We start from the raw sequence: 57,671 nt of genomic DNA on the forward strand, positions 1-57,671 counted from the left end.
TCAGGTTACTTGTGAAGTGTCACCGTCTCGCTCAAGCACGGGCGGCGTGCCACACTTTGCAACTGTGGCGAAAACTCTTGTGACCGGAGCGGGCGGACAGCTCGGCCGGCAGATACTGCACCTTTCGAACAACAGCAGCAGTGCGAGCAGCGACACGACGATCGGTGTGACCAGCGCAGAGCTGGACATCACCGACGCGAGGGCAGTTGCCGACGCCGTCGAGCCGGGCATGGTGGTGATCAACTGCGCCGCCTATACCGCGGTCGATGCTGCCGAATCGGACGAAGCAACAGCGTCGAAGGTCAACGCAGAGGGTCCGGAGAACCTGGCGATTGCATGTGCACGGGTCGGCGCGCGCCTCGTCCACGTCTCGACCGACTATGTGTTCGACGGTACCGCGACTTCCCCGTACCTCCCTCGATCCCAGACGGCCCCGCGCAGCGCTTACGGACGCACCAAGCTAGCCGGTGAGGAGGCTGTCCTACGCGTGTTGCCCTCGGCGATGGTCGTGCGTACGGCCTGGGTCTACACCGGAACCGGGTCGGACTTCGTCTCGACGATGCTGCGCCTCGAACGTGAACGAGACACCGTGTCGGTGGTGAACGATCAGATCGGATCACCGACCTATTCCCGTGATCTCGCGTCCGGATTGCTCGAACTCGCTGCTTCGCCGTCGAGCGGGCGACCGATTCTTCATCTGACCAATACCGGGACAGCAAGCTGGTACGAACTGGCACGTGCTGTTTTCGCCGGCGCGGGTGCAGACCCGGAACGCGTGTTGGCTTGCTCGAGTGCCGAGTTCGTGCGCCCTGCCCCCCGGCCGTCGTACTCGGTGTTGTCTGCTGATGCTTGGACAGCTGCCGGCCTCACCCCCCTGCGGCCGTGGCGCGCAGCACTCACCGATGCGTTGGGTGAGGTACGTGCCGGCGCGAGGTGAGGCAATACCGACTTCGCCGGTTAGTCTGGCCCGCGTGAGTTCCAAGCTGGCCGTCGTCACGGTGACCTATTCCCCCGGGAAGTATCTGGATCAATTCCTCTCCTCCCTCGCTTCGGCAACAGAGGAGGTGCCACTCGTCATCATGGCCGACAATGGGTCGACCGATGGAAGCGTCGAGGCCGCGGACGCGCGCTACCCGCATGTGAGGTTGTTTCGAACCGGAGCCAATCTCGGCTACGGCGGGGCAGTCAACCGCGCGGTAGCCGAACTCGACGACGACATCGAGTTCGTTGTCGTCGCCAATCCCGATGTGCGGTGGCATCCCGGATCTCTCGACGGTTTGCTTGCCGCGGCGGAGCGATGGCCTCGTGCGGGTGCGCTCGGGCCTCTCATCCGTGAACCCGACGGCACCAGGTACCCGTCTGCTCGCGCAGTTCCGGACCTCACCTCAGGTGTCGGACATGCTGTCCTCGGCAAAATCTGGCCGGGCAATCCGTGGACGCAACGTTATCGGCAGGACAACGAGGCGGTGACCGAACGCGCTGTCGGCTGGTTGTCCGGATCTTGCCTTTTGCTTCGTCGTGCCGCTTTCGATTCCGTCAACGGGTTCGACTCCCGTTACTTCATGTATATGGAGGACGTCGACTTGGGAGATCGACTCGGAACCGCCGGATGGCTGAATGTCTACGTGCCCGACGTGGAAATCACCCACACCAAAGGCCATGCGGCAGGACGACATCCAGAGTTGATGCTGCCGGCGCATCACACGAGTGCGTACAGGTTTCAGGCAGACCGGCACCCCCATCCGTGGCAGGCTCCCATACGATGGGTTCTGCGAGCGGGCCTGGCGGTGCGCTCGAAGGTGGTTGTGGCTGCGGCACTTCGACAGCGACAGATCGACGAGAATAGAGAGGCCGACCATGTCAGCTGAAACCCGCTCCAACACAGATGCCGTAATCCTTGTGGGCGGCAAAGGAACTCGCCTGCGGCCACTCACACTGTCGGCCCCGAAGCCCATGTTGCCGACTGCCGGGTTGCCTTTCCTGACGCATCTGCTCGCCCGTATCAAGGCTGCCGGAATCGATCACGTGGTTTTGGGGACATCGTTCAAAGCCGAGGTATTCGAGGACTACTTCGGTGACGGCTCGTCGCTCGGTATCGAACTCGAGTACGTCACCGAGACCGAGCCCATGGGCACCGGAGGCGGTATTCGCAACGTTCTACCGAGGTTGCGGGCAGACAACGTCGTCGTGTTCAACGGAGACGTCCTCGGCGGAACCGACTTGACCGCCGTCCTGGACACCCATGAGCGGACCGAGGCCGATGTGACGCTGCATCTCGTGCGCGTCGGAGATCCTCGTGCCTTCGGTTGTGTTCCGACCGATGCCGACGGGCGAGTGACAGCGTTCCTCGAGAAGGCTCAGGATCCGCCGACGGACCAGATCAATGCTGGTTGCTACGTATTCAAGCGTGAGATCATCGAGACCATTCCGCATGATCGACCGGTATCGGTCGAGCGGGAGGTGTTCCCAGCCCTTCTCGCCGACGGCCGACGCGTCTTCGGCCACGTGGACAGTGCCTACTGGCGTGACATGGGAACCCCGGAAGACTTCGTTCAGGGCTCGGCGGATCTCGTGCGAGGCATCGCTCCATCGCCGGCGTTGAACGGCACGCGAGGCGAATCCCTCGTCCACCCCAGCGCGGGCGTTGCTCCGGGTGCGCTACTGATCGGTGGCACTGTCATCGGCCGTGGCGCCGAGATCGGCGCCGGCGCACGTCTCGACGGTGCGGTCGTGTTCGACGGTGCTGTCGTCGAAGCCGGTGCAGTCGTGGAGCGTTCGATCCTGGGATTCGGTGTACGTATCGGACCGCGCGCACTGATCCGTGATGCCATCATCGGCGACGGAGCCGACATCGGTGCCCGCTGTGAACTGCTTCGTGGCGCCAGAGTGTGGCCAGGGGTCAAGTTGCCCGACGGCGGAGTCAGGTTCTCCACCGACGTCTGATGTCGCTAGCGCAGTAGCGCGAGTTCGACGAGATGGGCGATCGTGTCCTTCTCGGCGGTGTCGGGAAGTGCATCGACGGGCCACCAGCGCAGGTCCGTGGATTCCGCACTTCGGACGGCCTGGGCCCCGACGGGGGCGCGCACCAGGAACCGCAGGTCGAGGTGCCGGGTGGCCTTGCCGAGCGAGCAGGTGATCGGGTGCGTGTGCGCGGACAACAGCGCGGTGTCGATGTCGAGATCTTCGATACCGGACTCTTCCCGAGCTTCACGCAACGCGGCGTCGACCACCGTGTCGTCGTATTCCTCGCAATGGCCGCCCAGCTGGATCCAACGGCCTACCCGCGGGTGCAGGGTGAGAAGGACATTGCGGCCCTCCGCGTCGAGTACCAGTGAAGATGCGGTGAGGTGCCCAGCTTCGTTGGCTCGCAGGCACGCGTCGGCATTGCTGTCGATGAAGGCGAGCATCGTGTGGCGGAGCGAATCCTCGTGCCACTGGCTCGTCCGCCACTGCTCGAGCACCGTGGTGGCGGAATGTCGAAGCGTCCCCGAACTCATCTCACATCTCCAGCAGTTCGTCGCCCAATGGGTGTGGCTTCCGTACCTCAGCAGGACTGTCAGGGTGGCCGATTGCGATGGCGCCCAGGGCTTTCCAGTCGGGAGGCACGCCCAACTCGGTGCGTACCAAGTCTGCAGCGAAAATTGTCGAGCCGATCCAACAGCTACCGAGTCCTCGCACCGCCAGCGCCACGAGTAGCCCTTGCACCGCGGCGCCGACGGCAACGGTGAACATCGTCTCTTCGGCTCGGCTTCGGCGCTCGTCGGAGTACGTGTGTGCCCCATCGGGTACGCAGAAGGGGATCACGATTTCGGGCGCATCGAACAGGATGTCACCGCGCGAAGTTCGGCGCTCTATCTGCTCGTCGGTGTACCCGTCCGAGCGGAGGTCCTCACGCCACTGGTCCTTCATCTTGTTCAACAGCTGGGTGCGCACAGCCGGGGTGCGTACCCATACGAATCGAACCGGATGGGTGTGATGCGGCGCGGGAGCGGTCAGTGCTTCGGCGACGGCGCCGCGTATCTCCTCGGGATCCACCGATTCGCCGGTGAAGGACCGAACCGAGCGGCGAACGAGAAGAGCCTCCCGGCGGCCCCTGTCGATCGACTCGGTGGTACCGAGCCAGAAAAGGTCTTCCTCACCGCCGCGCACCAAATCTCTTGCGCCGGTGCCGTTGTCGACCGGCTTCAGGCCACGCACGACGGCAACCGGAACGGCACCGAGCTTTCCCTTGACCAAATCACCTGCCGCAGCGATCTCGTCGGCGACAGCGACTTCGGTCACGATCAACTCGTTACCTTGGGCGTCCTCGGCGCCGGCATAGCCATGGATCACGGCGAGGCCGGCCGAGCCGATCGCGGCATCGATCTGGCCGATACGCCACGCGCGACCCATGGTGTCGGTGATGACGACTCCCACGTCGACACCGAGCGAAGACGCCAGTGCCGCTCGTATGGCGGCAGCGCTTGCATCCGGATCTCGTGGGAGAAGAGCCAATTCGGCCCGATCGACGTTGGATCCGTCGATTCCAGAGGCGGCCTGCACTATCCCGAGACGATTCTCGGTGATCAGTGTTCGGCCCTTGCGAGCAACGATCCGAACTGCTTCCTGCTCGACCAACCGTCTTCGTGCGGCATCTCGTTCTTCTGGATCCAGTGGTGCGTCGACCAGTCGACCTTCGGCCTTGGACACGATCTTGCTGGTGACCACCACTATGTCGTCGTTGCGAATCCACGGTGCGCACGCGGCTATCGAGGATGCAACATCGTCGCCCGGCCGAAACTCCGGTAACCCGGTCACCGGGATGATCTCGATGCTGCCGCCAGGAGCATGGTCGGTCGGAATCGGTTCGGTCACAGCTCGAGTCCAGCCGAACGAAGTGCCGCTGCTGCCATCAGGGCGGTCGTTTCGGGGTCGGTCATCAGTAACGGCACGCTGTGGACGTCAACGCCGGGAATGGTGGCCTGATCGGTCGAATGGATCAACCATGCGTCGAGGATACCGGTGTCCGATCGTGCGCCGTAGTGACGTCCGACGGCCTCGGCGGACGTCTCGACACCGATGACGGTCAGACATTCGTCTGCCATCCCGCGCAACGGCTTTCCGTCCACCACCGGCGACAGGCCGACAACCTTGGCCGACGTCGTACGTAGCGCACTGCGGATTCCGGGGACAGCGAGGATCGCTCCGACGCTTACCACCGGATTGGATGGAGCCAGGATCACGGCGTCGGCGCCGGCGAGGGCATCGAGGACCCCGGGCGCCGGACTCGCTTGCTCGGCACCGATATTGGCGAAGCTGTGTGTCGGAATCTGTGCTCGGTAGCGAACCCACCACTCTTGAAAGTGGATTGCTCGCTGAGTGTCCCCGTCTTTTTCGTCCGGGTCGGTGACGACGACATGGGTCTCGCTCCGGTCGTCGGTCACCGGTAGGAGTCGCACGCCTGGCTTCCATCGATTGCACAGTGCCTCGGTCACCGCCGAGAGCGGATATCCAGTCCTGAGCATCCGGCTCCGGATGAGATGTGTGGCAATGTCTCTGTCTCCGAGTCCGAACCAATCCGGGTCGGCTCCGTACGCGGCGAGTTCGTCACGCGCGTGCCAAGTCTCCGCGATGCGTCCCCAACCACGCTCGGTATCGATTCCGTCGCCGAGGGTGTACATACAGGTGTCGAGGTCGGGGCAGATGCGCAAACCGTGCATCCACACGTCGTCTCCGACATTGACGATCGCCGTAATCTCGTCGTCGTCCCCGAGCAGTGTTTTGAGGCCCTGGAGGAACCGGGCTCCGCCGACTCCACCGACCAAGACAGTCACTTTCACAGATTCAGAGCCTAGGCTCTCGGTCGAATCGATCGGTCGGCGCCCGCCTCCTCGGCGGCGCAGATGCGGTGAAACCCGGACCCCGTCCCGGTTTCGGCGCGTTTTTCGGGGCGCGACACGCCGACGACAGGCCATTATTCGGGGAGAGGGCCGATTCCGGTCTCGAGATGGTATTGCAATATCCCGTATCGGCTTGACCGCAACCTACTCCGGCGTGTCTAATCACATTTATGTCATTCCCCGAGCGTCAGGCGAGTTCGCTTGGAGTGGCCCTTGATTCGAACACTCGTTCCCATCTGAAGTCAAGTATGCCGGAGCGTGTGTTGAAAGTCGATGGTTGGGGTATGGGTACGAATATCGGCGCGGGGCAGGGTATTCGGAATCGACCGGAAATTTCTGTGCTATCGAATGGTGAGGAGGCTGAAGCGATGTACGACCAGTACGAGGCACGTGAACATCGGGGCGAACCCCAGGCTCACCTCAGCGTAGTCAGCTACGCGTCGCAGACCGATTCCCGAGCACGCGCGGCACGAGGCGACTGCGGGAACCGTATGAATGACAAGACTTTTGCGGCAAATGTAACAGGTGGCCGCTCGGATGCGTTTGCTGTCGATGTGGCTACAGGTGACGTGGCACTCGGTCGCGAATTCGGGGCTGAAGATGCGGACGATCTGGATGATATCCATTCAGGTTCAATGGATTCCAGCGTCGTCGGTGTCGATCACGATTCCGAGGATGTCGTGGACGAAGGCGACACTCTGGAGGAGGGAACCGCTCTGCCAGTTCGTGTTCCGGAGAAGCCGTTCTTGAGCATGGTCGCTGGATTCGATCGAATGTTCGAGGAGATCGAAGATCAGTGGCAAGAGCGTGCGCTCTGCGCGCAGACCGATCCTGAAGCTTTTTTCCCCGAGAAGGGTGGATCGACTCGCGAAGCAAAACGCATCTGCCTCGGTTGCGATGTGAAGGGCGAATGCCTGGAGTACGCGCTCGCCAAGGACGAGCGTTTCGGAATCTGGGGAGGACTGTCGGAGCGGGAGCGTCGTCGGCTCAAGCGGGGTATCAGCTAGATCGAGCTACGTGCCGAGTCCTTCGGCTAACGTCCTTCTTCCATGCCCGGGTCGACAGTGTCGGGGTCGACCCCCAAGTAGGTCGCAACCTGTTCGACGAGCACTTCGTAGAGAAGATCTTCCAGATCCTCCGGGTGCTTGGCGCGTCGCTCCAAGGGGCGCCTGAACAACACGATCCGTGCGCGTGTGGATTCGCCGCGCTTGTCGATGCCCGCCGGCACCAGCCTCGACAGCGGAACGGGCCCCTCCGCTACCACCTCGGGAGGCCACGTGACCGATTCGGGATCTATGGCCCTGATTTTGGGCACTTCGTCGACTGCGATGTCCAGCCTCTCCAACCGCTCGTGCCACTTGTGGTCGATGCGAGCGAATGCCTCCAGAACGACGCGGTCGAATTTGTCGGCACGCGATCGGTGCCCCGGAACATTCGAGGGAAGCACCGGGCCGCGAACTCCGCGGCCGCGACGGTCCGCAGATCGAGAGGTCGGTTGTCGTCCGGAGCCAGTTCGAGCCATGCCCAAGGTTATCGCCCGCCCCTTCGCGGTGTGTCGGGCGGCGTGCAGTCGGAGTCGAGGGATAGTCTCTTGCTCGTGAGATCACTGCGTGGATGCTGCAGGCCCGGGTGTAGCCGTTCGGCCGTCGCGACGCTCACGTATGTCTATTCGGACTCGACTGCCGTCGTGGGACCACTTGCTACTGTCGCGGAACCCCACTCATGGGACCTGTGTGAGGTGCACGCTGTGACCACCACTGCGCCCAAGGGCTGGGAAATGGTGCGCTACGAGGGTGGCTTCACTACGACGACGCCCGACGAGGACGACTTGACGGCCCTGGCAGAAGCCGTTCGCGAAGCAGGCCGCGGCGATCGTGTCCGACGCGAGGACACCGAGTCGACGGATCGAGCTCGAGAACGGGACATTCGCGCTGACGTAGTTGGAGATCGTCGGACTTCGGCGCCGGCACGGACCGGCCGACGGGGTCACCTACGGGTGCTTCCCGATCCCACGTCCTGAATGCTGGTCAAACCCCGCGTCCGACCCGGGGTTTCGGCCTTTTGTTCCGTTGGATGTTCCGGTGTCGTACTCGGCGATTGTTTCGTTCCGTTCGGTCGCATGGGGTCGGTCACAACTGGTCGGTTTTCTCGCGCTCGACGCATCGAGTTGTGACAGATTCGACTCGAGAAGTCGATGTCCGAAGTGCAAGGGCTGGGCCGCAGTGGCTCGTCTCTACCGCTCACCCCACCGAAATTCACGAGGAGTCGTTCGTGGCACGAACTGCCGAGTCCGTCAATGCAGTCATCAAGGCCTATGACGTACGAGGGGTGGTGGGCGAGCAGATCGACGCAGGCTTCGTGCGAGACGTCGGCGCATCGTTCGCGCGATTGGTCCGTGAGAAATCCGTCACCCAGGTCGTGGTCGGCCACGACATGCGCGCATCGTCGCCGGAGTTGTCGAGGGCATTTGCCGACGGAGTCACCTCACAGGGCCTCGATGTCGTCCACATCGGCCTTGCCTCGACCGATCAGCTCTACTTCGCATCGGGTGTTCTGGATTGCCCTGGTGCCATGTTCACCGCTAGTCACAATCCTGCCGAGTACAACGGCATCAAGCTGTGTCGCGCGGGAGCGAAGCCGGTAGGGCAGGACACCGGTCTCGGCACGATCAAGGCAGAGCTGGTCGACGGTGTTCCAGAATACGATGGGACACCGGGAACCACCTCGGACCGTGATGTTCTGGTCGAGTACGCCACTTTTGTTCGTGACCTCGTCGATCTGTCTCAGGTATCCGATGTCAAGATCGCGGTCGATGCCGGAAACGGAATGGGCGGGCACACCGTGCCTGCTGTATTCGATTCACTGCCGGTCACCATCTACCCGCTCTACTTCGAACTCGACGGAACCTTCCCCAACCACGAGGCGAACCCGCTCGACCCGAAGAATCTCGTCGACCTACAGAAGTTCGTACGCGAGACCGGTGCCGATATCGGATTGGCCTTCGATGGCGACGCGGATCGGTGCTTCGTCGTCGACGAACTCGGAAATCCGGTCTCTCCGTCGGCAGTGACCGGGCTCGTAGCCGAGCGCGAGCTCGCCAAAGAACCCGGCGCGTCGGTGATCTACAACCTGATCACCTCCCATGCGGTTCCTGAGTTGGTGACCAGACTCGGTGGTAAACCCGTGCGAACCAGGGTCGGCCATTCGTTCATCAAGCAGCAGATGGCAGAGACCGGTGCTGTGTTCGGCGGTGAGCACTCCGCCCACTACTACTTCCGCGATTTCTGGGGTGCGGACTCGGGAATGCTCGCGGCGCTGCATGTCCTGGCAGCTCTCGGCGCTACAGATCGACCGCTCTCGGAGTTGATGAAGTCCTACGAGTCGTACTCTGCGTCGGGGGAGATCAACTCGACGGTCGACGATGCCGTCGAGCGCACGAATGCAGTGCTCGTGGCCTTCGCAGACCGTACGGTATCGGTCGACCGATTGGACGGTGTCACCATCGATCTCGCGGACGGTGCCTGGTTCAATCTCCGGGCGTCGAATACCGAACCGCTGTTGCGCCTCAACGTCGAAGCTCGCACCAGTGAAGATGTGGATGCTTTGACCTCCGAGATATTGGGCATAGTGCGAGGACAACTGGAATAGTGGGCTAGGAGACGCTCGCACATACGAACGCACTCGATCGGTGAGTGGACGTCGGTAAGGAAAGGACGGTGCAGACAGCCATGACAGCTCCGTCGTCTCTGCTGAATTTGGATGACCCTGCCGCACTTGCCGCCGCCGATACCGACGGGGCCCTGCGCAGCGCCGCATTGGCAGGCGCGCAGGTCCGTGCGACGAGTGCAGCGGTCGAGGAGTCCGTAGCCGAACGGCTGGGCGATCTTCGTCCTCGCAGCGTTGTTTTCGTTGCGGGTGAAGGTCGCGCAGGTAGGGCCGCGTCCATGCTCATCGCCGCGATCGGTGCACGCATCGGTTTTCCGCTTGTGCACGCCGCGACGACGCCGCTGTGGGTCGGTCCGCTCGACGTAGTTGTCGTCTCCGGCGACGACGCTGGAGACCCACGGCTCGCAGAATCGACATCCGCAGCCGTCCGCCGCGGGGCCGAGACTGTTCTCGTCACCCCGGACGAGGGACCGCTGCGCTCTGCTGCGGCAGGCCGCGCTGTGTTCCTTCCCCCGAGGGTCGCTGTGCGCGAACACAACACGTTGATGCGCTACCTGGCTGCTGGGACGGCAGTTCTTGCCGCTGTGTCGGACGGTGCATATCGGTCCTTGCTGCCCGATTTGTCCGAAGTTGCAGATCTTCTCGACGCCGAGGCGGCTCGAAATCATCCCTCGCACGAGGTTTTTCACAACCCGGCGAAGTCGCTTGCCGCTCAGATCTCAGGCAGCAGGGTTGTGCTGTCCGGTGTGGGAGCCGTCGACGTCGAATTGGCCCGACACGGTAGTGAGGTTTTGCTGCGGGCTGCAGGCGTCGTGGCAGGGGCGAGTGAACTTTCCGATGTCATCGCCGCCGTCGCGTCCTCCGGTCGACCAAGCGGCGCAGCACCCGTCGAATACGATGCTTTCTTCCATGACGAAGAGTTCGACGGCCCCCGGCCCGAACAAGCGATTCGAGTAGTCGTCTTGGCATCGGATTCTTTCGCCGCGTTGGCCGAGCGTCGGACGGCTGCCCTACCGGACTCGATCGTGATCACGGCGGGCTTACCCGAGTTCGATCGGGGGAGAATCGATTTCGGATCGGCATCGGAATCTGTGGACGGTGCCGGAGGTTACCGGCGCGAAGGTCGGGACGGTGCAGGAAACACCTCGCACGCGGCCGGTGAACTAGGGGCAACGGCAGTATTGGCGACGCGGCTGGAAATGGCTGCCGCGTATCTACATTTGATGGGCGGATAATAGTGCAACCACTGCTCGGTGCAGTCAGGTCGTATGCGTGGGGATCGAGGACTGTTCTTGCAGCTTTGCGAGGCAGGCCGGTTCCGTCCGAACATCCGGAAGCCGAGATCTGGCTGGGGGCACACCCCGCAGATCCAGCAATGATCGACGACGGCACCTCGACGCGGTCGCTGCTCAGCGTCATCGACGAGAACCCGGCTCTCGAGCTTGGAGCCGATACGTCCGCGACCTACCGGGGGAGGCTGCCGTTTCTGCTGAAATTGCTTGCCGCCGACGAACCCCTGTCGCTGCAGGCCCATCCGAGCGCGACGCAAGCTGCCGAGGGATTCGCGCGCGAAGAGTCAGCACGAATTCCGATCGATTCTTCGTTGCGGAACTACCGCGATGCGAGCCACAAACCTGAGCTGATCGTTGCGTTGACCGAGTTCCACGCACTTGCCGGATTCAGGTGTCCGCGGCGAACCGTCGAGTTCATCGACGCGCTGAACGTGGACGCGCTGTCCGGATATCGATCACTTCTGGCCGACCAACCGGACGATGCCGGCTTGCGGACAGTGTTCACTTCCTGGATCACCTTGCCCGGACCTGCCCTCGATGCCTTGTTGCCGCTGGTCGCCGACGGGTGCATCGAGTACCTCTCGACTCGGGCACAGTCCGACGGCGGCGAATTCGTCGCGGAGGCAAGAACACTTCTCGAACTCGGAGAGTCCTATCCGGGTGATGCGGGAGTGCTGGCGGCGTTGCTGCTCAACAGAATTACGTTGACCCCCGGCCAAGGTATTTTTCTCGATGCGGGCAACCTGCACGCCTACCTGGCCGGTACGGGTGTGGAGATCATGGCTAACTCCGACAACGTGTTGCGCGGTGGCCTGACAACCAAGCATGTGGATGTACCGGAACTTCTACGGATTCTGGATTTCCAGCCATCGGAGGTGAAGATCCTCGAAGCGGAGCCGGACATGAGAGACACCGTCGCCCGCTACGAGACACCAGCGCCGGAATTCGCGTTGAGCCGCGTCGCGTTGTCGAACGGCTCTTCGGTGAAGTCGGACAGCGACGGGCCGTCGATCCTGCTGTGCACCAAGGGGCGGGTCGTCGTGGACGACGGTGACCGCGAGTTGGTGCTCGAGCAGGGTTCGGCTGTGTGGATTTCTGCGGCGGATCCAGCGTTCACTGCCGCGGCGCGATGGGGAGACGCCGAGATATTCTTCGCGACCGTCGGGTAACCTTTCGCCCGATACTGGAACCGTCCGTGTAAGAGCTCCATTCCTCTAGGGTGTACACAGGGGCTCCAAGGGGCGTGTGAGCAAGGCGCAAGCCGAATACCGTCATTGACCCGATCTCGACAGGTGGAACACACGCGATGACCGAAGATCGGCCGAAGAAGGCTCTGCGAACGACAGGCCTGTTCAGGACCAAGTCCGTAGAGCAGTCCATGAAGGACACCGACGAGCCGGATACCAAACTCCGGAAGGATCTCACTTCGTGGGACCTCACTGTGTTCGGTGTGGCTGTGGTCATCGGGGCCGGAATCTTCACGCTCACCGCGCGCACAGCAGGAAACGTTGCCGGTCCCTCGGTGTCGTTGGCATTTCTTCTCGCTGCAGTCGCGTGTGGGCTGGCCGCGCTCTGCTACGCAGAGTTCGCCTCGACCGTCCCGGTGGCGGGAAGTGCATACACCTTTTCGTACGCGACCTTCGGCGAGTTCGTCGCATGGATCATCGGGTGGGACCTGATCCTCGAGTTCGCGCTGGCGTCGTCGGTGGTAGCGAAGGGGTGGTCGCTGTATCTCGGTGAGGTCATCGGGTCGGCATCGCCGATCGTGAAGATCGGTTCGCTCGATTTCGACTGGGGTGCGTTGGTGATCGTCCTCATCATCACGGTCCTACTCGTCAGCGGTACCAAGTTGTCGTCTCGGGTGTCGTTGGTGGTCACCGCGATCAAGGTCGCTGTCGTGTTGCTCGTGGTCGTTGTCGGCGCGTTCTACATCAAATCGGAGAACTACTCTCCATACATTCCTCCCTCCCAGGGTGGCTCCACCGCAGAGGGCATTCACCAGTCGCTGTTGTCCTTCGTCACGGGCGCGGGAAGTAGCACCTTCGGGTGGTACGGGTTGCTGGCCGCTGCCAGCCTCGTCTTCTTCGCGTTCATCGGGTTCGACGTGGTCGCCACGACTGCGGAGGAAACCAGGAACCCACAGAAGGCTTTGCCTCGTGGAATTCTCGGGTCCCTTGCCATCGTGACGGTCCTCTACGTCGCCGTGACGCTCGTGCTGACCGGGATGGTGAACTACACCGAACTCGCTGGTGACGACTCCACGCTCGCGACGGCATTCGCACTCAACGGCCTCGATTGGGCAAAGAACGTTATTTCGTTCGGCGCACTGGCCGGATTGACGACGGTAGTCATGGTCTTGATGCTCGGGCAGACCCGAGTGCTGTTCGCCATGTCGCGTGACGGTCTCGTCCCACATTCATTGGCACGTACCGGCTCGAGGGGCACCCCGGTACGAATCACGCTGCTCGTCGGCGGCGTGGTGTCGGTTCTTGCGGCATTCTTTCCGATCGGCACCCTCGAAGAAATGGTGAACATCGGCACGCTGTTCGCCTTCGTCCTCGTGTCGATCGGCGTGGTTGTGCTCCGGCGAACGCGTCCGGACCTTCCTCGCGGATTCAAGGTTCCCCTGATGCCGCTGATTCCGATTCTGGCGGTGGCCTCGTGCGTGTGGCTGATGGTCAATCTTTCGGTCGAGACGTGGATCAGGTTCGTGGTCTGGATGGCAATCGGCGTCGTAATCTACTTCGCCTACAGCCGGAAGAACGCAGACAAGACAATTCGTGCGCGCGAAGCGGCCAACGAACGTGACTCGAAATAGCGCGCCAGCGCGCTCGGATAACCCTTTTACGGGGCAGTAGGTATGTTATGGGCTCCTCGAACCAACTTCGGGTCGAGTTTCAGGGGGTGTGGGTTGAGCCAGGTCGGTCGTAACTGCGCGGTTGTGGACGAGGTCTCCGTCGGTAGCGTTCCTCCCGGTGTTGCCCTAGGCCACGAGCGCGAGGCGTCGAGCGCGTCGCATGTGTCCACTCCACCGCGCGATACACCGTCGATCAGCGGTGCGCAGCCTGCCATCGCGAAAAGCCGGCGAGGCTACAAGCGGTACCTCTGGCTGCTCGGTCTGCTTGCGCCCGCTTCGGCTTTGCTGCCTTCGCAACTGGTTTTGTGGACCGGCATGCCGATATTTTGGTGGAGCGGCTTGATGGTCTTCTTCGTGATCATCCCGGTCCTCGACAAGGTGGCAGGTGAGGACGGTGACAATCCGTCCGACACAGACGCGTCGTCCATGCAGGAAGACAAGTTCTATCGATGGTGCACCTATGCATTTCTGCCCATCCAGTTCTTCACGTTGCTGGTCGCGTGTTGGATGTGGGCTTTCGGAGATTTGACGATCATCGACAGGATCGGTCTGGCCGTCACGGTCGGCCTCGTCGCCGGAACTGGGATCAATGCGGCACACGAGTTGGGCCACCGCGTCGAACAGCACGAACGTTGGCTTGCCAAAGTTGCCTTGACGCAGACCTTCTACGGCCATTTTTTCGTCGAACACAACCGGGGACATCACGTCAAAGTGGCAACGCCAGATGATCCAGCCAGTTCACGGCTCGGGGAGAATCTGTGGACCTTCCTGCCTCGCAGTGTGGTTCTGGGGTTGATATCGGCGTGGCATCTGGAAACGCAGAGGTTGGCTCGCGGGAGCATCCGACCCTGGAGTATCCGAAACAACCTTCTGCATTCATGGTTGATGAGTGCGGTGCTGTTCGCGCTGCTGGCACTGGTATTCGGGCCCGCAGTTCTGCCGTACCTCGCGCTGCAGGCGGTCGTCGGTTTCTTGTTGTTGGAAACAGTCAACTATGTCGAGCACTACGGATTGCTTCGGGAAAAGAACGCTCGGGGGCGTTACGTCAGGTGTTCACCACGGCACAGCTGGAACAGTGACCGATTGTGCACGAATATTTTTCTCTATCACCTGCAGCGGCACAGTGATCATCATGCCAATCCGTCCAAGCGCTATCAGGTTCTTCGTACGTGCGACGAGGCACCACAGTTGCCGGCCGGATACGCAACGATGGTGATGATGGCGGCGTTCCCACCGCTGTGGCGTCGGGTCATGGATCCGCGAGTGGTCGCGCACTACGACGGCGACGTGAGCAGAGCGAACATCCTTCCCCGTAAGCGCGAGAAGATTCTTCGGACATACGCAGCGCCCGGATGCGCAACTGCCCGGATGACCAAAAGCAGGTAGCGCGAACCCTTGGCGCGTAGACCCGATAGCCTGAATGAGAACTTCACGCAATCAGGAGAGGCAAGATGACCACCTCAGTAACGCCGGATGATCGTTCGGCCACAGGATCGGCACTCACCGCGGACAACCTCGGTGGAATCGACTTCAAGGTCGCAGACCTGTCGCTGGCGGAGTTCGGCCGTAAGGAGATCCGCCTCGCCGAACACGAAATGCCCGGTCTGATCGCACTCCGTCGCGAATACTCCGACGTGTTGCCTCTCAAGGGCGCTCGAGTATCGGGATCGCTCCACATGACTGTGCAGACTGCCGTGCTCATCGAAACCCTGGTCGCCCTCGGCGCCGAGGTTCGCTGGGCGTCGTGCAACATCTTCTCCACCCAGGATCATGCGGCCGCTGCTGTAGTGGTCGGACCGTACGGGAGTGTCGAGGAGCCCAAGGGCGTTCCGGTCTTCGCGTGGAAGGGCGAGACCCTCGAGGACTACTGGTGGGCCGCTGAGCAGATGCTGACGTGGCCGGCAGCCGCTGACGGGACCCCGCAGCCTCCCAACATGATTCTCGACGACGGCGGTGACGCAACGATGCTCGTGCTTCGTGGCGCTCAGTTCGAGAAGGCCGGCGTCGTTCCTCCCACCGACGAAGACCAGGACTCGGACGAGTACCAGGTGTTCCTCGGCCTGTTGCGCCGCTCGCTCGAAGAGTCGAAGACCAAGTGGAGCGAGATCGCGGCATCGGTCAAGGGCGTCACGGAAGAGACGACCACCGGCGTGCTGAGGCTCTACCAGTTCGCTGCCGCAGGCGAATTGACCTTCCCGGCGATCAACGTCAACGACTCGGTCACCAAGAGCAAGTTCGACAACAAGTACGGCACTCGCCACTCGTTGATCGACGGAATCAACCGCGGCACCGACGTCCTCATCGGCGGCAAAGCGGTTCTGGTCTGTGGCTACGGCGACGTCGGTAAGGGCTGCGCCGAAGCACTGAAGGGCCAGGGTGCTCGCGTCACGGTCACCGAAGCCGATCCGATCAATGCGCTCCAGGCACTCATGGACGGGTTCGACGTGCGAACCGTAGAGGAGTTCATCGAGAAGGCCGACATCGTGATCACCTCGACGGGCAACCTCGGCATCATCACGTTCGCGCACATGCAGCGGATGAAGCACCAGGCGATTCTGGGCAACATCGGCCACTTCGACAACGAAATCGATATGGCCGGTCTCGAGCGCGCGAAGGACGTCACGCGGATCAACATCAAGCCGCAGGTCGACGAGTTCCAGTTCGCCGATGGCCATTCGATCATCGTTCTGTCGGAAGGCCGACTGTTGAACCTCGGCAATGCCACGGGTCATCCGTCGTTCGTGATGAGCAACAGTTTCTCCAACCAGGTCATCGCGCAGATCGAACTGTGGACCAAGCCGAGCGAGTACGACAACGAGGTGTACCGCCTGCCGAAGCACCTCGACGAGAAGGTTGCTCGCATCCACGTAGAGGCACTCGGTGGCACGATCACCAAGCTCACCAAGGAGCAGGCCGAATACATCAACGTCGACGTCGAGGGCCCGTACAAGCCCGAGCACTACCGCTACTGATCCGGACGCGGTAGCAGTGGGAAAATTGCTGGTGATCGAGGGAGTCGACGGGGCGGGCAAGAACACCCTGGCCCGTCGGCTCGTCTCGGCGTGGGAGCGCGAGGGCCGCGAGGTTGCTCGCGTCGGGTTTCCGCGGTACGGATTGTCGGTTCATGCCGATCTCGCTGCCGAGGCGTTGCGAGGTGAGCACGGTGATACCGCTGAGAGTGTGCACGCGATGGCTTTGCTGTTCGCCCTGGATCGACGGGATGCGGCAGAGATGATCCGAAAGCTGCTCTCGCACAACGATGTCGTTCTGTTGGACCGATATGTTGCCTCGAATGCCGCATACACTGCCGCACGGCTCGAAGAGCAGGCCGACGGCGCTGGTGTCGAATGGATTCGAGCTCTCGAATTCGAGCGATTCGGGGTGCCGATTCCTGATGTGCAGATCCTGTTGGACGTCCCCGTGGAGCTCGCCGCCGAGCGTGCTGCGGCACGTGAGAAAGAGGATTCGACGCGCGTCAGAGACTCCTACGAGCGTGACTCCTCGCTTCAAAGCAGGACTTCGGCGGCCTATTGTGGGTTGGCCGCCGCGAACTGGGTGTCATCGTGGGAGGTGATCGACGGCGACGTCGATCCGACCCAACTCGCCGCGCACCTGGTCAATGAGACATCTGACAGCATGAAAGTGACACCATAGGAACATGAAGCCCCGGATTCTTGTAGTCGACGACGATTCGGCTCTGGCCGAAATGCTCACCATCGTCCTTCGTGGCGAGGGTTTCGAGCCTTTCGTCGTCGGTGACGGCACTCAAGCTCTGGCCGCGGTTCGCGAGAACCGACCCGATCTGGTGTTGCTGGATTTGATGCTTCCAGGAATGAACGGCATCGACGTGTGCCGAGTTCTACGTGCGGATTCGGGAGTGCCGATCGTGATGTTGACGGCAAAGACCGACACTGTCGACGTCGTTCTCGGCCTCGAGTCCGGCGCGGACGACTACATCATGAAGCCGTTCAAGCCGAAGGAACTGGTCGCTCGTGTTCGGGCGCGATTGCGTCGCACCGAGGACGAGCCCGCCGAATTGTTGTCCATTGCCGACATAGTGATCGACGTCCCTGCCCACAAGGTGAGCAGGGGGGACGAGCTCGTATCCTTGACCCCACTCGAGTTCGATCTTCTGGTAGCGCTTGCTCGCAAACCGCGGCAGGTATTCACTCGTGAGGTGCTTCTGGAACAGGTGTGGGGTTACCGCCATGCCGCTGACACACGTCTGGTCAATGTTCACGTTCAGCGCCTGCGTGCGAAGGTCGAGAAGGACGCCGAGAACCCAGAAGTCGTTCTGACCGTGAGAGGGGTCGGCTACAAAGCCGGACCGCCGTGATCCGATTGTCCCACTCTCGGCGGCGAATCAACGGAACGTTCTCGCCGCTGTTGCGCTGGTTGCGTTCGCTCAGTACTGCGCTCGGTCATGCTTGGCGCCGCTCGCTTCAGCTGCGCGTGGTGGTCTCGACTCTGACGTTGTCGCTGGTCGTCATCACCATCCTCGGGGTCGTTCTGACCAGTCAGATCACCGATCGTCTGTTGGAAGCGAAAATTACCGCCGCGACCGAGGAACTCGATCGTTCACGTACCACTGTCGAAGGGTCGCTGGCCGGAGCCGACGACTCGAGCGGGCTGAGCACCCGTCTCGAGCGCGCGCGTGCACAATTGACCAGCCGCGACGTCGATGCCGGACAGGCTTCCGGGTCCGCGGGCACCTTCGACCCGGTGCTGATCGTCGAAGGCGACGGTGTCCGCAGCGACGCCTCCGTCGGTCCCGTCGATCACATTCCCGCGAGTTTGCGTGAGTTCGTGAAGCAGGGGTTGATCAGCTATCAGTACGCAACGGTCTCCGATAACGAGGGTGGATACTCCGGGCCTGCATTGATCATGGGTTCACCCACCGGATCCGATATCGCCGGGCTCGAGCTGTATCTGGTGTTTCCACTCGGGAGTGAGGACCGAACACTCTCACTCGTCCGCGGAACGCTCCTCATCGGTGCGGTCGTGCTCTTGGTCCTACTTGCAGCGATATCGATGCTCGTCGCCAGGCAAGTGGTGCTACCGATTCGCTCGGCCTCACGTATCGCTGTTCGATTCGCCGATGGACGACTCAAGGAGCGCATGCCGGTGCGCGGCGAGGACGACATGGCGCGGCTTGCCATGTCGTTCAACGAGATGGCGGAAAGCCTGTCCAAACAGATCACTCAGCTCGAAGAGTTCGGAAATCTGCAGCGGCGTTTCACTTCCGATGTGAGCCACGAGCTTCGAACCCCGCTGACGACGGTGCGCATGGCCGCTGATCTGATCCACGATGGCAGTGCAGATCTCGATCCGGCCTTGAGGAGATCCTCTGAGTTGTTGGTCAACGAGCTGGACAGGTTCGAGACGCTACTCGGTGATTTGCTCGAGATCAGCCGCCACGACGCGGGTGTCGCCGAACTGGCCGCGGAACAACTCGATCTACGGATGTGCGCGCGAGCGGCAGTGTCCACGGTGCGGCACTTGGCACGGGAGACTGGCACCGAGGTGATAGTGGATATGCCCGATACTGCCGTTATCGCAGAAGTCGACCCGCGTCGTGTCGAGCGAATACTGCGAAACCTGCTGGCCAATGCTCTCGATCACGGCGAAGGGAAGCCTGTTCTCCTGCGGCTCCGAGCCAATGCGGACGCTGCGGCATTTGTCGTCCGAGATCAGGGAGTGGGGCTACGTCCCGGTGAGGAGAAGCTCGTTTTCAATCGCTTCTGGCGTTCGGATCCCTCTCGCGTGCGCAGATCGGGCGGGACCGGTCTCGGACTTGCCATCAGCGTCGAGGATGCACGGTTGCACGACGGGAAGCTCGAGGCTTGGGGGGGCTGTGGGTGAAGGCGCATGCTTCCGGTTGACGTTGCCACTCGTGCGAGGACACAAAGTGATCGGAAGTCCATTGCCCCTGAAGCCGAGTACTCGGCGTTACTCACAGGGCCAGCCGCTACCCTCGTCGACCTCGCGGACCGATACGCCGCCGACGCCGGATGCGGAGCACTCGGAGTTGACGCCTGCAGTGGCCAGCGAGTCGACGGCCCTTTCGAACCCTTCGGAGTCATCGTGATCCGGCGTTGTTCGGCGACCGTTGCTGCTGTGCTGGTCGTCCTCCTGTCGCTCGCAGGATGCGCGAGCCTGCCCGAATCGTCGACCCCACAGGCAATCGGTTCGATCACGGGAGGAGCGGCGTCGACTACACCGCCACCGCCGGCGGAAGGACGTGAGCCCGATCTGCTCGTCCGCGACTTCCTCGTGGCGAGCGCGAATTCGGCGAACCGCCATCAAGCTGCACGGCAATATCTGACACGCGATGCCTCCAGTACCTGGGACGACGGGGCCAAAACCGTCGTAGCGGACAGAATTGACCTGTTGTCCGGCCCTCGCACTTCGGACGAATCGGAGTACACGATTCGATCGAATACCGTGGGCGTCCTCGCGTCGGGTGGTGACTATCAGGCCGGCGCAGGCTCGGTGGACTCGACGATTCGGATGGTCAAGGTCGACGGGGAGTGGCGCATCGACGAGCTTCCTCCTGGCGTATTGATCGATCGCTCGCAGTTCTTCAATGCCTACCAACGCCAGTCGTTGTTCTTCGTCGATCCGCTCGGTGCGGCGTTGGTTCCCGATGTACGGTGGCTCACCGGTTCTCCTGATCAACTGGCCAACCAGCTCGTGCAATTGCTGATCGACGGGCCGAAACAGACGTTGGCGCCTGCGGTGTCGAACGAATTGTCGAACGATGTCGGCGTTCGTGGGCCGATTACCAAGGCCGATGGTCGAACAACACAGGTCGGCGTCGGTCCGGGCGGAGTGAAAATCGATTTCGGCGGACTGCAGTCGATGGATACGAAGAATCGTGAGCTACTTGCTGCCCAGGTGATCTGGACGTTGGCATCGGCGGATATATCCGGTCCGTACGTCCTGCTCGCCGACGGACAACCTCTCGACGACGACAAGCAGGACGGGTGGACGACCGCAGATGTCGGTTCTCTCGATCCGTTGGGGACATCCGAGACTGCAGTGGGCCTACACGCGTTGGTCGCCGGGCAACTGATGTCGGTCGAGGATTACGGTGCAGTTCCGGTTCCAGGATATTTCGGCACCGTCAACAACCTGCGTAGCGTCGCGCTGTCGAACGACGGAACGCTGGTGGCCGGTGTCGCAGACACCGGCCGCCCGGTGCCCGAGCCGTCCTCGACATTGATGATCGGCGGGTACGACAGTGGTGCCTTCCCGGTGGCGGAGGGACAGTCGATCACCAGACCTTCCTGGGGTGCCGACAACAACGCGGCGTGGGCTGTCATCGACGGTACGAATGTGATTCGCGCAGCACGGGATCCAGCGACGGGGCAGGTGTCGGTGGTTCCGGTGGATGCCACCGCCGTCACTGCGCTCGGTGTGAGGATCACCGACCTACGGCTATCACGCGACGGTGTCCGGGCGGCCATGATCGTCGACGGGTTGGTGTACGTCGCGTCGGTGGTGCGCAAGGCGAACGGCTCGTACTCCCTGATGTCTCCCAAGGCGGTGGCGAACGGTCTCGGCAGCGACGCTCTGGCGTTGGACTGGAGCACCGGTGATGCCATCGTCATCGTGCGTATCGCGACCGATGTGCCGGTAGTGCAGGTTACGACCGACGGTTCGCGCCTCGACGCGCTTCCGAGCCGGAACCTGACAACTCCGGTGCTCTCTGTCGACGCGTCGCCGACGAACGAGTACGTCGCGGATTCGCGAGCAGTATTTCAGCTGAACAATGGTGATCCTGCCGGTGACCGCTACTGGCGTGAAGTAGCCGGACTGGCAGGAGTGAAAGCGACACCGATCCTGCCAGGCTGAGCGCTGTATCCGGCAGGAAAAAAAGTGTCGTACCCGGATGCTGTGATTCGCCGTATGAACGCAACTGTTCGGACGTTGCTCGACCTGGCACTTCCTCGAGAGTGTGGGGGCTGCGGTGCTGTGGGAACCCTGTGGTGTCCTCGGTGCGAGGACACGGTGTGTTCCGCCGTCGAGCGGGTATCGCCTCGTCTCGACCCAGGAGTGCCGTGCTGGGCGCTCGGGCCGTACTCCGGGGCCCGCCGAAGCGCGGTTCTCGAGCTGAAGGAACGGAACCGGCACGATGTGGCGGTCCCGCTCGGACGGGCCCTTGCCCACGCGGTCGGGCAACTTCGAATACTCGGTGAGATCGATCCGCCCGAGCTTTCTCGTCTGGTGCTCGTGCCTGCGCCCACTCGAGCGCGTGCGGCGCGAGTGCGAGGTGGCGATCATGTAGAGCGTTGTGTCAGAGCGACCGCGGCCGAGCTAGGGCAAGAAGTCGTGCGGATACCGTCGGTATTACGGATGCGCAGGGGCGTGCGAGATTCGGTCGGGCTCAGTGCGTCCGAGCGGCAGGCGAATGTGGCGGGTCGCATCGAGTTGGCACTCTCGCGCAGCGCAACATCTGCAGGTCGTCGACATCGCGGACGCACCGAAGTCGGCGATGTCGCTGCGCGCGTGGGAATTCCGCGTGAGAGAACTGTCCTTCTCGTCGACGACGTACTCACCACCGGTGCGACGGCGACCGAATCGGTAAGTGTCCTAAAGAATTCGGGAGTGCGTGTCGATGGGGTGTTGGTAGTTGCAGCAGTTCGGTAGGGGGCCTCGGCAGTGCGCTCCGGACACGCAGACGTACCAATTTCGAGTGAAGAGTGGCACACGAGCGGATGACAGACTAACGTCGCGGACATGACCTCGATATGTTTTTCGGGGTCTCGTAGTGGAGGTGATGCAGCCGCACGTGATGCCGGTTGGTTCCCCATTCGGCATGAACATTTGCCGCACTGCGAAAAGCGGTGCAGCCTATATCGGGAGGTACGAGTGACGACCCCTTCACAAGCTTCTGTTTTCTTCGACGAGAAGCCTTCGGACGAGTCCACCAAGACCAGTGCCGACGTTGTGGTCAAGGGCCGCAACGTCGAGATCCCAGACCACTTCCGGGTGTACGTCTCCGAAAAACTGGCCCGACTCGAGCGCTTCGACCCTTCCATCTACCTCTTCGACGTCGAACTGCAGCACGAGCGCAACCGTCGACAAGCCAAAGCATGTCAGCGCGTGGAAATCACCGCAAAGGGCAAAGGCCCGGTCGTTCGAGCAGAAGCTACTGCCGACAGCTTCTATGCGGCGCTCGAGTCCGTCACATCGAAACTGGAAGCGCGTCTTCGTCGGACCAAGGATCGCCGCAAGGTCCATTACGGTGACAAGACTCCGGTATCGGTCGCCGAGGCTACGGCGGAGTTGGCTGAGGACGACAGTCTGGCACTGAACCCGGATATCAAGCTGGATTCGTTCGAGGACGAGGCTACGGGGCCCGGACAGATCGTCCGAACCAAAGTTCACTCCGCTGCACCGATGAGCGTGGACGACGCTCTCTACGAGATGGAATTGGTCGGTCACGACTTCTACCTCTTCCATGACAGCGTCTCCGACCGCCCGTCCGTCGTGTATCGACGGCACGCATTCGACTACGGCCTGATCAGACTCACCTGATCTGGCCTACGCACTAGGTCCGACGTGCATTTCGAGTTACGTCAGTGGGCCCGACCTGGGGTTCGACCCCAGGTCGGGTCCACCGACGTGTGGTGGGCCTACAAAGCACTCAGCATCAGCGCCTACCATGGACGCGTCGGTCCGCTGCTGGCAAGAGACTTTCTTGTGAGTGCAGCGCAACCGGCGCTGCCGTAACGCCCCGCTACGACGTATATGACCAGTCGATATCTTGTTAGCCGATATCCGTAACCGAGGATCGAGGACGAGAAAGCCCGTGCCTTCGCTGTCGTTTTCCAAGCTGCTCCGTGTTGGTGAAGGTCGCATGGTCAAGCGGCTCAAGAACATCGCAGACCATGTGTCCACCCTGTCTCCGGACGTCGAGCGGCTGTCCGACGCCGAACTGCATGGCAAGACCGCAGAGTTCAAGAATCGATTCGCGTCCGGTGAATCGCTGGACGAGCTGCTGCCCGAGGCTTTCGCCGTCGCCAGAGAAGCGTCGTCCAGAGTGCTGTCGCAGCGCCATTTCGACGTCCAGGTGATGGGCGGAGCAGCTCTGCATTTCGGGAACATCGCCGAGATGAAGACAGGCGAGGGCAAAACCCTCACCTGTGTTCTGCCTGCATATCTCAATGCGATCTCCGGTAACGGAGTGCACGTGGTGACGGTCAACGACTACCTGGCCAGGCGAGATTCGGAGTGGATGGGCCGAGTCCACCGCTTCCTCGGCCTCGAGGTCGACGTCATTCTCTCGGGAATGACTCCTACCGAGCGACGTGCGGCCTATTCGGCCGACATCACCTACGGAACGAACAACGAATTCGGCTTCGACTACCTCCGCGACAACATGACGCACTCCCTCGACGATCTGGTGCAGCGGGGTCATAACTTCGCGGTCGTCGACGAGGTCGATTCGATCCTCATCGACGAGGCGCGCACGCCGCTGATCATCTCGGGTCCGGCTGACGCTTCGTCCAAGTGGTACGGGGAGTTCGCCCGAATCGTGCCGATGATGAAGATCGACGTGCACTACGAGGTCGACATCCGTAAGCGGACCATCGGTGTCCACGAGGCGGGCGTCGAATTCGTCGAGGACCAGCTCGGCATCGACAATCTGTACGAAGCCGCGAATTCGCCGCTGGTGAACTACCTCAACAACGCGATCAAGGCGAAAGAGCTCTACACCAAGGACAAGGACTACATCGTCCGCGACGGCGAGGTCATCATCGTCGATGAGTTCACCGGTCGCATCCTGGTGGGGCGTCGATACAACGAGGGCATGCACCAGGCCATCGAGGCGAAGGAAAAGGTCGAGATCAAGGCCGAGAATCAGACTCTCGCCACGATCACGCTGCAGAACTATTTCCGGCTGTACGACACTCTGTCCGGCATGACCGGTACTGCCCAGACCGAAGCGGCTGAGCTTCATCAGATCTACGGGTTGGGAGTAATTCCGATCCCGACCAACCGGCCGATGGTTCGCGTCGACAACGGCGACCTCATCTACAAGACCGAAGAGGCGAAGTTCGATGCGGTGGTGGCCGACGTCGTCGCACGACATTCCAAAGGACAGCCGGTTCTGATCGGAACGACGAGTGTCGAGCGCTCGGAATACTTGTCCAAGCAGTTCACCAAGCAAGGCGTAGTGCACAGCGTCCTCAACGCTAAGTTCCACGAGCAGGAAGCCACCATCGTGGCCGAGGCCGGCATGCTCGGTGCGGTCACCGTGGCGACCAACATGGCAGGACGTGGCACCGACGTCGTTCTGGGTGGTAACCCGGACATCATCACCGATCTGCAGCTGCGTAAGCAGGGTCTGGACCCAGTGGAGACGCCCGACGCATATCAAGATGCGTGGGAGCTTGCCCTGGAGACCGTGAAGGCCCAGGTGAAAGCCGACGCGGCGACGGTACGCGATGCCGGCGGACTGTACGTCCTCGGTACCGAGCGGCACGACTCGCGCCGGATCGACAACCAGCTTCGTGGTCGTTCCGGTCGTCAGGGTGACCCAGGGGAGTCCCGCTTCTATCTGTCACTCGGTGACGAGTTGATGCGTCGATTCAACGGTGGCGCACTCGAATCGATCATGACTCGTCTGAACCTGCCCGATGACGTGCCGATCGAGGCCAAAATGGTCTCCAAGGCCATCAAGAGTGCGCAGACGCAGGTCGAGCAGCAGAACTTCGAGATCCGCAAGAACGTTCTCAAGTACGACGAGGTCATGAACCAGCAGCGCACCGTCATCTACGAGGAGCGGCGCCGCATCCTCGAGGGCGCTGACATGGAAGGCCAGGTCGAGGGGATGATCACCGATGTGATCACCGCCTACGTCACCGGGGCTACTGCTGACGGGTACGTCGAGGATTGGGATCTCGAGCAGTTGTGGACGGCATTGAAGACCTTGTATCCGGTTGGTCTGGACTACAAGGAGCTCTCGCAGGAGAACGAGTTCGGCGAAAAGGGCGATCTGAGCCGCGAGGAACTTCTCGAGGCATTGCTCGCCGACGCTCGGGCCGCGTACGCGACGCGTGAGAAGAACATCGAGGAGATCGCGGGCGAGAACGGAATGCGTGAGCTGGAGCGTCGGGTGCTGCTCTCGGTGCTCGATCGAAAGTGGCGTGAGCACCTCTACGAGATGGACTACCTCAAGGAAGGCATCGGCCTGCGCGCGATGGCGCAGCGCGATCCTCTGGTGGAGTACCAGCGCGAGGGGTACGACATGTTCCAGGGAATGCTGGAGGGGTTGAAAGAGGAATCCGTCGGGTTCTTGTTCAACCTGCAGGTCGAGGCGACCCCCGCCCCCGCAGGTCCTGAGGTAGGGGCAGGCTTGGCCGTCGCGCCGGGTCTGGCGTCTCCGATCGGTACTGCCGGTGCGTCGATGCAGAAGTCGACGGCTGCCCAGAAGACACCGATTCAGAATCCGCTGCCGACGCAGGACCACCTCGCACAGCCGGCGCAAGGTGCGGCACCGAGCGCCCTACGCGCGAAGGGCCTCGACGAGCGCCCCAGCGGGAGGTTGACGTTCTCCGGTCCGGACGAAGACGGCGGTACCGAGGTACGGCGTTCGGGTGGCGGATCCGGTCAACGCGGGTCAGCGACCGAAGGAACCCCGATCACCCCTGAGGGGACGCGCCGAGAGCGACGCGAGGCAGCCCGCGAGCAGTCGAAGACCTCCAGCAAGTCCGGTAGGTCCAAGAAGAAGCGTTGAGGGCCTGCCATCGTTCCGGTAGACCTCAACGGATCCTGACCGAGGTGACCGTCCAGCCCGAGTGTCGCGCAGTCTTTCGATACTCGAGGCGGGCGGCCACCGCAAAGATGCGCGGTCCGCGGGCATAGGTGCCGAACACCTCCGCGGAGTTCTTCGCGCATCGACTCACGTGCACCCGTCGTAGTGACGCGGCGCCGAGACTCTGGCCGGGTGGCTGCGAATTCACAAGGGTTTTCAGCGACTCGACAACAGTGGGGGTGAACAAGGCGCCCAGCCTGGCCGTTGTTCGGCGTCTGTCGAGAATCTCCAGGATCAGTCGCAACGCGTGTTCTGCACCGCGCTGTGCGTCTTCGGAAGCCTGACGCTCGGCTGGGGTTACGACATTCGATCCAGGTGTGCCCCCGTGAGCGTGGTTGCCGAGACTTCGCTGGAAGGGGCGACGTCGCCGGCCCGACTGGCTGCCGGCGTGTACTTGCGCGAGATGGTGGTCGAGACGATTTCTGGCGTGTACGGCGGCACTTCCCGAGGCTGTCGGCGGCTCGAAAGGGCGGGCGTGCGAAAGGAATGTATGACGGTTCGGCACAGGTAGGTTGTCCATTTTCTTGCATCCCTTACGTCGCGGTATATGCATCCTCTAGTGAAAGAGACGGAACCGGAGGCCGTACGGTTCCACTGGTGTCTTTCGCGCAGCAGGTAGAAAAGGCTGTAGCGTTTTGCTTCATCCAAGTTCGATCGACATGGCCGATTCGAGTGTCGGGCAGAACCAGCAGGTACCGGCGAACGGAAACGGGGAGCAGGATTCGCGATGGCGACAAGGCTGACTACGCAGGATGCGTCTTTCTACTTTCTCGAGGCCAGCAGCACGCCCATGCATTTGGGATCGTTGGCTACCTTCCGCACACCGCGCAGCGGTTTCAGTTATGAGAATTTGCTGGAGCTTGTCGAGGAGCGTCTGGTTCTCGTGCCCCGCTATCGGCAGAAGGTTCGCGAGGTCGCATTCGGGCTGGCGCGCCCGGTATGGGTCGACGATCCGGACTTCGACATCACCTACCACATTCGTCGGTCTGCGTTACCGAAACCGGGTTCCGATGATCAGCTTCACGATTTGATTGCCCGGCTCACCTCCCGACCCCTGGACCGAACACGTCCACTATGGGAGATGTACCTCGTGGAGGGGTTGTCCAAAAACAGATTCGCCATCTTCACCAAATCGCATTCTGCTCTCGTGGACGGAGAGATGGCACTCGAGCTCGGTCAAGTCATCCTCGACGCGAGCAAGAGCCCCCCTGCCATGGCCGAGGAACTGTGGATGCCGGCACGCGAGCCCAAGGACACGACACTCGTCCTCGATGCCATCACCGAGATGATCGTTCGCCCAAGTGAAGGCATCGAAGCCGTCCGAGATGCGTTCCGCGGGATCACCGACGTGGCGAGTGAGGTCGTTGCCGCGACGGGCAAAGTGTTTTCCGCCGTGCGCACGGCGGCGCAGGTTGCTCCCGCCAGCCCGCTGAATACTCCGATATCTCGGAATCGTCGGTTTGCGGTGGCGAAGACAGAACTGTCCGACTATCGAAAGATCCACACCCGATTCGGTTGCTCGATCAACGATGTCGTACTCGCTGTGGTGACGGGTGCATTGCGCAACTGGCTTCTCTCGCGCGGCGAACCGGTGACCGAGTCGTCGACGGTTCGGGCGTTGGTGCCGATGTCGGTGTACGTCTCGAACGAAGGGGCAGGACCCGTCGAGCACGCTGCCAGGCTGACCGGTGAGCCCGAAGCCGAGGTGCCGCGCAGCGAAGTGGCGTCGTTTCTCGTGGACCTGCCGGTCGGGGAGCCCAATGCGGTCGTCCGGCTGTCCCATATTTCTCATGCGACCGAAGCTCATTCGCGACAGTCACCCGGCGTGACGGCCCAAACCTTGATGCGGATTTCGGGATTTGCTCCGGCCAGCTTGCATGCCATGGGCGCGCGAGCGGGTAGTCGGCTTTCGAAGCGACTGTTCAACCTGATCATCACCAACGCTCCGGGACCGCAGTTTCCACTCTATGTGGGTGGAGCGCGCATGCTGGAGATGTACCCGGTGTCCCCGCTCTTCGAGAATCAGGCCCTCAGTATCGGTCTGACGTCGTACGACGGCTCCGTGTACTTCGGGCTGAACGCCGACCGGGGTGCGATGCCCGACGTCGACGTAGTGACAGCACTGCTACTCGAGTCTCTCGAAGAGCTGATCGATGCCAGCAACGAGTCGAGAGTGTGAGGAGTTCTACTGTGAGGGTGTACATACCGGCGACGGTCGCGATGCTCAGGACGCTGGTGGCAGAGGGTGAACTCCATCCGGTGAGCCGGACCGCATTCGCGGTGACGCCGTCCCTACGAGAGGCGTATTCCTCGGGTGACGACGAGGAGTTGGCCGAGGTCGCAATGAACGAGGCCGCCAGGGCGTCGTTGCGGCTCATCGCCGCAGGCATCGAGGACGAGACCGATGCCGGGGTAGTGGACGGGGGAGTGGTGCATCGACGAGCGGTCATTGCCGCGGACGTCGAGGACCCGACGCTTCGTCCCGATCTCGACGACGCGGTCGTTCGGTTGAAGAACCCATTGCGCATGGACGAGGTGGCGTCGGTTCACCTCGATCTGGAGGGCGCGGAGGAAGCGGTCGGAAAAGCTGTCGCGGTAGTCGACGCGGCCGACGTCGGTGATCCCGACGCAGAGTTCGTCCTCGGCGATGCCGAAGACCACATTCTGGCGTGGTACGCGACGCAGGAATTGCCGTTCTTGCTCGCGTTGCTGTGACGGCGGTGTAACCCACGTCGCTTTTGCGTTTCGTCAACCTACGGTAGCGTAACTTACAGCAACGTACCGTTGCCTCGAGCGAGGGGATGACCAACCGGATGGACCTCAAGAAGTGGCTGGAAGCCCCTGCTGCGGACGTATCTGCGCCCAAGCGGCCCAAGCTGAACATGCTGCGCGGAGCGTTCACCAGGATCACGACCCCCTTGCTACCCGACGATTACCTGCACCTCGCCAATCCGTTGTGGTCGGCCAGAGAGCTGCGCGGACGCGTCGTGGAAGTGAAGCAGGAAACCGCCACCGCCGTGACGCTCGTCATTCAACCGGGGTGGGGCTTCAATTTCGATTACAAGCCTGGCCAGTACATCGGCATCGGTCTCCACCTCGGCGGTAGGTGGCATTGGCGGTCGTATTCGCTGACGTCACCGCCGAACTGGGACGAAAAGCGTATTTCGATCACCGTGAAGGCGATGCCCGAGGGTTTCCTCTCCAGCCACCTGGTCGGTGGAGTCCCACAGGGCACCATCGTTCGACTGGCCGCGCCGAAAGGAAATTTTGCGCTTCCGACGCCACCTCCGGACAAGATTCTGTTTCTTACGGCCGGTAGTGGCATCACGCCGGTGATCTCGATGCTGCGTGCGCTGGATCGCCATGGAGAATTGTCGGACACCGTGCACATTCACTCGGCACCTACCGAGGACGAGGTCATGTTCGCGGACGAACTCTCTGCCCTTGCCGAGGCGCATCCACAATTTCATTCGCATATTCAGCTGACACGGTCCGATGGCAAGTTCGCACTCGCGTCGCTCGACGAGCTGTACCCGGACTGGCGTACCCGGGAGACATGGGCGTGTGGTCCCGCTTCTCTCCTCGAAGAGATCGAGCGCGTGTGGAAACACGAAGGGTTGGAAGACAAGCTTCACCTCGAGAGATTCGAGATTTCGCGCGCTGACACTTCTGGTAAGGGCGGAACGGTGACGTTCGCCAAGTCGGATCGTTCCACTGAGGTCGACGGCGCGACGAGTCTGCTCGAGGCAGGCGAAAATGTCGGTGTGCAGATGCCTTTCGGCTGCCGGATGGGGATTTGTCAGACCTGCGTGGTTCCGCTGACTGCAGGCCATGTCATCGATCTCCGCTCAGGCAAACAGCACGGTGAAGGTGATCGAATTCAGACGTGCATCTCGGCCGCAGCCGGCGACTGCACTCTCGACCTGTAAACACCTGTGCGCTGCGGGGCAGCACATCTACCTCTCAGTATCTTCGGTTATTATTCGACTAGGCGCTCCGTCGCCTGACAGACATTCGGGCTAAGCCATCAGTGCTAGGCCCAGGACCCCTGGAGGACCACGATGGCCATTTCGGACATCAAGGAGTTTGCTCACCTGACCGAAGCCGATATGGAAGCCTTCGGACGCGAACTCGACGCGGTACGACGTGATATCGAGGACAGTCGTGGCGCCAAGGATGCCGCCTATATCCGCCGGACCATCCGGGTGCAACGCAGTTTGGAGCTCGGAGCTCGAATTGTTCTGTTGGGCAGCAAGTATCGACCCGCTTGGTTAGCCGGAACAGCGATGCTCAGCGTTGCAAAGATCATCGAGAACATGGAGCTCGGGCACAATGTGATGCACGGGCAATGGGATTGGATGAACGATCCGGAGATTCATTCTGTCTCGTGGGAATGGGATCAGACGGGGCCGTCGGAGCAGTGGAAGCGAGCGCACAACTACTCGCATCACACGTACACGAATATCGTCGGAATGGACGACGACATCGGTTTCGGCATTCTCCGTATGACTCGTGACGAGCCATGGAAGCCGATCAACCTGATTCAGCCCTTGGCCAACGTTCTCCTTGCCATGACTTTCGAGTGGGGCATCGCCCTGCACGATCTCGATGCGAAGAAGGACCTCGACGGCGAGACGAGTCTGCCGTTTTGGAAGTCGGCGTCCAACCGACAGTTCGGCCGCAAGATCGCGCGTCAGGTAGGCAAGGATTTCGTTCTCTTTCCCGCGCTGACCGGCCCCGCGTGGAAGTCGACTTTGACTGCCAATGCGACGGCGAATCTCGTGCGCAACCTGTGGACGTACGTAGTGATCTTCTGCGGACATTTCCCCGATGGTGCAGAAAAGTTCACCATCGGCCAGTTCGAGAACGAGACTCGCGCCGAGTGGTACATGCGGCAGATGCTGGGAAGTGCGAACTTCGAGGCGGGCAAAGTCATGGCATTCATGTCGGGCAACCTGTGCTATCAGATCGAGCACCACATGTTTCCCGATCTTCCGAGCAACCGGTACGCGGAAATCTCCGAACGCGTTCACGCGCTCTGTGAGAAGTACGACCTTCCGTACACCACGGGCTCGCTGGGTAAGCAATACCTGTTGGCGCTTCGTACCATTCACAAGCTTTCGCTTCCGGACTCCTGGTTGCGGGCTACCTCCGACAATGCCCCCGAGACGAGCTCTGAGCGACGTTTCCGCACGGGCGAGCATCCTGCCGTCCATGCGCTCCGAATCGATCCGATGACCGGTGAGCGGCGAGGACTTCGTTCGGCTATCGCCGAAGCACGGGTCACCCTTCGGAACGCAAAAAAGGAAGCCAAGCGCCAGGCGAAGGCACTGCGTAGCGCAAAGGGCTAGTGAGTTCACTCACACCTACGCGCGCGTAACCTACGCAACCGTAAGTTGCGGTACGGTCGTTGCAAGAACGTGTACGAAGTGCACCTCGACGACTGCCAGGAGGGCCGTATCCTATGGCGATTTCGGAAATCAAAGAATACGCACATCTGACCGACGCCGACGTGGAAGCGCTCGGAGTCGAACTCGACGCGATTCGTCGAGATATCGAGTCTTCGCGGGGCGAGCGTGATGCGAAATATATTCGCAATACGATTCGCTTTCAGCGCGCCCTCGAGATCGGTGGTCGTGCAACCCTTTTCGCGAGCCGCAAGCGTCCCGCCTGGTTGCTCGGCGCGGGACTGCTCGGCGCCGCAAAGATCATCGAGAACATGGAGCTCGGGCACAATGTGATGCACGGGCAATGGGATTGGATGAACGACCCGGAGATTCACTCCACCTCGTGGGAGTGGGACAACACCGGACCGTCCGCGCATTGGAAGCAGACCCACAACTACATTCATCACAAGTACACCAACATCCTCGGTATGGACGACGACGTCGGTTACGGGCTGCTGCGGGTGACTCGCGATCAGCGTTGGAAGCCGTTCAATCTCGGTAACCCGGTGTTCAACCTGCTGCTGCAGCTGTTCTTCGAGTACGGCGTCGCAGCCCAGCACCTCGAACTGGGCAAGGTTGCCAAGGGGCGTATTCCGCGCGAGGAGTTCGTTCAGAAGCGCCGCGAGGTTCTCGAGAAGGTCGGCAGGCAGGTCGTCAAGGACTACGTGGTGTACCCGGCTCTGACCGGTCCCGCGTGGAAGTCGACGATGACGGCGAATCTCCTTGCGAACATGATTCGCAACGTGTGGACGAACACCGTCATCTTCTGTGGTCACTTTCCCGACGGCGCCGAGAAGTTCACCAAGTCCGACATGGAGGGTGAGACTCAGGGGCAGTGGTACCTGCGTCAGATGCTCGGCAGTGCGAATTTCGACGCAGGCCCCGTCATGGAGTTCATGAGCGGAAACCTCTGCTATCAGATCGAACACCATCTGTTCCCGGATCTTCCCAGTAATCGTTTGCGGGAGATCAAGGTTCGCGTTGTGCAGCTCGCCGAGAAATACGACTTGCCGTACACCACCGGATCGATCGGCAAGCAGTATCTGTTGTCGTGGCGAACAATCGCCAAGCTCTCGCTGCCGAACAAGTATCTTCGGGCTACCGCGGACGATGCACCGGAGACAGCATCCGAACGCAAGTTCGCCAATGAGCCTGCGGGTCTGCTGACCATCGATCCCGAGACCGGGAAGCGTCGTGGCCTTGCAACGGCGATTCGTGAAGCCAGGAGGTCCCGCGGTCCGTTCGGGCGAAAAGGTAAGTGAAGTAATACTTTCGGTTCGATACCACGAACGACGTCTGGTGATCTACTGCCAGGCGTCGTTCGTGCGTACGGCCTCGAGAAGACCGCGAACGGCGCGGACGCGACGGGCGGCGTCACCGGTCAAATCATCGAGCGCACACTCGGGATCGGCGGGAGGTCCGAGATGGGTGCACCCTCGCGAGCACTCCTCGACGGCGTCGGCCAGGTCGGAGAAGGCAGCCACGACGTCGTGCGGTGAGATGTGCGCGAGGCCGAAAGATCTGATTCCCGGGGTGTCGACGACCCATCCGCCGCTGGGCAAGGGCAAGGCAATCGACTGCGTCGACGTGTGCCGTCCCTTACCTACGCCCGATACGACGCCGACGGCGCGATGCGCATCGGGCACGAGTCGGTTGACGAGGGTGGACTTTCCGACCCCCGAATGCCCGATCAGTGCGGTCAGTTTGCCCCGCAACGTTGCCGTCAGCTCGGTGAGATCCTCGCTTTGGCCGGCGAGAACCACAGGCACGTCCAAATCGGCGAAAGATGCGGTGAAATCGGTCGGATCCGCCAGGTCGCTCTTGGTCAGGCACAGAATCGGTGACAGACCGCCGACGTAGGCCGCGACCAGTGCGCGCTCGACGAAGCCGGTGCGCGGCGGCGGATCGGCCAGCGCAGCGACGATGAGTAGTTGCTCGGCGTTGGCGACGACGACACGTTCGAAGGGATCGGTGTCATCGGCTGTACGGCGGAGCACCGTGCGACGCTCGGCGACGCGGACGATACGAGCGAGGGTATCGACCTTGCCGGTCAGATCTCCAACGATGTCGACGTCGTCTCCGACGACGATCGGAGTTCGCCCCAGTTCACGTGCACGCATGGTGACGACGGGCCGGTTCGGGTCACCTCCCAGAACGCATCCCCACCTGCCTCTATCGACCGCCACGACCATGGCCGATTCGGCATCGGCATGTTCGGGCCGGGTCTTGGTCCGAGGTCGTGAGCTTTTTCCCGGACGTATGCGTACGTCCGATTCGTCGTACCGGCGCGGCGTCAGGACATGGTCCCGTCGGTCTCGAGGTGCGACTGCGAACCGGCGAGCATGTCGGACCACAGGGTCTCGAACCCGGGCAACGTCTTCGCCGTGGTGCCGATGTCGTCTACCTGCACTCCGGGTACACGCAGTCCGAGTATTGCGCCCGCCGTTGCCATTCGGTGATCGGCGTATGCCTGCCAGAGTCCGGCGGTGAGGGGGACCGGCGTGATCTCGAGACCGTCGGCGGTTTCGACGGCTCTTCCGCCGAGCCTGCCGATTTCGGTTGCGAGTGCTTTCAGCCGATCGGTTTCATGGCCGCGTAGATGGGCGATCCCGCGAAGCCAGGACGGTCCATCGGCGAGCGCTGCCAGTGCTGCCACTGTCGGGGTGAGCTCGCCTACCTCGTGTAGGTCGATATCGATGCCGTGCAGCACATCCGGTCCCGACACGACGAGGGTGCCGTCGTCGAGTTCGACCTCGGCGCCCATGGACCGAAGTATCTCGCGGATCGCATCGCCCGGTTGCGTCGTTGCGACCGGCCACTGGGGTACGCGCACTTCACCGCCGGTGACCGCAGCTGCGGCAAGAAAAGGTGTGGCGTTCGACAGATCCGGTTCGATGACCCAGTGCACCGGGGCAACAGGCCCCGGGTGGACACGCCAGGTATCGGCGTCGCCGCTGTCCTGGGGGGTGTCCACTCGCACGCCGGCCTGCCTGAGCATGTGCACCGTCATATCGATGTGTGGCATCGACGGCACCGGCTTGCCTATGTGATGGATGGTGATGCCGTCGTCGAATGCTGCAGCGGACAACATGAGACCGGACACGAACTGCGAGGACCCGGATGCGTCGATGCTGACGACGCCGCCACTCAGGCGCCCAGTGCCCGTCACGCTGAACGGGAGTGAGTCACCGTCCACCTGCGCGCCGACCGACCGTAAGGCTCCCAGGATGGTATCCAGAGGCCGCGAACGGGCCTGCTCGTCACCGTCGAAGAAGACTGCACCGTAGGCGAGCGTTGCGAGCGGTGGAACGAACCGCATGACGGTTCCGGCGAGACCACACTCGATCGAACAACCGTGCAGTGTACCGGGAACGATGTGTAGCTCGGTCGGATCGTCTTCGTCGATGTCGATCCGTACCCCGAGATCACGCAGAGCGGCGATCATCAGATCGGTGTCTCGGCTCCGCAACGTTCCCGACACCGTGGACGGCCCGGTGGCAAGAGCGGAAATGATCAGTGCCCGGTTCGTCATGGACTTGGATCCGGGCAGGATCACCGTTGCATGTACGGGCTCTGTGGTCGACGGCGCTGTCCAGGTGCTCACGTCTTCATCTTTGCGCATCGACGTTCACTCCGTCGCGATGGGAGCAGTGACCGCCTTGCAGAGCCGAACCAGTTCGCTGGGATCGAGCTCGATTTCCAGTCCGCGCCTACCTCCACTGCACAGCACCCGGTCCCACGATAGTGCCGAGTCGTCGACGACGGTGGCCAACGCCCGCCGTTGCCCCAGCGGTGAAATCCCACCGAGCACGTACCCGGTCGATCGCTCTGCCTGAGCCCGATCGGCCATGGTCACCTTGCGAGTGCCGAGGGCAGCCGCTGCACTTTTGAGGGACAGCGTCGTGGTGACGGGTAGTACTGCAATCGCAAGGGTGCGGTCGGTGCACTCGAGCACCAGGGTTTTGAAAATCTGCCCACGCGCCAGTCCGAGTCGCGCGGTCAGAATGTCTGCGGCTTCGGTCCCGTACGAGGAGGAGTTCGGGTCGTGCTCGTAACTGTGCAGTCGGTGATGCACTTTCGCCTGGGTCAGCAGCGTGACGGCAGGAGTGGGGGCGGCGCGCATGCGCGCAACCCTATCGACGTCGTCGTCGAACTGGGCTCGAGGGAACACGTGGCGCCGCGTCGGTGTTGAACACGCAAGAATCTCTAGCTGGGAAGGAAGGGATCTGCTGTGACGGTTTCGACAACAGAGCGCCCCTCGCGTACACCTGTCGGTAACGAAGCGATCTACGTTTTGGGGCTGCCCTCGCCCGCGGTAGCCTGGTCGAACATGGCTACCGAAGGGATCAGCGTGGAGGAAGTCGAGCCGGAAGCTCAGGCGACAGCTGAATCGGCGACCGAGCTGACCGAGCGTTTCGAACGTGACGCGCTCCCGATGCTGGATCAGTTGTACGGTGCAGCACTGCGAATGACCCGCAACCCTGCCGATGCAGAGGATCTGGTTCAAGAAACGTACGTCAAGGCGTACACGGCGTTCAGGTCGTTCCGTGAGGGCACGAACCTCAAGGCGTGGCTGTATCGCATCCTGACCAATACCTACATCAACTCTTATCGCAAGAAGCAACGCCAGCCGGCTCAATATCCGACCGACGAGATCACGGATTGGCAGTTGGCCGCCACCGCCGAGCACTCGTCCATCGGTTTGCGTTCCGCCGAGGTGGAAGCGTTGGACGCCCTTCCCGACGACGACATCAAGGCCGCGTTGCAATCTCTGCCCGAGGACTTCCGAATGGCTGTGTACTACGCAGACGTGGAAGGTTTTCCCTACAAGGAGATCGCCGAGATCATGGGAACGCCGATCGGAACGGTGATGTCGCGTTTGCATCGTGGACGTAAGCAACTGAGGGGCTTGCTCGCTGGTGTGGCCCGAGAGCGTGGATTCAACCGCAACGGCGCGGTCGATGCGTACGAGCAGGAGGTGTCGAAGTGACGTCCGAGGCAACTCCCGACGATGCGGGGCAAAGCGAGTTCGACAATCTCGACTGCTCGGCGGTGATCGCCGATGTATGGCTGATGCTCGACGACGAGTGCGACGACGCAAGTCGGCAGCGTCTACAGAAGCACATAGACGAGTGCGGGTCGTGCTTCGCGGCCTACGGTATCGAGGAGAAGGTCAAGAACCTGATCAGCCGTAAATGTGGTGGAGATCAAGCTCCGAGTGGTCTGCGCGAGCGCCTCAGCATCGAGATCCGCAGAACGGTCCTTATTCGGCAATCCGAATCCGACTGAGGCTTCAAGGACTACGTCGATTCGATAGAAAACGGAAAAAGGCCAGGGAGCGTTTCAAGCTCCCTGGCCTTTCTCGGTTCTCGGTCCGAGCGTCAGCTGTTCGGACGCTTGCCGTGATTTGCCTTGTTGTTCTTGCGACTGCGCTTCTTACGCCCACGCTTACCCATGTGTAGCTCCTCTCGTATGTTCACTACAGTCTTTCACGTGTGATTGGCTGTCCTTCTACGGGTGCCTGATGAGTTGACGGTGCTTGTGGTGTGGATCACTGAGCGAGAGGAAAATTCATGGCCGAAGACGTGCGGGCAGAGATGGTGTCGACTGTCTTCGAGATCGTTGTAGCTGAGGGGGACACAGTCGCTCACGGAGACACTCTCGTGGTTCTCGAATCGATGAAGATGGAGATCCCGGTGCTGGCCGAAATTGCGGGCACCGTAACCAAAATCGACGTGAAAGTCGGTGATGTCATCAAACAAGGTGATCTCATCGCAGTGGTGTCCTGAGCCCAGTCGCCGTTCACCGTGTCGACTCTCAGTGACCTTCTTGCCGAGCACACCGATCTTCCCGGGGATGCCGTCGATCATTTGCAGCGAGTGGTCGGGGAGTGGCAGCTTCTGGCCGACCTGTCCTTTGCCGATCTGTTGCTGTGGGTCGGCACCGGCAACGCGGCCGATCGCCCCGATGCCGAAGTGCTCTGCGTTGCCCAGTGCAGGCCGACAACGGCTTCCACTGCCTTCACCGAGGACATGGTGGGGTCGATCGTGTCGGAGTCGCAACACCCGACCGTGATCGACTCGTTGATCACCCGCGACATCGTCCGCGGCGGTGCTTCCGGTACCGAAAGCGTGCCGGTGAGGTGTGGTGACCACGTCATCGCCGTCCTCACTCGCGATATCAACCCTGCCCAGCAGCGGCCACCCAGCGCGCTGGAGAGCGCATACCGAGAATGTGCCGACGACCTCTGCCGGATGATCAGTGAAGGAACGTTTCCGACGCCGGCCGAACGCACCGACGTGAACTCGTCTCCGCGTGCAGGTGACGGCTTCATTCGGCTCGACACCGATGGGCGGGTTGTCTATGCCAGCCCCAACGCACTGTCGGCGTATCACCGGATGGGTTTGGCGACCGAGCTTTCGGGCCGAGATCTTGCCTCGGTGACGCGTTCCTTGATCACCGACCCGTTCGATTCCCAGGAGGTGGCCGACCACATTGCGGCCTCCACTTCGGGGGATGCGGGTCATCGCATGGAAGTCGATGCGCGCGGCGCGACCGTACTGATTCGAACCCTTCCGCTCCGACCTCGCGGTGAGTTCGTCGGTGCAATAGTGCTGGTGCGCGACGTCACCGAAGTCAAACGCCGCGATCGTGCTCTGCTGAGTAAAGATGCGACCATCCGCGAGATTCATCATCGGGTGAAGAACAACTTGCAGACTGTCGCTGCACTGTTACGGCTGCAGTCCAGACGGTTGGAGAACGAAGAGGCGCGCACCGCGCTGTCGGAATCGGTGCGCAGGGTGACCTCGATCGCACTGGTTCACGAAATGCTCTCGATGTCGGTGGACGAGGAAGTCGACCTCGACGAAATAGTCGACCGGTTGGTGCCCATCATGTTGGACATTGCGACAGTCAATCCGCGCGTTCGCGTCGTGCGGGAGGGTGCGCTGGGGGTCTTTTCCGCCGAACGCGCAACGCCATTGGTCATGGTGCTGGCAGAGCTCGTCCAGAACGCCATGGAGCACGGTTTCGTGGAAAGTGCCGATGGAGTGGTCCGCATCACGGCCGACCGATCGGCGCGGTGGCTCGACGTCGTGGTCCACGACGACGGTCCAGGCCTGCCTCCTGGCTTCTCCTTGGAGACCTCCGAGGGACTTGGGCTGCAAATCGTGCGGACGCTCGTCTCGGCAGAGTTGGGTGGGTCGTTGGGGCTGCACCGCGCCACAGGCGGCGGAACCGATGCCTCGCTTCGCGTGCCTTTGGGCAGACGCGGTCCGCGGATCTGATTGGAGCGAGTGCGCAGAAAAAAACTCGGTCCGATACGGACCGAGTTTTTACCTGCTCTTGTTCCTGGGAACGTTAGACGGAGCTACGTGCTCGCGTGCGAGCATTACGACGCTTGAGTGCGCGACGCTCGTCTTCGCTCATACCGCCCCACACGCCCGCATCCTGGCCGGACTCGAGTGCCCATGACAGGCACTCAGCCGTGACAGGGCATCGCGTGCAGACGACTTTGGCATCGGCGATTTGTGCGAGTGCCGGGCCACTGTTTCCCACGGGGAAAAATAGTTCCGGGTCTTCGTCGCGACAAATAGCGTTGTGGCGCCAGTCCATCCTCTGCTCCTTACCGGGCGCCGAAGCACCGTTTTCCGTTTCATTGATGTTCGCGAGTGCGTAACCAATGTTTCCGCTCTGTTGCTTGTGAATGCTTTCACGAACTCAGGGGAAGTCAATAGATTGCCGCGTGACCGTGGTCAAGCTCACTCTGTTAGGCTGCTTCAAGCCTCCTGTGCTCCTTTGTACCCTTCACAGTGAGATCTGGCTATCCTCCGTTGTCGCTGCTGTGGTAAACGTGTCAGAAAACAGGCGGACGAGTCTTGCCGGACGAGGGTGAAGCTGCCTTCTCTGCCCGTCGGCGCAGAGGTCATTCGGACGGCGGGGCTATGACTTCCAGTGCAGACGGAGTTGCGAAGAATTCGGCTTCGGTGCGCTCCCCGAGGTAATCGCCGTCCATCTGCAGACCGATCGGTTCGGTCGAAGTAATCTTGATTCGAGGCACGTCGTCAATGCGAAAGAGATTGCGAGACTTGGGTTCTGCGCCTGCAGATAGAAGTTGTCGCGACACCAGCAGGCTGGGTACCACCTTGGTCGTCCGCATGGCGAACAAGCCGAGTCCGGTATCGAACGTCGTTCCGGGATTGGTGTGAACCGGCCTGGCATTGAGATAGGTCCACGGACTCGAATTGGAAACGAAGGCGTAATGCACGCCGGTGATCGGGTCGCGGCCCGGCACCTCGACGGTCAACATCGGCTCGTGACGCTTGTGCCGAAAGAACTCACGGACGGCCGCCCGAACGTAGTGAGTGGCAGAAACGGGGCGTCCGTCCTTGCGGCTCGCGTCGATCGCGCGACACACGTCGGCATCGAGTCCGAGGCCTGCGTTGAATGTGAACCACCGGTTGTCGCAGTGGGCGAGGCCGATCGTCCGTCTCGACCGCGACGCAAGAAGCTCGATGAGCTGATTCGTGGCAGCCACCGGGTCGGGTTCGATTCCCAGGGAGCGGGCGAAGACATTGGCACTGCCTCCAGGCACCACGGCCAAAGCCGGGATGGCCCCGATCGTTACCGACCGCATCGACGTCGGTAACGGAACACCGAGAAGCCCGTTGATGACCTCGTTCACCGTGCCGTCACCACCGTGGACGATAACCAGGCCCATACCGTCCTCCCGAGCTTCGCGTGCCAGTTCGGCCGCGTGATCTCGGTGCGTGGTGTGGGCGACCGTGACTCGGACCCGGCTCGACAGCGCATGCGCCAACAGGTCACGGGCAGCAGGAGTGGTCGATGTCGCATTGGGGTTGACGATCAGAAGCGCGCGCACGGGGCATCAGCTTAGCGGTCCGACGGCGGTGTTCTAGGCTGGCCGGGTGTCAACGCCTTCGCAGCCACTGGTGCCGCCTTCGACCTTCCGGTCCGCCGGGGTACTCGTCGCCCTCCAAGGGCTCTTGGCGTTGGTCGTTGCCGTAGTTCTACTTGTGCGCGCTGTCGGTGGCGTCGAGGATTCCGCCGCGAACGGCTACGGAACCGCTGGATGGTTCGCAGTGGTCGGGGTGGCCGTCGGAGCTGCGGGTGGGGCGCTGGTGGCGGGTAAGCGTTGGGCGCGGGCCATCGCTCTTGTCGTGCAGTTTCTCCTCTTGCCTGTTGTCTGGTCACTGCTCACCGACTCCCACCAGCCGCTGTACGGCGCGTTACTCGGTCTTGTCGTGGTGGCAATCTTGGTGCTGCTCTTCAGTCCACCGTCGTCGAGATGGATGGCCGCCGAGTACGGGGACGTCGACGAAGAAATGTAGACGGCACTCGGTAAGCCGGCCCGACTACGCGCTGGAGCTGGACGTGTTCGCGAGTGCAGCCAGTGCATCGCCGGTCATCCGGAACGTCGTCCACTCGTCCTGAGCAACTGCGCCGAGTGAGCGGTAGAAGCCGATCGACGGGGTGTTCCAATCGAGCACCCACCAGCTCAACCGGGTGTACCCCTTCTCGATGCACTCCGTAGCCAGTGCGGCGAGTAGTGCTCTGCCATGACCCGCTCCGCGAAATGCGGGTTTGACGTAGAGGTCTTCGAGATAGATTCCATTGACGCCATCCCAGGTGGAGAAGTTCAGGAACCACAGAGCTACTCCCACGATCTCGCCGTCACTCTCGGCGACGTGGGCGAACACCGAAGGTGCTGGGCCGAACAGAGCGGCAGCGATCTGCTCGGGTTTCACCGTGCAGTGTTCGAGCGATTCCTCGTAGTCGGCCAGTTCGTACACGAGCCCGGTGATGGCTTCGACATCGTCCTCTTTCGCCCGTCGGATCATGCTGCTCACGGCTTCTTTCTCCCGGTTCGCACCGACGGATTGATGTTGTGGACGACGAGCTGTCGATACGAATGATCGAAGCCCAGCACCGAGTACGCCGCAGGAGCCATTGCGAACCGTTTCCCCTCGGCGACAGGCAGTTCCAACCATCGAGTGAGCAACGCCCGCGAGAAATGACCATGTCCGACGAGGACGACGTCTCGCTCGTCCAAGACCGGCAGCACGACCGAGAGGACGAGATCGGCTCGCGAGCCGAAGTCGTCGATCGACTCGCCGTGTGGGCACGGGTGCGTCCATACGGTCCAGTGCGGCACGGTTGACCGAATTTCGGGCGAGGTCAATCCCTCGTAGTCTCCGTAGTCGACTTCGGAGAGCGCGTCCCACTCGCGGTCGACCGTTAGTCCGGCGAGCTGTGCGGTTCGCTGCGCCCGCCCGCGAGGGCTCGACAGGACCAGCGGGTCGCGCAGTTCGAGTTCCTCGACGAGTTCGCCTGCAGCAACGGCCTGCTGCTCGCCGACTGCTGTCAAGGGAACGTCCGTGGTTCCCGTATGCCGGCCACTGGTGGCCCATTCGGTTTCGCCGTGCCGGAGGAGCACGACCCGGCCGGTGGTGCCGGAATTGGAGATGGTCATACCCGCAATGATGCCGTGTCGGGTTTCACAGTCCACACGGTGGATCCGCCGGTAAAACCGATTGAGCGTAGTGCGGCGACAGGGAATACTGATCAGGCTTTGTTCGTCAGCACACACCCCACTCCAGTCTCGAGCCGTGCCTGACGTATATGCCAGAACTCGCACCAAGATTCGACGATGCTTTCGCGTGACGCTGCGCGATTCGGCCCGGTGCGAATACGCCACAGCGCTCGCCTACGCGAAGGACTCTCGATCTATGACGAAGCCAGGAATGTCGCCGCCGACTCCCGCTTCCTCGGGAAAACTCGATTCGGCTGTGCTGAAAGTCGCTGGAGTCGTGGTTTTGGGCGCGATCATGTCGATACTCGACGTCACCGTGGTCAGTGTTGCGCTACCGACGTTCATGGAAGTCTTCGACGCTACGTATGCCACCGTGGCATGGACGATGACGGGCTATACACTCGCGCTCGCCACCGTGATTCCTTTGACGGGCTGGGCAGCAGACCGATTCGGAACCAAGCGCCTCTACATCACCGCATTGATTCTGTTCGTTCTCGGCTCGGTGCTGTGCAGCTTTGCGTGGGACATCACCACGCTGATCGCGTTCCGAGTGCTCCAAGGACTCGGCGGTGGCATGCTGATGCCGCTCGGCATGACGATCATGACTCGGGCAGCTGGGCCGGAGCGTATCGGCCGTGTCATGGCAGTCCTCGGAGTCCCGATGTTGCTCGGTCCTATCAGTGGTCCGATTCTCGGTGGTTGGTTGATCGAAACAGCAAGCTGGCACTGGATCTTTCTGATCAACGTTCCGATCGGTGCGATCGCACTCGTCGCTGCGATCACGATCTTTCCGAAGGACAAGCCGACGCCGTCGGAGTCCTTCGATTTCCTCGGCATGTTGATGCTGTCGCCGGGTCTTGCCCTCTTCTTGTTCGGGGTGTCGTCCATCCCCGAGACCGGCACGATTCTGTCGGCACGGGTGTTGGTGTCGGCGATCGCGGGGCTGGCTCTGATCGGCCTGTTCGTGCTCCACGCGCTGCGCACCGAGCATCCCTTGATCGACCTGCGCCTGTTTGCCAACAAATCGCTGACCGTCGCGGTCGTCACGATGACTCTGTTCACCGTTGCCTTCATGGGCGCGGGATTGCTCTTCCCCAGCTACTTCCTACAGATTCGGGGTGAGACCACACTCGCTGCCGGCCTTCTTCTTGCACCCCAAGGCATCGGTGCAATGCTCACCATGCCGCTCGCGGGGACGCTTGCAGACCGGATAGGACCCGGGAAGGTCGTGCTCGTCGGAATGGTGTTCATCTCTGCAGGGATGGCCGTCTTCACGCAGGTCGGCCCGGACACCTCGTATGTCCTTCTGTTGGGCGCACTGTTCGTGATGGGCATGGGACTCGGATCCACGATGATGCCGATCATGACTGCCGCGCTGCAGACGCTCACCCATCACGAGGTTGCGCGTGGATCGACATTGATGAACATCGTGCAGCAGACAGCAGGGTCCATCGGCACGGCCGTCATGTCCGTGGTGCTGACCAATCAGATCAAGAACGTTGCACAAGCGACGTCTCCGGCCGATGCACTCGACATCTCCGCGAGCGCCTTCGGCACGACGTTCACGGTGGCGCTCGTCCTCATCTTGCTGACTTTCGTACCGGCATACTTCCTTCCGCGCAAGAAGATCGAGGCGCGCGTGGACGTGGATACCGAGACCCCGGTGATGCTGCACTGAGTTCGTTCCAAGGACGGTTCATTCCCGCGATGTGGGCGCATCGAATTCGGTTTCGACGCGCCCACATTCGCGTTTGCCTGGCTCTGGCGTGTTTTGTGCGCAAGGATCGCAGGTGTGACGACAGTACTGGCAGTGGCCAACCAGAAGGGTGGCGTCGCAAAGACGACGACGGTTGCGTCGCTGGCGGCTGCACTTCACGCGCTCGACCAGCGTGTTCTCGTGGTCGATCTCGATCCGCAGGGGTGCCTGACGTTTTCGTTGGGTCACAACCCCGACAAACTCGATTCGTCCGTGCACGAAGTCCTCACCGGAGACAAAGATGTTTCCGACGTGCTTATCGAAACTGACGAGGGCATCATGCTGCTGCCCGCGACGATCGATCTTGCCGGTGCCGAAGCGTTGCTTCTCATGCGTCCGGGACGAGAATATGCCCTCAAGCGAGCGCTGGCGCCGGTGATCGAGAATTTCGACGTCGTCATCATCGACTGCCCTCCGTCGCTGGGGGTGTTGACCCTCAACGGCCTTACCGCAGCCCAATCGGTGCTCGTTCCACTGCAATGTGAAACTCTCGCGCATCGTGGTGTCGGACAGTTACTTCGGACCGTCTCGGAGATCCAACAGATCACCAATCCTGATCTGACTCTGCTGGGTGCTTTGCCGACTCTGTTCGATGCGCGGACCACCCACAGCAGGGATGTGCTCGGCGACGTGTCCGATCGATACGATCTGCCGGTTCTGTCACCACCGATCCCGCGGACTGTCCGGTTCGCGGAGGCTACGGCTTCAGGGTCGACGGTGCTGTCGGGACGAAAGAGCAAGGGCGCGCAGGCATATCGCGAACTCGCAGCGAATCTCCTGGCACATTGGCAGCACGGGGCGGCATTGGCCACTTATTCTCCGAAAACACCGGACTGATCGGTTTCGGTAGCACCGCCTCAGCGTGCCGATAGTGCAACGAGGTCGTCCCCGCGCTGCTCGATGACGACATCGCCGATCACCGACATGCCCACAGGGCCGGTGTAGCCGGCCCTGTCGACGTCCAAGGTCCGTTCCACGGTCCCCATGGCGGGGTCGATCACTGCTGTTCCGCCGGGTATCGGAACCAGTAGCCGGCCGCCCATGACCGTGCCGGGTCCGAGTGCGCCGGCGATCGACCACATCGGGGCCAGATCAGTCAATCCGAGCGCCACGGTTCCACTCCCAGTCCACCAACTGAAGACCGATGCGGCCTTGACTACTGCTTCGGCTGTGGGGGAGCGGTAGTCGTCGACGACTGCGGCAGGAAGGTCGAACTCGGCCAAGGGCTGTGCGTTTCCGTCGAAGACTGCAACCCTCGGTGGTTGTGCGGAATGTGCTGGAATTGCCACTGCCACACGGTCACCCGAGGCGACGAGAATCGATGCGCCGGCGATGGGGCCGTCGGATCCTATCAACGCCGCCACGACGGAAGAACCGTATTCCTCCGGCTGCTGGGCATCCTTCGGGGCTGGATTCATCGTTGTCAGTCGCGCCCCGGACTCGCCTGGGCACTGCTCGAGAACTGCGACGCGAGAACTGTTGGAAGCGGAGGACAGCAGGGTGCAACCAGATCTGGGTTGACCATTTGGGTTGACCGGTGCGTCGACGCGACCGTATTCGAGTGTTCGGACCAGGTCCGAGCGCCATAGCTCCATTCGAGTGTCACCGCGGGAGGTGACGTAAGTTCCGTCCTCGCTCAGCACGATATTCGCATCAGCGTCACTGCTACGTTGAGCTTTCCGCATACCACTGGAGCTGTCGAGTTCGGTGACCTGCGAGCAACCCCTGGCGTCCCGATAGACCGCGACGATCGTATTCCACGCATCCGTAACGGCACACAGCTCTCGATCTCGGATATAGCTCCATGCAATCGAGCCATCGAGCGGGTCCCGACCGGAGACAGTGCCACCGTCGCCCGTGACGACGGCACCGCCTGTGGTGACCGGTGCCGACGTGACCGGACTCGACGCACGCCAAGTCTCGGTCAGCGCGTCTGGAATCGACGTTGCCACATTCGCTTGGGGCAAAGGAGATTCCGCAGGGGCGGATGTCGTGCCGTGCGCGTCGCTTCGGAGCCACACAACTCCGAGAACGAGCACGGTCACGACTGCGATCGCTACGGCGACGGCGATATCCGACCGGCGCCGACGTTCGGGTGCAAGCACAGCTTGAGAGACTACTCCGACGCGGCCGCACCGGACGATGCCGACGCGGAGGAGCGGCGACGCCGTCGTCTACGTGGGGCAACCGTCGTTTCTGTCCCTGTGTCACCGGTCGATTCGATGGCTACCGAGCCGGAGGTGTCAGCGACGGAATCCGCCTCTCCGGCCGCGGGCTTACCCGCTCTGGTTCGCGAACGAGAGCGGGAGCGGCGAGGCTTGGAAGCATGCGGCTCCGCATCGGCGTCGGTACTTTCCGGTCCCTTGTCCTTCGAGGTCTCATCGGTCGACGCGCTACCGTTCGAGTCCTTGGGGGCCTTGGCCTCGGAGGTCTTGTGGACTGTGCTGCCGACACCGGTAGGGATGTCGAGTTCTTCGAACAGGTGCGGGCTGCTCGAGTAGGTCTCGACGGGGTCGGGTGTCCCCAGATCGAGGGCTTTGTCGATGAGCTGCCACCGGGGGATGTCGTCCCAATCGACCAACGTCACAGCGATACCGGTACGGCCTGCGCGGCCCGTACGGCCGATGCGGTGAACGTACGTCTTCTCGTCCTCTGGGCACTGGTAGTTGATGACGTGCGTGACGTCGTCGATATCGATGCCTCGGGCGGCCACATCGGTGGCTACGAGAACGTCGATTCCACCGGTGCGGAACTTCTTCAACGCTTTTTCGCGCTGGACCTGCCCGAGGTCACCGTGCACCGAACCGACGGCGAACCCGCGTTCTGCGAGCTCGTCTGCGACTTTCTGGGCGGTGCGCTTGGTGCGGGTGAAGATCATGGTTGCGCCGCGGCCGTTTGCTTGGAGCACCTTGGTCACCATCTCGACCTTGTCGAGTGCGTGAGCTCGGTAGACGTGCTGAGCGGTGCGATCGTGCACTGCCGACGACTCGGCTTCTTCGGCGCGGATATGAGTTGGCTGGGTGAGGAACGTACGGGCGAGGGTGATGATCGGTCCCGGCATCGTCGCCGAGAACAGCATCGTCTGCCTTTTGTCCGGGACCATTCCGAGAATGCGTTCGATGTCCGGCAGGAACCCGAGATCGAGCATCTCGTCGGCCTCGTCGAGTACCAGGACGCCGATCTTGCCCAGAATCAGGTGACCCTGCTTGGCGAGGTCCAACAGACGTCCCGGGGTGCCGACGACGACGTCGACGCCGTTCTGCAGGGCACTGATCTGTGCCTCGTAGGGGCGACCGCCGTAGATCGAGAGCACCTTGACAGGTCCAGTCGTCGAGCGGAGATGTTTGGCAGCATTCTGGAGGTCGGAGGTGACCTGCACGCACAGTTCGCGGGTAGGCACGATGATGAGCGCCCGCGGGGTGCCGTCGAGAGCCGTTGTGCCGGAGTCCGATGTGGAGATGCGCTGCAGCAGAGGAACGCCGAACCCGAAGGTCTTGCCCATTCCGGTGCGGGCCTGACCGATGAGGTCGTCGCCGGCGAGAGCCAGTGGGAGGGTCAGCTCCTGGATTGCGAAGGTCCGCTCGATCCCGATGTCCTTCAGGGATCGGACGATCTCCTCGCGCACGCCCAGTTCGGCGAAGGTCGGGGGTACGTGCGTGTCGTCGAGCTGGGCGGACAACGTCGTGTCGCCGGTCTCGTCTTCTTGGTCGATGATGATCTTGCTCAGGGGTCTGGCCTTCCTCGTATCGAGAACGTACGCACAAGGAAGGGCACAGGCCTATTGCCGGCCGAAGTCGATGCCCTCAATCCGATGTGATGTCGCGTCGAGCCTCAGCCGCGATCGTGTTCGGGCCCGAACACGATGGGCGAAGCAGTCGTAGCGACCCGGATCAGGTGCGCACACATTGTCACTGATCTCCGCGTGTGTCGGTCCGTATCGATCGGTCCGTGCAGTGATCTGATCACCATGGTAGCTTGCCGAACTCCCATCCTGTGTATCGAGTGATTTTCAATGCCTTCGCGACTGCGCGCGCAACCCGACACCCATCGTCGGTCTGCGCTGAAGCATCGATCCTGACGCGACTACGATCGTGTTCCATGGGAGCTCATTCGTCTGATCTATCGACCGCTGCTCTGTCTGCCTCGGCGTCACCCACGGAGGACCCGTCCGATTCCGGAGGTTCATCCGAGATGACGTTGGTCGCATACGACCACCCCGGAATATCGGATCTCTTCGCGGTGCTGGCGTACGGCGAAATTTCCGCGTTCTATCGGCTGGCCGAGGACGCCCGGATGGCTCCGTCGATGCAGGGTCGTGTCGCGCTGGCAAGTATGGCGGCGGCGGAAATGAACCACTTCGAAACTGTGGTCGGGGCACTGTCGGACCGAGGAGTGGACGTCTATACCGCGATGGACCCCTTCGTCCGCGCACTCGACGAATACCACGCTTCGACGAACCCCTCGACGTGGATGGAAGCTCTGGTCAAAGCCTACGTCGGCGACGGAATTGCAGCCGACTTCTACCGCGAGATCGCCCACACACTCGATCCCAGCGTCGCGCGGATCGTCCGCGAGGTTCTCGCCGAGACCGGTCATTCGGAATTCGTGGTTCACGAGGTCGCGGTCCGGGTACAGGAAAGCTCTCAGGACAAGGCGCGCTTGATGTTGTGGGGCCGGCGACTACTCGGTGAAGCGATCACCCAGGCGCAGTACGTGTTGGCGCAGCGCGAGAGCCTCACCGACTTGGTGATCGCGGTATCGGGCGATCTCAACGGTGTCGCAGCGTTGTTCGATCGGATGCAGGAGCAGCACTCGAAACGGATGCGCGTGCTCGGGCTCGTCTAGCAGAGAACCTGGTGTTCGCTGACAGCACAGGCGCGAGTTGGGCTCCGGAGGTGTCGGCTGCACTAGCCTGGATGAAGCAGCCTTAGTTGTCTATGAGTTCGGAGGTTGGCCGTGGAGGTCAAGATCGGTGTGTCGGAAAGCTCTCGTGAGCTCGTGGTGAACAGTGCACAGTCGCCGGACGAGGTCGAGAAGCTCGTTGCTCAGGCTTTGAGTGGCAAGGACGGCGTGCTGGCCCTCGTCGACGAGAAGGGCCGCAAGTACCTCGTGCAGGCCGCGAAGGTGGCGTACGTGGAGATCGGCCCAGCCGATCCTCGCAAGGTCGGATTCGCGACCTAGATTTTTGGATCGACAACGCGATAGGCCCCGTATCGGAAGATCGATACGGGGCCTATCGCGTTGTCGTGAACTCTAGGGAGACTGAAGCGGAACATGGGACAGTCCGCCCCAGGCGAGTGACACCGTGGTGTCGACGGCGTCCTCTTTGGAAATCGGACGGTCGGCCTCGAGCCAGTACCTCGCAGTGAACTGGCTGGCACCGACGAGACCGACGGCAAGTACGCGCGCTCGGTACGGGTCCAAGCCCGAGTCGTGGGCGACGAGGTCGAACACTGCGTCGACGCATGCTTCCGTTGCCTGCTCGACGCGGGCGGCCACCTGGGGGTCGCCCATAAGATCCGATTCGAACACCAGACGAAACCCCTGCGTGTCGGTGTCGACGAAGTCGTAGAACGCCAGCACCGCAGCGCGGACGCGCTGCCGGTTGTCGGTCGTCGAACGTAACGCCTGCCTGACCCCTGAGATCAGGGTGTCCACATAACTTTGCAGTACGGCGAGATACAGCTCGAGTTTGCCGGGGAAATGTTGGTAGAGCACGGGCTTGCTCACTCCGGCGCATTCGGCGATCTCATCCATTCCGGACGCGTGGTATCCACGGGTCACGAAAATCTCGCTCGCTGCAGCCAAGAGTTGCGCGCGTCGCGCCTCGCGCGGCAAGCGCGCGCTGCGGCGGCCGGCTGGAGGAGTCGGACGGTCCGAGGACATCCGATCCGCGAGTTCTGTCATAGTGCTTGATCCCATCCGCATAGGTCACTGCGCCGGTGTCGGTTGCCCGTGGGTGCCCGTGTCCGGAGGCGTTTTGTACTAGTAGCGCAGATCGTGGGCAACAATACCTGCCGAAGTTGTGACCGAAGGGACTGCGGGTCGTCCTCGTTTTTCGAGTCACATCCTTGGACAAGTCGGACATCCTGATAAATAGGCCCGAATCGGGCATTGGGTTTGTTCGAAGGCGTAATTTTCGGCGCGGCGAGCGGCGTATGCGCCAGACTGTGAGATTCTGGCGGAGTGACTGACCGAGGAGGGCCGAGGCGCGGGGGTGCATACCTCCCACCCGATCAGCGGTCACGTCGGTTCGAGGCCGCAGAAGGCCGCCGTACCGACGGCGATCGCCGTACGGAGGACGCTCGAGCGCGAGGGTATGACGGCCCTGCTCGACGGTATGAAAGCGGTCCGGATGATCTCCCGCGTGAAGTTGGCGGCGCAGGCTCACACCAGCCGCTGCGGGCCCAGTGGGACCCTACGAGCCGAGAAGAATTACGACGTCCGCGGACACCGCGTCCGGAACGCCAAGTCAGAAAACAGAGCAAGCTCGGAAAATTTGCATCCGTCTATGGTTGGCGCGCCTATGCAATTCCGCTGCTTCTGGTGGTGACCACCCTGGTCGTGGTCGATGCGGTGCGCACCGGCGATCCCACTACCACCGCGACCGGAAACCTCTCACTGCCGGCGGATCCGGGATTCGGAGCGCTCAGCTCGGACACTAGTGGTTCCGGAGTGATCGGGGTTCCGCCGCAAGCCGACGGCAACTTCGCTGCCTCCATTCCCTCCGGTGAGCTACCGGACGGCGGGTCGTTTGCTGTCGATGGTGCGGGTACCTGGCACCTGGTCCCTGGTTCGTCGAACCAAGTCGGTCAAGGGACCGAGCGCACCTTCACCTACACCGTCGAGGTCGAGGACGGTATCGATACGGCAGGATTCGGTGGCGACGAGTCGTTCGGAAGACTGGTCGATCAGACACTGGGCAACCCGAAGAGTTGGACGAACGACCCCCGGTTCGCATTCCGCCGAGTCGAATCCGGTGATCCTGATTTTCGAATTTCGCTGACCTCGCAGATGTCCATCCGTAAGGCCTGTGGTTATGACATTCAGCTCGAGGTCTCGTGCTACAACCCTGGAATCGGTCGTGTCGTGCTCAACGAGCCCCGATGGGTGCGTGGCGCCATCGCATTTCAAGGTGATATCGGCTCGTATCGTCAATATCAGATCAATCACGAGGTCGGACACGCGATCGGCTATCAGCAACATCAGCCGTGCGAAACCGAGGGAGGCCTGGCCCCGGTGATGATGCAGCAAACCTTCGGCACCTCGAACGACGACATCGCCCGCCTCGATCCAGAAGGCGTCGTGCCTATGGACGGCAAGACCTGTCGGTTCAATCCGTGGCCTTACCCTCGTAGCTGAACGCTCGTCGTGCGATCGCGGACCGGTGCGGGTGGTGGATCACCGAAGCGGCGGCGAGTGGGCAGTTCGGTAACGTGAAGTGACCGAACGTGGCATACGGCCACTGACGGAGTGCCGTCGAGGAGTGCATTTTTCATGACGCAGTTGCCCCCGCTGGTCGAACCGGCAGGAGAGCTCACGCTCGACGAGGTGGCTCGATACAGTCGCCATCTGATCATCCCCGACGTAGGAATGACGGGGCAGCGACGGTTGCGGAACGCCCGAGTGTTGGTGATCGGCGCAGGAGGGCTCGGCTCGCCTGCATTGCTCTATCTCGCGGCGGCAGGTGTGGGGACGCTGGGGATCGTCGAGTTCGATGACGTCGAATTGTCCAACCTGCAGCGACAGGTCATCCACGGTAGTTCCGACGTCGGACGCCCGAAAGGGGAAAGCGCCCGCGATTCGATTCGCGAAATCAACTCCGGCGTCGAGGTCCGGCTGCACAATGTGAGACTGGATCGCTCGAATGCCGTGCCTCTCTTCGAGCAGTACGATCTCGTTCTCGACGGAACCGACAACTTCGCCACGCGCTACCTCGTCAACGACGCCGCAGCTCTTGCCGGTAAGCCCTACGTGTGGGGGTCGATCTACCGTTTCGAAGGTCAGGTCTCGGTGTTCTGGGAGGATGCGCCGGACGGGGTCGGTCTGAACCTTCGAGATCTGTATCCGGAGGCTCCGCCGCCCGGGATGGTTCCCTCCTGTGCGGAGGGCGGTGTGCTCGGGGTCCTGTGTGCTTCGATCGGGTCGGTCATGGTGACCGAGGCGATCAAGCTGATCACCGGCATCGGTGACACTTTGCTGGGGCGATTGTTGGTGTACGACGCGTTGGCCATGAGCTACCGCACTATCCGTCTGCAGCGAGATCCGGATCGGATTCCGATCACCGAACTCATCGACTACGACGCGTTCTGCGGGGTCGTGTCCGACGAGGATGCGGCTGCGGCGGAAGGTTCGACCATCACGCCGAACGAGCTGGCGGTGTTGCTCGAGACTGGTGCCGATGTCGCGTTGATCGATGTTCGCGAGCCGGTGGAGTGGGACATCGTGCATATCGCGGGGGCAACCCTGGTGCCGAAGGGCGGGATCATCTCCGGGGATGCACTCGCGTCGCTTCCCCACGATCGACGCATCGTGTTGCATTGCAAAACTGGAATTCGGTCGGCAGAGGCACTTGCCGTTCTGAAGCAGGCGGGCTTCGCCGATGCAGTTCATCTGCAAGGCGGCATTATTGCCTGGGCCGGTCAGGTCGATCCCAGCTTGCCGATCTACTAGTCGCACGTCGGCACTGTTCGGCCGGTCGTACTCCACGCGCGCCTGCGGAGCGGTGCGGCTCGTCGGCGGTAGCGTGAGAGTTGTGAGCTCAGTGGAACCCCCTCAGCACGTGATCTCCACATTCGGGTTGCGCGATGTACCGCCCACGCCGCTCGGTGCCGACTGGGACGGTGGGTGGCGACTCGGTGATGTCGTGCTTTCGCCTGTCGCAGATCACGCGCGTGCTGCGTGGTCGGCGAAGGTTCGCGAGACCCTGGCCGTCGACGGTGTCCGCCTTGCGCGTCCCGTCCGGTCGACCGACGGGCGTTACGTGGTCAGTAGTTGGCGCGCTGACACCTTCATCGAGGGTTCGCCGGAACCGCGGCACGACGAGGTCGTGTCATTGTCGATGCGGCTTCATGCGGCAACGGCCCAGTTGGAGCGCCCTCGCTTTCTGGTGCAGCCGCCCGTTGCCCCGTGGGCGGATGTGGATGTGTTCGTTGCGGCAGATCGGGCGGCTTGGGAGGCTGTTCCCCTGCGGGCGGCGCGGGGTGCGGGCGCTCCGGAAGTGACCTCCGAAGGCGGGCGTCAGAGCCTCGAATTGATCAAGCAGTTCGCGAGTCTGCGCCGACCTGTCGAATCGGCAGACCAGTTGGTGCACGGCGATCTGTTCGGCACGGTGCTGTTCGACGGCAGCGAAGCTCCTGGTCTCACCGACATCACCCCGTATTGGCGTCCGACGTCATGGGCCGCAGCGGTGGCCGTGGTCGATGCCATTTCGTGGGGTGGAGCGGACGATGCTTTGATCGGGCGCTGGGACGATCTTCCCGAATGGCCACAAATGTTGTTGCGTGCCTTGATCTTTCGGTTCGCGGTGCACGCGCTGCATCCGCGCTCGACGCCCGAAGCTTTCCCCGGGCTCGCGCGAACGGCCGATTTGGTACGGCTGATCCTCTAGTTCAGTGATCCGCCCCGAGTTCACGGAAGAACACACGTGCTGCCTCGCCTGCACGTAGAGGGTCGCCTGCGGCTACGGCCTCGACCAGCGCGGCATGTTCGTCCACATAGTCGTTGTCGTGCTCGGCAGCGTGATGATCCATAGCCCGGCGGATCACCGGCAGTAGCGAATCGTAGAACTCCAGATAGATGGCGTTGTGGGAGGCGGCGACGATCGCGCGATGAAACTGCGCATCGATCGCGATCGCGTCCTCGCGAGACCGAGTTGTCCAGGCGAGGTTTCGTGCGGTGAGTGCCTCTCGTAGTGCGCGAATGTCGTCTCCGTCGGCTCGCTCGGCGGCAAGCGTAGCCGCAGTGACCTCGAGGGTGCGTCGTAGCTCGGTGACATCACGGTCCTGCGCGTCGGCAAAGTATTTTCCCAGTGCGCCACCCAGATCCGACACAGTCATCACATACGTTCCCGATCCCTGCCGTCTCTCGAGCATTCCAGCGTGGACCAGTGCCTGCACGGCTTCGCGGACAGTGTTTCGACCGGTACCGGTGAGCTCGCACAGCTCGGGTTCTGCCGGAATGCGCGTACCGACCGGCCAACGCTTGGCCACGATCTCCTCGCGAAGCTGCGCAGTGACCTGTGATATCAGGCTGGAACGCTGAACTTGCTGCACGCGTGACTCCCCGTTTTCTTCTCGATGTGTAGGCCAGTTTAAGGCTTTGCGTCAGATGATCCGGTCATCCTATGATTCGGTGGTGAGTCCCGCTGCAGTAACAGAGTCGAACGACCGGACCCACGCTAGGCATCTGGTCCGAGGACGGCTACTCGTCTTCGCGGCCATCATTCTGTCTGCGCTGACATTGCGCGCCGCCGTGACCTCGATCAGCCCACTGTTCGGGCGTATCGGCGATGAACTCCACTTCGGATCCACGGTCGTCGGACTGGTCGGAATGCTTCCACCGGCGATGTTCGCCGTTTTCGGCCTTCTGACACCCCTCATCGTCAAGAGAATCGGTCTCGAGCGCGCCGCCCTCGTGGCGATGCTGGCGACGACCGGCGGTATGGCCACACGAGCATTCGCGCCGGGGACCGGCTCGCTCCTCGCCTTGTCGGCACTCGCGCTGGCAGGTATGGGAATCGGAAACGTCGTTCTTCCACCGCTGGTGAAGCGCTACTTCTCCGATCGTCTGGCTGTCGTGAGCACCCTTTACATCTGTGCCATGCAGATCAGCACGATGGTTCCGCCGCTGGTGGCAGTTCCCGTCGCGGAGGCATATGGATGGCGCTTCTCGATCGGGATGTGGGCCGTCGTGGGCGTGGCGGCAGCAGTGCCGTGGCTCGGTGTCGTTCTCTCACGCCGTGAGCGTGATGGCAGGGAAGCGGCCAGCGCTGTGGCCGTGCAGGAGCATTCGGAAGGCAAAATCTGGCGCTCGTCGCTGGCATGGGGAATGGTCGGCATGTTCGCGATGACCTCGTTCATCACCTACTCGATGCTGACCTGGCTACCGACGATCCTCACCGATTCGGGCATCAGTGAGGCCTTCGCCGGTGCCTCGGTCGCAGCGTTCGGCGGGATGGGTCTGATTTCCTCGCTGGCCGCCCCGTCGCTGTGCGCGCGCCTGCGCAACCCGTACGGCTTGGTCATCGCGGCTGCCGTTTTCTACCTCATCGGGTTCGCCGGACTGTATTTCTCGCCGACCGCCGGAACCGTTCTCTGGGTATGCCTCATCGGACTCGGCACGATGACATTCCCGATGTCGTTGACACTCATCAATCTCCGCACCCGCACCCATGCCGGATCCTCGGCTCTCTCGGGATTCACCCAGGGCCTCGGATACGTCGTATCGGCCACCGGGCCGCTGTCGTTCGGACTGCTGCACACGCTCTCCGGTGGCTGGGGTGTTCCGATGCTGCTCCTGACCGGATGTGTTGCGGTGCTGCTCGTCGGCGGGTACCTGTGCTGCCGCCCGCGCATGCTCGAAGACACCTGGTGACCGCGGCGTCGTAACCCCGACGACCTCACGGGTACCGGTTTCGCCCCGTGAGAGCAAGTTAATCGACAGGTCACCGCAGGCAGCGCCCCCGCAACACTGTTTTTCTACCTTTGGGTCTCCCACGCGATCAGGAGGCCCACGTGACCAGCATTCCCGAGGCACCATCAGCCCAAGATGCTTCGACAACGACGCCCGAGCGAGGAAGCGTTCCGGTGTCGATCAAGCACCGCATCAGCCACTGGAACTCCGAGGACGTCGAGGCATGGGAGGCCGGTGGCAAGACGATCGCGAAGCGGAATTTGATCTGGTCCGTCGTCGCCGAGCATGTCGGATTCTCCATCTGGTCGATCTGGTCCGTGATGGTTCTGTTCATGCCGGTGTCGGTCTACGGCATCGACGCGGCAGGCAAGTTCTTTCTCGTCGCGGTGCCAACGCTGGTCGGAGCAATCCTTCGGATTCCGTACACGTTTGCGACAGCCAAATTCGGCGGCCGTAACTGGACGATCTTCAGCGCCCTCGTCCTGCTGATCCCGACGATGCTGACCATGTACTTCATGCTCAACCCGGCGTCGTACACCACCTACATCGTCGTCGCAGCCTTTGCCGGCCTCGGTGGTGGCAACTTCGCGTCCTCGATGACCAACATCAACGCCTTCTATCCGCAGCGCGAAAAGGGGTGGGCACTCGGGCTGAACGCCGGCGGTGGAAACATCGGTGTGCCTGTCATCCAACTCATCGGCCTGTTGGTCATCGCCACGATCGGCAACACGGCTCCCGAAATCGTGTGTGCCGTTTACCTCGTCTTCATCGCGATCGCCGCCGTCGGTGCCGCACTCTTCATGGACAACCTCGAGAATCAGAAGACCAACGGCCGCTCGATGATCGACGTTCTCAGGTTCTCCGATTCCTGGTGGATCGCGTTCCTCTACGTCGGAACGTTCGGCTCGTTCATCGGATTCAGTTTCGCGTTCGGTCAGGTTCTGCAGATCAATTTCCTTGCCGGCATCACCGATGGCGCACCCGCTACCGCAGCCCAGCAGGCACAAGCGTCGTTGCACGCAGCTCAGATTGCGTTTCTCGGACCTTTGCTCGGATCGATTTCACGACCTTTCGGTGGCAAGCTCGCCGACAAGATCGGTGGTGGCAAGATCACGCTGTACACGTTCGTGGCAATGGTCTTCTCCACCGGGATCCTGGTTGCCGCAGGCACGTGGGACGACAACACCGCAGGTGCTGCCACCGGAACCATGATGACCCTCTTCGTGATCGGGTTCATTCTCCTGTTCCTTCTGTCCGGCATCGGCAACGGTTCGGTTTACAAGATGATTCCTGCGATTTTCGCCGCCAAGTCTGTAGAACTGCAGGGCATGAGTATCGCGGAACAGCAGCATTGGTCGCGCAGGATGTCCGGTGCGCTCATCGGAATTGCCGGTGCCATAGGGGCTTTGGGTGGTGTGGGAATCAACCTCGTGCTGCGAGCTTCGTACTCGGGCGCGGCGAAGTCCGCAACCACGGCCTTCTGGGTGTTTCTCGTCTTCTATGTCGTGTGCTGTGCAGTGACGTGGGCCGTTTATCTACGTAAGCCGCGGGTTCTCGAAGGCGAGAAGACGAACGCGTCCGTCGCGGTCTGACTTCTTTTCTCCTCGAACATTGTTCGACACGAAATTTGCGAAAGGACAACTCACGTGAAGAACGCGGTGGTTGTAGGACACGGCATGGTAGGTCACCGATTCGTGGAGGCGCTCCGCGCGCGAGACACCGCGTCCGAGTGGAAGGTGACAGTGCTCTGCGAGGAGGCATT

Annotated in this window: 54 protein-coding genes and 1 pseudogene (1 of these 55 only partly in view); 38 read left to right on the top strand and 17 right to left on the bottom strand. The window is 61.9% G+C overall.

Translation table 11 applies throughout. The annotated features are described in order from the left end of the window. The first annotated feature begins 64 nt into the window (after positions 1–64). The 3 genes from rfbD to BJD99_RS10810 are packed head-to-tail and all read left to right on the top strand — an operon-like array spanning position 65 to position 2,943. A complete protein-coding gene (gene rfbD / locus BJD99_RS10800) occupies positions 65–937 on the top strand; it encodes a dTDP-4-dehydrorhamnose reductase (RefSeq protein ID WP_084346844.1) in 873 nt (290 codons plus the stop codon). A 34-nt stretch (positions 938–971) separates the two neighbouring features. Then, positions 972–1,868, top strand: coding sequence for a glycosyltransferase family 2 protein (locus BJD99_RS10805; RefSeq protein WP_084346845.1), 897 nt, complete (start codon positions 972–974; stop codon positions 1,866–1,868). Continuing rightward, positions 1,858–2,943, top strand: coding sequence for a sugar phosphate nucleotidyltransferase (locus tag BJD99_RS10810; RefSeq protein ID WP_084346846.1), 1,086 nt, complete (start codon positions 1,858–1,860; stop codon positions 2,941–2,943). The genes BJD99_RS10805 and BJD99_RS10810 overlap by 11 nt, the downstream gene beginning before the upstream one ends. A gap of 5 nt (positions 2,944–2,948) precedes the next feature. On the opposite strand, the gene BJD99_RS10815 is transcribed toward BJD99_RS10810, so the two are convergent. Genes BJD99_RS10815 through cofD form a run of 3 tightly spaced genes read right to left on the bottom strand, consistent with a single transcriptional unit; the run spans position 2,949 to position 5,819 of the window. Beyond that, positions 2,949–3,497: an NUDIX hydrolase gene (locus BJD99_RS10815; protein WP_084346847.1), complete on the bottom strand. Its 549-nt coding sequence runs from the start codon at positions 3,495–3,497 to the stop codon at positions 2,949–2,951. A 1-nt stretch (position 3,498) separates the two neighbouring features. Beyond that, positions 3,499–4,854, bottom strand: a complete 1,356-nt coding sequence (locus tag BJD99_RS10820; RefSeq protein WP_084346848.1) for a coenzyme F420-0:L-glutamate ligase — start codon at positions 4,852–4,854, stop codon at positions 3,499–3,501. Continuing rightward, positions 4,851–5,819 (bottom strand): 2-phospho-L-lactate transferase, encoded by a 969-nt coding sequence (cofD, locus tag BJD99_RS10825; protein WP_084346849.1) that lies wholly within the window; start codon positions 5,817–5,819, stop codon positions 4,851–4,853. The genes BJD99_RS10820 and cofD overlap by 4 nt, the downstream gene beginning before the upstream one ends. 812 nt (positions 5,820–6,631) lie before the next feature. Between cofD and BJD99_RS10830 the strand changes: the two genes are divergently transcribed. Next, a complete protein-coding gene (locus tag BJD99_RS10830) occupies positions 6,632–6,886 on the top strand; it encodes a WhiB family transcriptional regulator (protein WP_143542120.1) in 255 nt (84 codons plus the stop codon). A gap of 26 nt (positions 6,887–6,912) precedes the next feature. Here BJD99_RS10830 and BJD99_RS10835 read toward each other — a convergent pair whose 3' ends face one another. Beyond that, entirely contained in the window at positions 6,913–7,401 is a 489-nt protein-coding gene (locus tag BJD99_RS10835) for a metallopeptidase family protein (protein ID WP_084346850.1), read from the bottom strand. Positions 7,402–7,476: 75 nt separating this feature from the next. On the opposite strand from BJD99_RS10835, the gene BJD99_RS10840 reads away from it, so the two are divergent. The 14 genes and pseudogenes from BJD99_RS10840 to secA all read left to right on the top strand — a co-directional run bounded on the left by BJD99_RS10840 (position 7,477) and on the right by secA (position 26,442). Beyond that, positions 7,477–7,899, top strand: a complete 423-nt coding sequence (locus BJD99_RS10840) for a DUF3499 domain-containing protein (RefSeq protein ID WP_179142287.1) — start codon at positions 7,477–7,479, stop codon at positions 7,897–7,899. A 251-nt stretch (positions 7,900–8,150) separates the two neighbouring features. Then, positions 8,151–9,527, top strand: coding sequence for a phosphomannomutase/phosphoglucomutase (locus tag BJD99_RS10845; protein ID WP_084346944.1), 1,377 nt, complete (start codon positions 8,151–8,153; stop codon positions 9,525–9,527). An 80-nt stretch (positions 9,528–9,607) separates the two neighbouring features. Beyond that, complete coding sequence (locus BJD99_RS10850) at positions 9,608–10,780, top strand: tobH protein (RefSeq protein WP_084346945.1); 1,173 nt, start codon at positions 9,608–9,610, stop codon at positions 10,778–10,780. Positions 10,781–10,782: 2 nt separating this feature from the next. Further along, a complete protein-coding gene (manA, locus tag BJD99_RS10855) occupies positions 10,783–12,006 on the top strand; it encodes a mannose-6-phosphate isomerase, class I (protein ID WP_084346851.1) in 1,224 nt (407 codons plus the stop codon). Between the two features lie 137 nt (positions 12,007–12,143). Then, positions 12,144–13,655: an amino acid permease gene (locus BJD99_RS10860; RefSeq protein ID WP_084346852.1), complete on the top strand. Its 1,512-nt coding sequence runs from the start codon at positions 12,144–12,146 to the stop codon at positions 13,653–13,655. A 231-nt stretch (positions 13,656–13,886) separates the two neighbouring features. Further along, a complete protein-coding gene (locus tag BJD99_RS10865; RefSeq protein ID WP_179142293.1) occupies positions 13,887–15,080 on the top strand; it encodes an alkane 1-monooxygenase in 1,194 nt (397 codons plus the stop codon). Positions 15,081–15,145: 65 nt separating this feature from the next. Beyond that, complete coding sequence (gene ahcY / locus BJD99_RS10870) at positions 15,146–16,666, top strand: adenosylhomocysteinase (protein ID WP_084346854.1); 1,521 nt, start codon at positions 15,146–15,148, stop codon at positions 16,664–16,666. 16 nt (positions 16,667–16,682) lie between these two features. Next, positions 16,683–17,348 (top strand): dTMP kinase, encoded by a 666-nt coding sequence (locus tag BJD99_RS10875; protein WP_084346855.1) that lies wholly within the window; start codon positions 16,683–16,685, stop codon positions 17,346–17,348. A gap of 4 nt (positions 17,349–17,352) precedes the next feature. Beyond that, positions 17,353–18,030: an MtrAB system response regulator MtrA gene (gene mtrA, locus BJD99_RS10880; RefSeq protein WP_084346856.1), complete on the top strand. Its 678-nt coding sequence runs from the start codon at positions 17,353–17,355 to the stop codon at positions 18,028–18,030. Further along, positions 18,027–19,782 (top strand): annotated as a pseudogene (gene mtrB / locus BJD99_RS10885) (MtrAB system histidine kinase MtrB). The gene mtrA and the pseudogene mtrB overlap by 4 nt, the downstream one beginning before the upstream one ends. Continuing rightward, positions 19,782–21,551: an MtrAB system accessory lipoprotein LpqB gene (gene lpqB, locus BJD99_RS10890; protein ID WP_084346946.1), complete on the top strand. Its 1,770-nt coding sequence runs from the start codon at positions 19,782–19,784 to the stop codon at positions 21,549–21,551. The pseudogene mtrB and the gene lpqB overlap by 1 nt, the downstream one beginning before the upstream one ends. 54 nt (positions 21,552–21,605) lie before the next feature. Next, positions 21,606–22,346, top strand: a complete 741-nt coding sequence (locus BJD99_RS10895; protein ID WP_084346857.1) for a ComF family protein — start codon at positions 21,606–21,608, stop codon at positions 22,344–22,346. A gap of 222 nt (positions 22,347–22,568) precedes the next feature. Next, positions 22,569–23,237: a ribosome hibernation-promoting factor, HPF/YfiA family gene (gene hpf / locus BJD99_RS10900; protein ID WP_084346858.1), complete on the top strand. Its 669-nt coding sequence runs from the start codon at positions 22,569–22,571 to the stop codon at positions 23,235–23,237. Positions 23,238–23,511: 274 nt separating this feature from the next. Further along, the gene (gene secA, locus BJD99_RS10905) at positions 23,512–26,442 is read left to right on the top strand and encodes a preprotein translocase subunit SecA (RefSeq protein ID WP_084346859.1); all 2,931 of its coding nucleotides are present in this window, start codon (positions 23,512–23,514) and stop codon (positions 26,440–26,442) included. 25 nt (positions 26,443–26,467) lie between these two features. Here secA and BJD99_RS10910 read toward each other — a convergent pair whose 3' ends face one another. Then, positions 26,468–27,040: an Rv3235 family protein gene (locus tag BJD99_RS10910; protein WP_084346860.1), complete on the bottom strand. Its 573-nt coding sequence runs from the start codon at positions 27,038–27,040 to the stop codon at positions 26,468–26,470. A gap of 207 nt (positions 27,041–27,247) precedes the next feature. Between BJD99_RS10910 and BJD99_RS10915 the strand changes: the two genes are divergently transcribed. The 5 genes from BJD99_RS10915 to BJD99_RS10935 all read left to right on the top strand — a co-directional run bounded on the left by BJD99_RS10915 (position 27,248) and on the right by BJD99_RS10935 (position 33,229). Beyond that, positions 27,248–28,699, top strand: coding sequence for a wax ester/triacylglycerol synthase family O-acyltransferase (locus BJD99_RS10915; protein ID WP_084346861.1), 1,452 nt, complete (start codon positions 27,248–27,250; stop codon positions 28,697–28,699). A gap of 11 nt (positions 28,700–28,710) precedes the next feature. Beyond that, entirely contained in the window at positions 28,711–29,235 is a 525-nt protein-coding gene (locus tag BJD99_RS10920) for a hypothetical protein (protein ID WP_084346862.1), read from the top strand. A gap of 98 nt (positions 29,236–29,333) precedes the next feature. Continuing rightward, complete coding sequence (locus tag BJD99_RS10925) at positions 29,334–30,449, top strand: ferredoxin reductase (protein ID WP_084346863.1); 1,116 nt, start codon at positions 29,334–29,336, stop codon at positions 30,447–30,449. A 132-nt stretch (positions 30,450–30,581) separates the two neighbouring features. After that, positions 30,582–31,871 carry an acyl-CoA desaturase gene (locus BJD99_RS10930; RefSeq protein WP_084346864.1) on the top strand — a complete coding sequence of 430 codons (1,290 nt, stop codon included), beginning with the start codon at positions 30,582–30,584 and terminating at the stop codon, positions 31,869–31,871. Positions 31,872–31,984: 113 nt separating this feature from the next. Continuing rightward, entirely contained in the window at positions 31,985–33,229 is a 1,245-nt protein-coding gene (locus tag BJD99_RS10935) for a fatty acid desaturase (RefSeq protein WP_084346865.1), read from the top strand. Between the two features lie 42 nt (positions 33,230–33,271). Here the strand turns inward: BJD99_RS10935 and rsgA are convergent, their stop codons facing one another. The 3 genes from rsgA to ybaK are packed head-to-tail and all read right to left on the bottom strand — an operon-like array spanning position 33,272 to position 36,090. After that, positions 33,272–34,264, bottom strand: a complete 993-nt coding sequence (gene rsgA / locus BJD99_RS10940; protein ID WP_179142294.1) for a ribosome small subunit-dependent GTPase A — start codon at positions 34,262–34,264, stop codon at positions 33,272–33,274. Further along, positions 34,261–35,589 (bottom strand): 3-phosphoshikimate 1-carboxyvinyltransferase, encoded by a 1,329-nt coding sequence (aroA, locus tag BJD99_RS10945; protein WP_084346867.1) that lies wholly within the window; start codon positions 35,587–35,589, stop codon positions 34,261–34,263. Before aroA ends, rsgA begins: the two co-directional genes overlap by 4 nt. 6 nt (positions 35,590–35,595) lie before the next feature. Continuing rightward, positions 35,596–36,090 carry a Cys-tRNA(Pro) deacylase gene (gene ybaK / locus BJD99_RS10950; RefSeq protein ID WP_084346947.1) on the bottom strand — a complete coding sequence of 165 codons (495 nt, stop codon included), beginning with the start codon at positions 36,088–36,090 and terminating at the stop codon, positions 35,596–35,598. Between the two features lie 207 nt (positions 36,091–36,297). Here ybaK and BJD99_RS10955 point away from each other — a divergent pair, with 207 nt between their 5' ends. Continuing rightward, on the top strand, positions 36,298–36,957 hold the full coding sequence (locus BJD99_RS10955) for a sigma-70 family RNA polymerase sigma factor (RefSeq protein ID WP_084346868.1): 660 nt from the start codon (positions 36,298–36,300) through the stop codon (positions 36,955–36,957). After that, on the top strand, positions 36,954–37,256 hold the full coding sequence (gene rsrA / locus BJD99_RS10960) for a mycothiol system anti-sigma-R factor (protein WP_084346869.1): 303 nt from the start codon (positions 36,954–36,956) through the stop codon (positions 37,254–37,256). The genes BJD99_RS10955 and rsrA overlap by 4 nt, the downstream gene beginning before the upstream one ends. 92 nt (positions 37,257–37,348) lie before the next feature. Here rsrA and BJD99_RS21515 read toward each other — a convergent pair whose 3' ends face one another. Continuing rightward, on the bottom strand, positions 37,349–37,423 hold the full coding sequence (locus BJD99_RS21515; protein ID WP_099052202.1) for a 50S ribosomal protein bL37: 75 nt from the start codon (positions 37,421–37,423) through the stop codon (positions 37,349–37,351). 117 nt (positions 37,424–37,540) lie between these two features. Here BJD99_RS21515 and BJD99_RS10965 point away from each other — a divergent pair, with 117 nt between their 5' ends. Together BJD99_RS10965 and BJD99_RS10970 are read left to right on the top strand one after the other, a co-directional pair. Next, positions 37,541–37,756, top strand: a complete 216-nt coding sequence (locus BJD99_RS10965; RefSeq protein ID WP_084346870.1) for a biotin/lipoyl-binding carrier protein — start codon at positions 37,541–37,543, stop codon at positions 37,754–37,756. Positions 37,757–37,774: 18 nt separating this feature from the next. Next, on the top strand, positions 37,775–39,253 hold the full coding sequence (locus BJD99_RS10970) for a sensor histidine kinase (RefSeq protein WP_084346871.1): 1,479 nt from the start codon (positions 37,775–37,777) through the stop codon (positions 39,251–39,253). 73 nt (positions 39,254–39,326) lie between these two features. Here BJD99_RS10970 and BJD99_RS10975 read toward each other — a convergent pair whose 3' ends face one another. Next, a complete protein-coding gene (locus BJD99_RS10975; RefSeq protein ID WP_084346872.1) occupies positions 39,327–39,581 on the bottom strand; it encodes a WhiB family transcriptional regulator in 255 nt (84 codons plus the stop codon). Positions 39,582–39,891: 310 nt separating this feature from the next. Beyond that, positions 39,892–40,848, bottom strand: a complete 957-nt coding sequence (locus BJD99_RS10980) for a diacylglycerol kinase family protein (protein ID WP_084346873.1) — start codon at positions 40,846–40,848, stop codon at positions 39,892–39,894. Between the two features lie 46 nt (positions 40,849–40,894). Here BJD99_RS10980 and BJD99_RS10985 point away from each other — a divergent pair, with 46 nt between their 5' ends. After that, positions 40,895–41,317 (top strand): hypothetical protein, encoded by a 423-nt coding sequence (locus BJD99_RS10985; RefSeq protein WP_084346874.1) that lies wholly within the window; start codon positions 40,895–40,897, stop codon positions 41,315–41,317. Between the two features lie 24 nt (positions 41,318–41,341). Here the strand turns inward: BJD99_RS10985 and BJD99_RS10990 are convergent, their stop codons facing one another. Further along, a complete protein-coding gene (locus BJD99_RS10990; protein WP_084346948.1) occupies positions 41,342–41,827 on the bottom strand; it encodes a GNAT family N-acetyltransferase in 486 nt (161 codons plus the stop codon). 5 nt (positions 41,828–41,832) lie between these two features. Beyond that, positions 41,833–42,459, bottom strand: coding sequence for an acid phosphatase (locus BJD99_RS10995; protein ID WP_084346875.1), 627 nt, complete (start codon positions 42,457–42,459; stop codon positions 41,833–41,835). 271 nt (positions 42,460–42,730) lie between these two features. Between BJD99_RS10995 and BJD99_RS11000 the strand changes: the two genes are divergently transcribed. Together BJD99_RS11000 and BJD99_RS11005 are read left to right on the top strand one after the other, a co-directional pair. Beyond that, entirely contained in the window at positions 42,731–44,197 is a 1,467-nt protein-coding gene (locus BJD99_RS11000) for a DHA2 family efflux MFS transporter permease subunit (RefSeq protein WP_143542122.1), read from the top strand. Positions 44,198–44,311: 114 nt separating this feature from the next. Then, positions 44,312–45,112 carry a ParA family protein gene (locus tag BJD99_RS11005; protein WP_084346876.1) on the top strand — a complete coding sequence of 267 codons (801 nt, stop codon included), beginning with the start codon at positions 44,312–44,314 and terminating at the stop codon, positions 45,110–45,112. A gap of 20 nt (positions 45,113–45,132) precedes the next feature. On the opposite strand, the gene BJD99_RS11010 is transcribed toward BJD99_RS11005, so the two are convergent. Then, entirely contained in the window at positions 45,133–46,380 is a 1,248-nt protein-coding gene (locus tag BJD99_RS11010) for a hypothetical protein (protein ID WP_084346877.1), read from the bottom strand. 11 nt (positions 46,381–46,391) lie between these two features. Next, entirely contained in the window at positions 46,392–48,002 is a 1,611-nt protein-coding gene (locus BJD99_RS11015; protein ID WP_084346878.1) for a DEAD/DEAH box helicase, read from the bottom strand. Positions 48,003–48,466: 464 nt separating this feature from the next. Between BJD99_RS11015 and BJD99_RS11020 the strand changes: the two genes are divergently transcribed. Together BJD99_RS11020 and BJD99_RS11025 are read left to right on the top strand one after the other, a co-directional pair. Further along, the gene (locus tag BJD99_RS11020; RefSeq protein WP_256895611.1) at positions 48,467–49,120 is read left to right on the top strand and encodes a ferritin-like fold-containing protein; all 654 of its coding nucleotides are present in this window, start codon (positions 48,467–48,469) and stop codon (positions 49,118–49,120) included. A 111-nt stretch (positions 49,121–49,231) separates the two neighbouring features. Then, positions 49,232–49,456 carry a DUF3107 domain-containing protein gene (locus BJD99_RS11025; RefSeq protein WP_179142288.1) on the top strand — a complete coding sequence of 75 codons (225 nt, stop codon included), beginning with the start codon at positions 49,232–49,234 and terminating at the stop codon, positions 49,454–49,456. A 72-nt stretch (positions 49,457–49,528) separates the two neighbouring features. Here BJD99_RS11025 and BJD99_RS11030 read toward each other — a convergent pair whose 3' ends face one another. Beyond that, positions 49,529–50,182, bottom strand: coding sequence for a TetR/AcrR family transcriptional regulator (locus BJD99_RS11030; RefSeq protein WP_084346881.1), 654 nt, complete (start codon positions 50,180–50,182; stop codon positions 49,529–49,531). A 279-nt stretch (positions 50,183–50,461) separates the two neighbouring features. On the opposite strand from BJD99_RS11030, the gene BJD99_RS11035 reads away from it, so the two are divergent. The 3 genes from BJD99_RS11035 (at position 50,462) to BJD99_RS11045 (ending at position 53,885) form a co-directional block, all read left to right on the top strand. Then, positions 50,462–51,637: a DUF3152 domain-containing protein gene (locus BJD99_RS11035; protein WP_084346882.1), complete on the top strand. Its 1,176-nt coding sequence runs from the start codon at positions 50,462–50,464 to the stop codon at positions 51,635–51,637. A 135-nt stretch (positions 51,638–51,772) separates the two neighbouring features. Next, positions 51,773–52,948: an adenylyltransferase/sulfurtransferase MoeZ gene (gene moeZ / locus BJD99_RS11040; protein ID WP_084346883.1), complete on the top strand. Its 1,176-nt coding sequence runs from the start codon at positions 51,773–51,775 to the stop codon at positions 52,946–52,948. 82 nt (positions 52,949–53,030) lie between these two features. Further along, positions 53,031–53,885 (top strand): TIGR02569 family protein, encoded by an 855-nt coding sequence (locus tag BJD99_RS11045; protein WP_084346950.1) that lies wholly within the window; start codon positions 53,031–53,033, stop codon positions 53,883–53,885. Position 53,886: 1 nt separating this feature from the next. Here the strand turns inward: BJD99_RS11045 and BJD99_RS11050 are convergent, their stop codons facing one another. Continuing rightward, a complete protein-coding gene (locus BJD99_RS11050) occupies positions 53,887–54,549 on the bottom strand; it encodes a FadR/GntR family transcriptional regulator (RefSeq protein ID WP_084346884.1) in 663 nt (220 codons plus the stop codon). A gap of 82 nt (positions 54,550–54,631) precedes the next feature. Between BJD99_RS11050 and BJD99_RS11055 the strand changes: the two genes are divergently transcribed. The 3 genes from BJD99_RS11055 to nirB all read left to right on the top strand — a co-directional run. After that, the gene (locus BJD99_RS11055) at positions 54,632–55,870 is read left to right on the top strand and encodes a CynX/NimT family MFS transporter (RefSeq protein ID WP_084346951.1); all 1,239 of its coding nucleotides are present in this window, start codon (positions 54,632–54,634) and stop codon (positions 55,868–55,870) included. 218 nt (positions 55,871–56,088) lie between these two features. Next, entirely contained in the window at positions 56,089–57,501 is a 1,413-nt protein-coding gene (locus BJD99_RS11060; RefSeq protein ID WP_084346952.1) for a NarK/NasA family nitrate transporter, read from the top strand. Positions 57,502–57,555: 54 nt separating this feature from the next. Further along, a protein-coding gene (gene nirB, locus BJD99_RS11065) for a nitrite reductase large subunit NirB (protein WP_084346885.1) crosses the window boundary here: on the top strand, positions 57,556–57,671 show its 5' end (the start). It continues 2,416 nt past the right edge of the window; the window shows 116 of its 2,532 coding nt (coding positions 1–116); the start codon lies at positions 57,556–57,558; the stop codon falls past the right edge of the window.

Source organism: Rhodococcus sp. 1163, assembly GCF_002091985.1.
In the GTDB taxonomy this organism is placed as follows: domain Bacteria; phylum Actinomycetota; class Actinomycetes; order Mycobacteriales; family Mycobacteriaceae; genus Rhodococcoides.

Bases quoted from the DNA above. Each gene is read 5' to 3' on its own strand.
- BJD99_RS11020 (WP_256895611.1), top strand. From the start codon at position 48,467: ATGACGTTGGTCGCATACGACCACCCCGGAATATCGGATCTCTTCGCG.
- ahcY (WP_084346854.1), top strand. From the start codon at position 15,146: ATGACCACCTCAGTAACGCCGGATGATCGTTCGGCCACAGGATCGGCA.
- BJD99_RS10815 (WP_084346847.1), bottom strand. From the start codon at position 3,497: ATGAGTTCGGGGACGCTTCGACATTCCGCCACCACGGTGCTCGAGCAG.
- BJD99_RS10965 (WP_084346870.1), top strand. From the start codon at position 37,541: ATGGCCGAAGACGTGCGGGCAGAGATGGTGTCGACTGTCTTCGAGATC.
- BJD99_RS10975 (WP_084346872.1), bottom strand. From the start codon at position 39,581: ATGGACTGGCGCCACAACGCTATTTGTCGCGACGAAGACCCGGAACTA.
- mtrA (WP_084346856.1), top strand. From the start codon at position 17,353: ATGAAGCCCCGGATTCTTGTAGTCGACGACGATTCGGCTCTGGCCGAA.
- BJD99_RS10810 (WP_084346846.1), top strand. From the start codon at position 1,858: ATGTCAGCTGAAACCCGCTCCAACACAGATGCCGTAATCCTTGTGGGC.
- BJD99_RS10955 (WP_084346868.1), top strand. From the start codon at position 36,298: ATGGCTACCGAAGGGATCAGCGTGGAGGAAGTCGAGCCGGAAGCTCAG.
- BJD99_RS10860 (WP_084346852.1), top strand. From the start codon at position 12,144: ATGACCGAAGATCGGCCGAAGAAGGCTCTGCGAACGACAGGCCTGTTC.
- BJD99_RS10935 (WP_084346865.1), top strand. From the start codon at position 31,985: ATGGCGATTTCGGAAATCAAAGAATACGCACATCTGACCGACGCCGAC.
- BJD99_RS11030 (WP_084346881.1), bottom strand. From the start codon at position 50,182: ATGACAGAACTCGCGGATCGGATGTCCTCGGACCGTCCGACTCCTCCA.
- BJD99_RS10925 (WP_084346863.1), top strand. From the start codon at position 29,334: ATGGACCTCAAGAAGTGGCTGGAAGCCCCTGCTGCGGACGTATCTGCG.
- BJD99_RS10850 (WP_084346945.1), top strand. From the start codon at position 9,608: ATGACAGCTCCGTCGTCTCTGCTGAATTTGGATGACCCTGCCGCACTT.
- BJD99_RS10895 (WP_084346857.1), top strand. From the start codon at position 21,606: ATGAACGCAACTGTTCGGACGTTGCTCGACCTGGCACTTCCTCGAGAG.
- BJD99_RS10835 (WP_084346850.1), bottom strand. From the start codon at position 7,401: ATGGCTCGAACTGGCTCCGGACGACAACCGACCTCTCGATCTGCGGAC.
- BJD99_RS10830 (WP_143542120.1), top strand. From the start codon at position 6,632: ATGGTCGCTGGATTCGATCGAATGTTCGAGGAGATCGAAGATCAGTGG.
- BJD99_RS10915 (WP_084346861.1), top strand. From the start codon at position 27,248: ATGGCGACAAGGCTGACTACGCAGGATGCGTCTTTCTACTTTCTCGAG.
- BJD99_RS10995 (WP_084346875.1), bottom strand. From the start codon at position 42,459: ATGACCATCTCCAATTCCGGCACCACCGGCCGGGTCGTGCTCCTCCGG.
- ybaK (WP_084346947.1), bottom strand. From the start codon at position 36,090: ATGCGCGCCGCCCCCACTCCTGCCGTCACGCTGCTGACCCAGGCGAAA.
- BJD99_RS10930 (WP_084346864.1), top strand. From the start codon at position 30,582: ATGGCCATTTCGGACATCAAGGAGTTTGCTCACCTGACCGAAGCCGAT.
- moeZ (WP_084346883.1), top strand. From the start codon at position 51,773: ATGACGCAGTTGCCCCCGCTGGTCGAACCGGCAGGAGAGCTCACGCTC.
- BJD99_RS11000 (WP_143542122.1), top strand. From the start codon at position 42,731: ATGTCGCCGCCGACTCCCGCTTCCTCGGGAAAACTCGATTCGGCTGTG.
- aroA (WP_084346867.1), bottom strand. From the start codon at position 35,589: ATGCGCAAAGATGAAGACGTGAGCACCTGGACAGCGCCGTCGACCACA.
- BJD99_RS10910 (WP_084346860.1), bottom strand. From the start codon at position 27,040: ATGGACAACCTACCTGTGCCGAACCGTCATACATTCCTTTCGCACGCC.
- BJD99_RS10990 (WP_084346948.1), bottom strand. From the start codon at position 41,827: ATGATCCGACGGGCGAAAGAGGACGATGTCGAAGCCATCACCGGGCTC.